The sequence below is a fragment of the Streptomyces sp. NPDC101118 genome, from assembly GCF_044759445.1.
GTDB lineage: Bacteria > Actinomycetota > Actinomycetes > Streptomycetales > Streptomycetaceae > Streptomyces.
Window position 1 is genome coordinate 139,726 of record NZ_JBIVZG010000012.1, and the last position, 55,456, is coordinate 195,181.

Genomic DNA, 55,456 nt, shown 5'->3' on the forward strand with positions numbered 1-55,456 from the left:
CGGGCGCCCCCCCGGCCCGCCCCCCCCCCCCCCCCCGGCCCGCCCCCCCCCGGCCCCCGCCCCCCCCGCCCCGTACCTCGTCGCCTCTTCTCGCCGGTGGACTGGCATGCGCTGACGCGCCGGGCCGCGCCGCCACGTGACGTGGGCCGGCCCGGCCCCGCCTGCGTCCGGCACGCCGGGCCGCCCCGTCGGGCAGTACCGGGCGCGCGCCGGGCTGGGATGCGCGGGGCCGCCACACACGCGGCCCGGCCCCGCGTGCGTCTGCACGCCGAACCGCCCGGTCGGGCGACGGCCGGGTCGCGGCCCGGGCTGCGCCGGCCCGGGATCCGCCGGGCCGGGCCGCCCGGTCGGGTGATGGCCGGGGTCGGCGCAGCCCGGGCTGCGCCGGGCCGGGATCCGCTGGGCAGGGCCGGGCCGCCCGGCCGGGTGATCGCCGGGCCCGGTCGGGCCGTTCCGCGGGCCGTTCCGGGCTCCAGGCCGCACACCGCTCCGGCGGCGGCACTCGTCGTGGCGCCGACCCGCCGACCCGCCGACCCGCCGACCCGCCAGGCGAGGGCCCGGGGCCGGGGGGACGCCCCCCCGCCGCCCACCGGCCCGGCACGTCCGATCGCCCCGCCCCCGCGTCAGGTCGCCCACCCCTCCGGCGTGTGGCCGGGCACCGGCCGCCCCTACACCGACCGCATGGCGGGTCCGTCCTCGGGTACCCGCCCACCGACCGGGCGGGCCGTACGGCAAGCCATCCACGTCAGACGGGGAGGTGCCGGCCGTGGAAACGCAGGCGGACACCCAGCCGATCAGCAGTCACATCCCGGCCGACGAGCGCGTCCGCACGTGCCGTCCCGCGGTCGTCCGGCGGGCCGGGGCCCCAGGCGGCGGCGCGGTCACGGCCCGCCCCGGCAACCGGTCCGAGGCACTCCCCGACGGCCCGGAGTGGAACATCGTCCGGGGCGAGGACTAGGCGGCGCGGGCCGTGGCCCCCGCCGTCCCGCCGCCCGGCGGCACCCCGTACCCGCTCGTCCGCCGCCCTGCCCGGCGGCGTGAGATCCGGGTGGCCTCGGTGCCGTCGGGACACGTGTACGTACGACACATCCACGCCTCGGACGGCTCCGACGGTGTGACCCTGCTGCCGGACCCCCGCCCCAACGGCGCCCCCAGCACCTCCCAGCGGTGGTGGCCCCCGGTCATGCTCGACCCCGGCTGGGTCCGGGCCAACCGCCACGCCTTCGACGTCTACCACCTGCACTTCGGCTTCGACGCCCAGACGCCGGACCAGCTGGCGGACCTGGTCGGTCAGCTGCGCCGGCACCGCAAGCCGCTCGTGCAGACCGTCCACGACCTCCGCAACCCGCACCACCCCGACCGCCGCGCCCACGACGCGGCCCTCGACGTCCTGATCCCCGCCGCCGACTGCCTCATCACCCTGACCCCGGGCGCGGCTGAGGAGATCGCCGCCCGGTGGGGCCGCGCCGCGCATGTGCTGCCCCACCCCCACGTCGTCGACGAACCGGCGCTGTCCCGCCCTCGCGGAACCCGCGCCGGCTTCGTCATCGGCGTGCACGCCAAGAGCCTGCGCCCCAACATGGCGCCCCTGCCCGTGGTCTCCGCCCTGGCCCGGATCACCGCCGCCCTGCCGGATGCCGTGCTCCGGGTGGACATCCACCCCGACACCCACGACCCCGGCTCGCGGGCGCACGCCCCGGAAGTGGTCGCGGGCCTGCGCGCCCTGGCCGCCCACGACCGGCTGGACCTGCGGGTGCACGACTACTTCGACGACGACGCCCTCTGGACGTACCTCCAGTCCCTCGACCTGTCCGTGCTGCCCTACACCTTCGGCACGCACTCCGGCTGGCTGGAGGCCTGCCACGACCTCGGCACGGCCGTCGCCGCCCCCGACTGCGGCTACTACGCCCAGCAGCGCCCCTGCCACACCTACCGCCACGGCGAGGACGGACTCGACGAGGAGTCGCTCGAAGCGGCCGTCCGTGCGGCCTACGACCACCGGCCGGCCTGGCGCGCCCATCCGGCGTCCCGCGCCGCCGAACGGCAGGCCCTGGCCACCGCCCACCGGGCCCTCTACGAAGCCTGCCTGCCATGACCAGGTCCCTGCGCATCGCCCTGATCGCGTCGGCGCGCTTCCCGATCCGCGAGCCCTTCGCCGGTGGGCTGGAGGCGCACACGTGGGTGCTGGCCACGGCACTGCGCAGCCGGGGCCACCGCGTCGCGCTGTTCGCGGCCCCGGCTCCGACCCCGCCCTCGGCGTCCGCGAACTGCCCGTCCACACCCCCCGGCTGAGCGACGCCGCCCGGGCCGACCTGAGCATGACCGATCCCCTCGCCCTGGCCGAGCACCACGCGTACCTGCGGCTCATGCTCGACCTGTCGCCCAGCCGTGGCGGGGTCCCCTACGACGTCGTGCACAACAACAGCCTCCACTACCTCCCCATCGCCATGGCCTCCGCCGTGCCCGCCCCCGTCGTGACCACGCTCCACACGCCGCCCACCCCCTGGATGGAGTCCGCGATCCAGGCCGACGCCACCGGCTCGGTGGTGTTCACCGCCGTCAGCGCCCACACGGCGCGCGCCTGGCGGCCGCTGGTGAGCGCCGCGCGCGTGGTGCGCAACGGCGTCGACGTCCGGCGCTGGCCGGCCGGTCCGGGCGGGGGCGGTCTCGTCTGGTACGGCCGGATCGTGCCCGAGAAGGGGCCGGCCCTGGCCATCGCCGCGGCCGAGGCCGCCGGGCTGCCGCTGACGCTGGCCGGACCGGTCGTCGACCGCCCGTACTTCCGCGAGCGGGTGCAGCCCCGCCTCGGCAGCCGGATCCGGTACGCGGGCCACCTGGGCGGCGCGGAACTCGCCGCCCTCGTCGGCTCGGCATCGGCCACGCTGGTGACCCCCTGCTGGGACGAGCCGTACGGCCTGGTGGTGGCGGAGTCGCTGGCCTGCGGCACGCCGGTGTGCGGCTTCGACCGCGGGGCCCTGGGCGAGATCCTCACGCCCGACTGCGGTCGGCTGGTGCCCTACCCCGATGTGCAGGCACTCACCGCCGCGCTCGCCGGGGCCCGCAGCCTGAGCCGCAGCGCCTGCCGCGAGCGGGCGGAGTCCTTCTGCTCGGTCGGCCACATGACGGACCGTTACGAAGCCCTGTACGAGGAGCTGCTGTCGTGATCGGCTACTACGTCCACCACCAGGGGCTCGGCCACCTCCACCGGGCGCTCTGCGTGGCCGGGCAGGCCCGCAGCCCCCTCACCGGCCTTTCCAGTCTGGACCCCCCGGACGGCTGGCCGGGGGAGTGGGTGCGGCTGCCGCTCGACACCGGGGAGGAACCGGTGATCGACGTCCGCGCGCACGGGCGGCTGCACTGGGCGCCCCTGCGGCACCCCGGCTACCAGGAACGCATGGCCGCCATCGCGGACTGGCTCGCCAGGACCCGGCCGGCGCTGCTGGTCAGCGACGTGTCCGTCGAAGTGGCCTGCCTGGCCAGGCTGATGGGCGTACCCGTGGTGGTCGCCGCCATGCGCGGGCGGCGCCGCGATCCGCCGCACCGGCTCGGGCACGACATCGCGCTGCGCCTGCTGGCACCCTGGCCCGCCGCCTTCCCCGAACCCGGCTGGCCCGCCCACTGGTACGAGAAGACCGTCTACACCTGCGCCTTCTCGCGGTCCGACGGCCGGACCCGCCCACCACCGCCCGTGCCGGGCGGCCACCGGCGGGTGCTGCTCATGCTGGGGGCGGGCGGCAGCCGCATCACCGCCGACGAGGTGCGCGACGCCCGTGCCGCCACCCCGCAGTGGGAGTGGGACGTACTGGGCGGGCCCTCCGGCGCCTGGTCGGGCGACCCCTGGCCCCGCATCAGTGCCGCGCACGTCGTCGTCACCCACGCCGGCCAGAACGCCGTCGCCGAGTGCGCGGCCGCCCGCCGGCCGGCGGTCATCCTGCCGCAGCCACGGCCGTACGACGAGCAGTACGGCACCGCACGCGCCCTGGCGGTCGCCCGCCTCGCCGTGGTCCGGCCGGCCTGGCCGCAACCCCTGGAGTGGCCCGCCGTCCTGGCCGAGGCGGCCGCCCTGGACGGCGGCGCCTGGGCCCGCTGGGCGCCCGGCGACGGGGCCCGCCGCGCGGCCCGCGCCCTGGACGAACTGGCGGGCACGCCATGGGATCCGTGACGCCGTCCGGCGGGGCGCCGGAGATGCCGCCTGCGGGGGCCCGTGGGACGCACGTGCCCGGACGGACTGCCGAGGCCCCCGGCCGGGCCGGCGGGGCACCTGCCCCCGGCCCGGACCGCGGGGCCGTCGTACGCGCCCAGGAGCCCCCGCCCGACGGCGCCGTCGGCCACGGGCGGGTCGCGGTGGTCACGCCCGTCTCGGGGCGCCACCGGCACCTCGCCCTCCAGCAGGCCGGGCTCGCCCGGGGCACCCGCCGGCCCGACCACCACGTCGTGGTCACCATGGCGGACCCGGAGGCCGGCCGCATTGCCGCTGCCGGCGATCCGCACGGCGACGCCGTCCCCGTGCCGGTGCCCGTCCCCGGCCGGCTGCCGCTGGCCGCCGCCCGCAACGCCGGCGCCCGGCACGCCCTCGACGCGGGGGCGCGCGTGCTCGTCTTCCTGGACGTGGACTGCGTGCCCGGCCCCGGAACGGTCGCCCGCTACGCCGCCGCCGCGCGCGACGGCCTGCTGCTCTGCGGCACGGTCGCCTACCTGCCGCCCCCACCCGCCGCCGGATACCGGCTCGCCCGCCTTCCGGAGCTCGCCGCTCCGCACCCCGCCCGTCCGGACCCCGGCCCGGGCGAGCTCGTGACCGGTGGCGACCCGGACCTGTTCTGGTCGCTGTCCTTCGCGGTCACCGCCGCCACCTGGGCGCGGATCGGCGGGTTCTGCGAGGAGTACACCGGGTACGGCGGCGAGGACACCGACTTCGCCCGCCTCGCGGACCGCGCCGGGGTCGGGGTGGGCTGGCTGGGCGGCGCCCCGGCGTACCACCAGTACCACCCCGTCGAGGACCCGCCGGTGCGGCACCTGGACGACATCCTGCGCAACGGCGCGTTGTTCCGCCGGCGTTGGGGCCACTGGCCGATGGTCGGCTGGCTGCGGGAGTTCGCCCGCCTCGGACTGGTCCGGCACGACCCCGCCACCGGCACCTGGTACGCCACCTGAGGCCGCCGCCGCAGGGCCGGCACGACGCCCGGGCCGCGCCGCCGGAGACCGGCACGACACCTGACGCCCGCCGCGGGCGGCCCGGCACGCCGCCCGTGTCCGGGCCGCACGCAACCACCCTGCTTGAGCAGGGCGAACCCGGGCAGCAGCGGTCCATGGACCGACGACCGGCCGCGCGCTCCTCCACGGCGCTCCCGCCGCCCGAGGAACTGCTCGGCATCGCACGCCAGGTGGGCCGCGACTACCTGCGCTGGCGCCAGCGGCTCACGGCCTCCGAGGACGAGGGCAGCTGGGTCCAGCTCTTCAGGGCCGGCCCGCTCGGCGTCTGGGCGGTCGGCTGGGACCACGTGCCGCCCGGCACCTGCTACCTGGACCACGAGGACGTCCGCGGCGCCGTGTACGTGGCCCGCGGCACCCTCCTCCACGAACGGGTCCGCTTCGGCAGCGCCCCGCACGCCACGCAGGTCTCCGCGGGCGACGGCTTCTGCTTCGACGAGACCTTCTACCACCGGATGCAGGCGGCGCGGGAGCACGGGCCGACCGTCAGCGTGCACGTCTTCGCCGCGGAACTCCCGGACGGAGCCGCGCCCCCGCCCGGACCCCACCCGGCCCCGTCCGGCTGAGCCCCTGCCCGGGCAGGAGTGTGCTGCGGCCGGGCCGGGGTAGGCGCGCCCCACGGCCGCGCAGACGGCGCACCGGCGAAGGAGGAGGGATGGCGGTACGGCACCAGCTCGTCGAAGCCCCTTCCGACCGGGTGTGGGCGGTACTCGCCGACCCCGGGCTGTACGGCCGGTGGGTGGTCGGGCCCACCGGATCGCGCCCCGTCGACGGCGACTGGCCGGACGAGGGAGCACGCCTGGAGTACACCGTCCGCCTGGGGCCGCTCTCCGGCTCCGGCGTCACCACCGTCCGGTCCGCCGACCCCGGCCGGCTCCTGGAACTGGAGGCGGACAGCGGGCGGCTCGGCACGGCGCGGATCGCCATCGAGCTCAGGCCCTGGGGAGCGCACACCCTGGTCATCGTCGACGAGCACCCGCTCCGCGGGCCCGGCGGCGCCCTGCACAGCGCGCCGCTGGACGCCCTGCTGCACGTACGCAACCGCCGCATGCTGCGCCGGCTGGCCGAGCTCGTCCAGGAGCGGCCGGACACCGGCGGTCACGCCGACGGTCACTCCGGCGGGCACACCGGCGGCCGCCCCGCCGCACGAGCGGCCGGCAACGGACCCTGAGAGGAGAGCCGATGCCCGACGCTGTGGTGATCGGCGCCGGCCCCAACGGGCTCGTGGCCGCGAACGTGCTGGCCGACGCGGGCTGGAGCGTCGAAGTCCTGGAGGCACAGCCGGAACCCGGCGGCGCCGTCCGCAGCGACCGCCGGGTCCACCCCGGCTACGTGTCCGACGTCTTCAGCGCCTTCTACCCCCTGGCTGCCGCGTCCCCCGTACTCGACCGGCTGGAACTCGGCCGCCACGGGCTGCGCTGGTCCCGGGCGCCCAGCGTCCTGGCCCACCCGCTGCCCGACGGCCGCTGCGCCGTGCTGGAGGACCGGGTGGACGCCACCGCCGCCGGCCTGGACGCCTTCGCGGCCGGTGACGGAGCAGCCTGGCGCGACCTGTGCGCGACGTGGGACAGGATCGGCCCCGACCTGCTGCGGTCCCTGTTCACCCCGTTCCCGCCCCTGCTGCCCGCCCTGCGCCTGCTGCCCCGCCTGCGCGCGGCCGGCGGTCTGCACCTGGCCCGCACCCTGATGCTGCCGGTGCGCCGGCTGGGCGAGGAGGAGTTCACCGGTGACGGCGGACGACTCCTGCTGGCCGGCAACGCGCTGCACGCCGACCTGACCCCGGAGGCCGCCGGCAGCGGCGGCTTCGGGTGGCTGATGTGCATGCTCGGGCAGAAGTACGGGTTCCCGGTCCCCGTCGGCGGCGCCGGCGCCCTGACCGCGGCCCTCGTCCGCCGGCTGGAGGCCGCCGGGGGAGTGCTGCGCTGCGGGACCCCGGTACGCGAGGTCGTCGTCCGGCAGGGCCGGGCCGTGGGCGTCCGTACGGCCGACGGCGGCCGGGTCGCCGCCCGCCGCGCGGTCCTGGCCGACGTGGCCGCCCCGGCCCTGTACGGCGGCCTGGTCGACGAGGCCCTGCTGCCCGGCCGGCTCCTGGCGGACCTGAAGGCCTTCCACTGGGACTTCGCGACCGTCAAGGTCGACTGGGCGCTGAGCGGGCCGGTGCCCTGGACCGCCGCCGGGGCCGCCAGGGCCGGTACGGTCCACCTGGCCGACGGCGTCGACGCGCTCACGCGCTTCGCCGCCCAGATCGCCATGGGCCAGGTGCCGGACGAACCGTTCCTCCTGATGGGCCAGATGACCACCGCCGACCCCACCCGCTCCCCGGCCGGCACCGAGTCGGCCTGGGCCTACACGCACGTCCCGCAGCACGTCCGGGGCGACGCCGGCGGCCAGGGCCTCAGCGGGACCTGGGACCACGCGGAACAGCAGCGGATGGCCGACCGGGTCGAGGAGCAGGTCGAACGCCACGCGCCCGGGTTCCGCTCCCGGGTCCTGGCCCGCCGGGTCCTCGCCCCGCCCACCCTCGAACAGCTCGACGCCAACCTGCACGGCGGCGCCATCAACGGCGGCACCGCCGCCCTCCACCAGCAGCTGCTCTTCCGCCCGCTGCCGGGTACCGGGCGCCCGGAAACCCCCGTACGCGGCCTCTACCTGGCGTCCGCCAGCGCGCACCCCGGCGGCGGCGTCCACGGCGCGCCCGGCGCCAACGCCGCCCGGGCCGCGCTGCGCGGCCGCCACACCGACCGCCTGCTGACCCGCACCCAGCGCGTCCTGGCCCGCCGGGACCGGAAGGGACGGGCGGCGGGCCCCGCGTGAACGGGCCCGAGCACGAACGGACAGGGTCCGCGCCCGGACCGGGCCCGCACGAAGCCCCCCGTGGAGGGCCCGGCCCGCCACGGCCTTTCTCGCAGGAGGCGGCATGGCACCGCACGACAGCCCGCTGAGCGGCAGGGTCGCCGTCGTCACCGGCGCGGCCCGCGGACTGGGCGCAGGCCTGGCGCGGGAGCTCGCCGGCCGCGGCGTACGCACGGCGCTGGTCGGACACGAGGGCCCGCGGCTCGCCGAAGTCGCCGCGCCCTTCGGCGCCCTGGCCGCCTGCTGGGAGGCCGACGTCACGGACGACGCGGCCATGGCCCGCGTCGCGGAGGAGGTCACGGCCACCCTGGGACCGCCGTCCGTGGTCGTCGCCAACGCCGGACTCGCCGAGGGCGGCCCCTTCCCCGGCTCCGACCCGGCCACCTGGCGGCGCGTGGTCGAGGTCAACCTCACCGGCAGCGCCACGACCGCGCGCGCCTTCCTGCCCGCGCTCCTCGAGACGCACGGCTACTTCCTGCAGATCGCCTCCCTCGCCTCGTTCGGCGCCGCGCCGCTGATGAGCGCGTACTGCGCCTCGAAGGCGGGCGTGGAGGCGTTCGCCCACTGCCTGCGCGCCGAACTCGCCCACCGCCACGTCGGCGTCGGCATCGCGTACCTCAACTGGACCGGTACCGACATGATCGAGGACGCCGACCGGTACCCGGTGCTGCGTGAGCTGCGCGCGCACATGCCGCCCCCGGCCCGCCGGGTCCACCCGGTGGGCACCGTCGCCGCCCGCCTGGTGGACCGCGCCGAGCGGCGCGCGGTGGCCGTGTACGTCCCCGCCTGGCTCCGGGCGGTCCAGGTGGTGCGCGCCGGGCTGCCGCCCCTGGTCACCCGGGTGGCACGCCGCGACCTGCCGCGCCTCGCGGCCGACGGGGGCCTCGGGGCCACGGGACTGCTGGGCGCGGGCGGCCGGGCGGACACGACGGCAACCGACGGCCGCCCCGGTCCCACCGTCACCGGCGGCCGTCCGGACCAGAGGGCAGCCGGCGGCTGGCCGGGCGACACGGCAACCGGCGGCCGGCCCGGCGACACGGGCTCCCGCGGCCTCGGCTGACCGCCACGCCCCCGCCACCGGTGCCGGCCGGCGCCGTCCGAGCCACGCGGGCCGGTGCCGTACGGCATGTGCGGCCCCGGCCCGGGCACACGCCCGCCATGGACGACACACGCACCCTCGACGCATTGGCCGGACCCGGTTACTGCCTGCTGCCACCCGACGAGGTCGGCGGACGTCTCGGCGCCGACCGGCACCGGTGGGCCGAGTTCGACCGGCACTGGGACCGCCTGGTGACCGACCCCTACACGGAAGAGGCGGGTACGCACCGGCTGCGGCGCTACGGACACTTCGGCATGAGACCGGGCCGGGCCGCGGAACCCCGGCCGCACGGGGACTTCCTGCAGCCGGAGGACAGCAACCCGCTGTACGTCGGCAGGGCGCGCGAGTTCGCTCCGCTCACCGGCGAGTTCACCGCCGATCCGCTGCTGGCGGGACTGCTGGATCTGCTCGCCGAGGCGGCCGCCGTCCTCGCCGACCCGCCCGAGTGGACGGTGAAGATCCACCCCTTCCGCGTCACGGCCACCGGCGGCCGCGGCGGCGAACCCACCCCGGAGGGCGTCCACCGTGACGGAGTCACCCTGGTGTCCTCCCTGCTCGTGTCCCGGGTGAACGCCGAAGGCGGCGAGAGCACCGTCTACGCCCCCTCCGGAGCCCCCCTGCTCAGCACCGTCCTGACGGAGCCCGGGACGCTGCTGCTGGGCGACGACCGGCGCACCCTCCACGGGGTCACCGCCGTCACCCCCAGTGATCCGGACCGCCCCGCCCACCGCGACGTCCTGGTGGTCACCTTCGCCGCACCGTGAACGGGCCGCCGCCGAAGGCCCCGTCCGAACGCCCGCGCCCGGAGCCCCGCACCCCCGTCAGACAAAGCCGTCCCCGCCCCCGTCCGGCTCCCGTTCCGTCGCCTCCACCAGCCACCGCACCGCCCCCTTGAGTCCGCCGGGCGCCGCTGCGGCCGCGCGCTGGGCGGCCGCCCCCGCCACCCGCCCCCCACCCACGACGCCGGACAGCCGGGCCCGTACGAGGTCCAGCTCACCGGTCTCGGACAGCGCCTCCCCGACGTGCTCCAGCAGGCCTCCCAGCAGCTCCACACCCGGCCTGAGGCGGCCGGCGAGCAGATCGACGCCGGTGCCCGTGGGTCCGTCCCTGGCCGCCTTCCAGTACGCGGCCCGCACCTCCTCCGCCGCGACCGGCGGCCCCACGTCGCCGGCCCGCACCGCCCGCAGCGACACCCGCACGAGACCCCGTACGAGTGCCGCCAGCGCCACCGCGTCGTCGAGTTCCGGCACCACGTCCAGGCACCGGACCTCCACGGTGGGCAGCCGGGGGTTGGGCCGCACGTCCCAGAACGGCAGCGAGGTGTCCAGCATGGCCTCCGAAGCCGCGATCAGCCGCGCGGTCCGCCCGGCACCGGCCGCCGAGGCGGCGTACGGCGGGGGCCCCAGGCACGGGAACCGCAGGCGCACCACGGAACGCCAGCTCGCGTAGCCGGTGTCCCGGCCCTGGTGGTACGGCGCGTTGGCGCCCAGCGCGACGAGCAGCGGCAGCCAGGGGCGCAGGTGGTTGCCGACCAGCAGCGCCTCCTCGGCGTCGGGGCAGTGGACGTGGACGTGCTGGGCGGAGAGCGCGAAGTCCGCCATCATGCCCCGGTACTGGGCCGTTCCGGCCCGGTAGCGGGGATGGTCGGCCACGGCCGCCGGGTCCACCCGGCCGAGCAGGGGCGTACCGGAGGCACACAGGCGGAGGCCGTGGGCGCGGGCCGCGGCGGCGGCCGCCCGCCGCGCCGCGGCCAGTTCGGCACGCAGTCGGGCCAGGCCGGCGCACGGCGGGGTCCGGGTCTCGATCTGGTAGAGGGTGAACTCACCCGAGACCGACCCGCCGTGACCCGCGGCGCGCGCCGCGGCCACCACCTCCGTCGCACGCGGCCGTATCCGCCCGGTGGCGGGGTCGACCAGGAAGAACTCCTCCTCGACCCCGAGCAGCGGTACCCCGGGCCCGCCACCGGGCACGGTCACTCCCCGGGCAGCGGCCGGCGCAGCGCCGACGCCCCTGCCGTCCACCGGGCCCGCAGGCGGTCCGCAAGACGGTCCTCCAGCAAGCCGGTGGCCGCGCACCCGAAGGCGACGTCGGCCTCCAGGCCGGGCTCGGACCGGAGCAGTCCGCCGACCACCCCGTGCCGCACGACCTGTTCGTGCACGGCGTCCGCCTCCACGTGCTCGGCGTAGAAGTGTTCGGCCGCCGCCCCCGCGCCACAGCGCCGCATGGCTCCCGCCAGCCGCCGTGAACCGGGCGAGGACGTCACCTCGACCCAGGCGAAGTGGCCGACCAGCGCCCCGCGCAGCTCCCGGTGCAGGCCGAACAGCGACATCAGGTTGACCGTGGCGAGGACGGCCGCGGGCGCCTGCTCCAGGTAGCCGCCGTACGCGGGGTCCAGTCCGAGGCCGGTCATCAGGTCCGCGAACAGGCGGGCGTGCACCCGCTCGGCCCGGCCGGCGCCGAACTCGTCGTACTCGATGGCCGCCATGGCCGACTTGGCCTCGCCCGTGAGCCGCGGCAGCACCCACGCGTGCGGGTCGGCCTCCTTGAGGTGGTACAGGGAACGCAGGGCGGCGTACTCCCGCAGCTGCCACAGCTCGCCCTCGGTCTCCAGGAAGTGGCTCAGGCTCCCCTCCGGGTCGGCGGGCTCCTCCAGCAGCGGCCCGAACGCCGCGTCCACGGTCGCGGGTACGTCGTCCAGCGCGGCGCGCAGCGCGGTCAGCATCCGGAACTCGAGCCGGGCGCGCAGCCGCAGCAGGTCCGGGTCCCACTCCAGGGCGTCGGACACGCCCGCGAAGCCGCGGTAGTGCAGCTCGTAGAGGACGTACAGCGCCAGCTGGAGGTCCTCGCCCCACGGGTCGGCCGCCGCGACGTCCGGCTCGGGCACGGCCGGCTCCGACGGGGTGCCGGTGCGCAGGGCGTCCAGCACGGACGCGGACAGCGGCCCGCGGGCGCCGGGCAGCCGCGGCGGGCCACCGTCCGGCCCGGCAGCACCGGTCCGGCCCTCCGCCGGGCTCTGCGTCGCGGTACGCGGGGTCATCGCTCGTTCTCCTTCCCCTCGGGGTCGGCCGCCGCGGCACGTGCGGGGGCGCGCCGGCGGCGACGGTGACTGGTGTCGCACCACGGTGGCGTCCGGGTCCGCCGGCAGGTGCACAGGGCCACCGCGAACCGGTCGGAGGCCGCGACGCTGCCGTCGGGCATCACCACCTCCACGGGCCCTTCGAGCAGCACCGGCCCGCCGGGCTCGAACCGCACCCGGCACACGGCCGCGTCCCCCTCCGGCCCGGCTCCCCCCGTCCCGGGCATCCGCGGCGTCTCAGGCGTACCGGCCACGGATGACCACCAGTTCCTCCCGGTCCTCGCCCGGCGCGGCGAAGCCCTTCTCCGTCAGCCAGGCCCGGCGCCCGCGCAGCACGGGCCCCCACCCGATCCGGCGACGCGCCTCGACGCGCGCCGAGATGCCGCCGCGCGCGAGCATCGCCAGGGTGCGCTCGCTGTCGCACATCGCGGAATGGACCATGAGCAGCACACCGCCGGGCCGCAGCAGGGCCGGGGCAGCGGCACAGATGGGGTCGATCACGGCCCGGCCGTCGCCGCCGGCGTCCCACGCGCGCCGCTCCCCGCGGACCGGCAGTGCGGCGTCCGGGGAGGGCACGTACGGCGGATTGGCGAGGACGAAGTCGTAACGGGGCCCGCGTCCGGCGCGTACGGCGAAGTCGCCGTGCCGCACCTTGACCGGCAGGCGGCGCAGCCGCGCGTTGAGCCAGGCGGCCAGCACCGCCGCCCACGACGCGTCGACCGCCGTGACGTCCGCACCCGACTCCGCGGCGCGCAGCGCGACCACTCCCGTCCCGGTACCGATGTCCAGCACCGACCGGCCCGGCCCGATGTCCTCACGGGCCACCGCGGCCTCCAGCAGCCGGCTGTCGGCCTGGGGCCGGTACACGCCGGGCAGGGCGACCAGCCGATCACGGACGGCGCCCCCGGCACCTGCGGCAACGGCCATCGTCCACCTCCACACGTACGAAAACCTCCAGTGATCACCGCGCCTACCCCGAACCCCCGCCCGCATCCCACCCACCGGCCGTCGCACGTGCTGAGGCGGAGCACGAGGGGCCGTCCCGGGTCTGACGCCGGCCGGCGCCGGAAGCGCCCCCGTGAGGCCGTGTCCCGCCGGCGCCGGCTCCGGGTTTCGACACGGGGAAAGCGGTCAGACGGTACGCATCGTCACGTCGACAGGAAGGTCCGGTATGGGGACCGTGCTGCTGCTCACCGCTCCCGCGTTGCTCGCACTGCTGCTGACCTGCTCCGGGGGCGGCAGCCGGGCGCGCCACCGCAGCGGGGGGTCCCGATGACGGCCGCCGTGCGGAGCGTGGGCGTCGAGGAGGAACTCCTGCTCGTCGCCCGTACGACGGGCGAGCCGCTCGCGCTCTCCGCAGCCGTGCTGGCCGCCGCGTCCCGCGCGGCGCCCGACGGGCAGGACGAGGCGTTCGAGAAGGAGCTCAAGAACGAGCAGGTCGAGTTCGCGACCCGTCCGGTCACGTCCATGGGCGAGCTGGCGGAGGAGATCGGCCGCTGGCGGGCCGAGGCCGCCCGGCACGCCGCCGGCGTCGGCGCGGGCGTCGCGGCGCTCGCCACCTCGCCGCTGCCCGTCCAGCCGTCCATGAGCCCGGGGGAGCGGTACCGCTGGGTCGGCGAGCAGTTCGGCCTGACGGCACAGGAGCAGCTGACGTGCGGCTGCCACGTGCACGTCTCGGTCGAGTCCGACGAGGAGGGCGTCGCCGTCCTGGACCGCATCCGCCCCTGGCTGCCGGTCCTCACGGCCATGAGCGCCAACTCACCCTTCTGGCAGGGCGCGGACACGGACTACGGCAGCTACCGCAGCCGCGTGTGGAACCGCTGGCCGTCCGCCGGACCCACCGAGGTCTTCGGCACCGCGGACCGCTACCACCGGCAGGTCGACGACATGCTCGCCACCGGCGTGCTGCGGGACGTCGGGATGGTCTACTTCGACGCCCGGCTGTCGGCGAACTACCCGACGGTGGAGATCCGTACGGCCGACGTCTGCCTGCACGCCTCCACCGCGGTCCTCCTCGCCACGGTGTCCCGCGCCCTGGTGGAGACCGCCGCCCGAGCCTGGCGTGCGGGCGACCCGCCGCCGCGCATCGGCGTCGCCCTGATGCGCCTGGCGTCCTGGCGCGCCGCCAGGTCCGGGCTCGACGGCCCGCTGATCGACCCCCGGTCCATGGCACCGGCGCCGGCCGCGGCCGTGGCCGAGGCGCTCCTGGAGCACGTACGGGACGCGCTGGAGGAGACCGGCGACCTGGAGGACGCGCGCAAGGGCATGGCGCACCTGCTGGAACGGGGCAACGGCGCCCGTGCGCAGCGCGCCATCCTGCGCGAGCGCGGTGACCTGCCGGCCGTGGTGCAGGAGTGCTGCCGCATCACCACCGAGGTTCCGGACCAGCCCCACGGGGGCGTGTGAGCGGGGTCGGGCAGCGGGTCCTACACGTCGTCGTCGCGCATGTCCTCGTCGCCGCGTTCACGCCCCGTCTCGTCCTCCCGGCGGCGCAGTTCCTCGGGACTCTTCCCCTCCTGGCGGGAGGAGCGGGCGGCGCCCTGCCCGGGCTGCTGGTCCCGCTTCTGCTTCTGTTCCTCGCGGCCCTTGCCCGGCTGCTGCTTCTTGTCCTGCATTCCGCCCATGGCTGTCGACTCCTCCGGGGGACTTCGGGGGTACCTTGCCCGACCACCGTGGCACGAGGTGTGACATACCGCATGATTTCGGTTACCCGAGGTGATGGTCTCCGTGGGTGCTGCCACCGCAGTGCGCGTTAACGATGCGTCAAGATTTTCCCCGGGTGGAGGAGCCGGGTCTCCGGTCCGCGGGCCCCGGACCGAGCCCCGCGCCCCGCCCCATGGCCTGGGCTTTCCGCTTTACGAAGCCCCGGCCGCCAGGATTCCGCCGTACCGGCCAGGACCGTCGCCCACCGGCCCGGGACCTCGGCGAAACGGGCAAAGGCGCCCCGGCCGCGGGTGTCCCGGGACCGACGGGTCCGGTGGCGGGCCCATACTCGGTGATCGTTGTGAGAGCCCTGTTGCCGCGGTCGCGGTGTGACCACGGTGTGGCTGCCGCCGCAGTCGGAGGACAGCCGAGGACGGCCAGGGGCAGCCGGTGCGCGTGCGCCGGACGGATCGGGATGGGTTGATGGGGGACATGAGCCAGGCGAACGAGCCGGCGATGCCGGAGGTGGTCGACAAACCGGTGCTGCGGCCGCAGCCCACGGGCAGGCTGGCGCAATGGATGCTGCGGCACCGGGTGCAGCCCGTCGGCCCGGCGGCCGGAGAGGCGCACGCCGAGCCGCACGCCTGGTGGAAGGTGATGTGCCTGACCGGCGTGGACTACTTCTCCAGCCTCGCCTACGTCCCCGCCATCGCCGCCCTCGCAGCCGGCGCCGTGTCCCCGCTCGCCACCCTGCTGATCGTGGCGCTGACGCTCCTCGGAATGCTGCCGATGTACCGGCGGGTGGCCAAGGAGAGCCCGCACGGCGCGGGTTCGGTCGCGATGCTGGAGGACCTGCTCCCGTTCTGGTGGGGCAAGCTGTTCGTCCTGGTGCTGCTCGGCTTCGTCGCCACGTCGTGGATCATCACGATCACCCTCTCCACCGCCGACGCGTCCGTGCACGTGGTGGAGAACCCCTTCTTCCCGACCGCCCTGCACGGCCACGAGGTCGCCCTGACCGTCGTGCTCCTGCTGGTGCTCGGCGGGGTGTTCCTGCTCGGGTTCAGCGAAGCGGTCAGCGTGGCCATCCCGCTCGTCGCCGTCTTCCTCGCCCTGAACGCCGTGGTCATCGGCGTCGGCCTGGTTCACGTGATCAGCACCCCCGGCGCCTGGTCCTCGTGGACCGACGCCCTCGCCGAGACCGGCGGCAGCTTCGGCGACCTGCTCGGCCCGGCGCTGCTCGCGTTCCCCCTGCTCGTCCTCGGTCTGTCCGGGTTCGAGACCGGCGTGAGCATGATGCCGCTGGTCGCCGCCGAAGGTGCCGACGCCGAGCAGCGCCTGCGGTCGCGGATCCGCAACACCCGCCGCCTGCTCACCACCGCCGCCGCGATCATGAGCGTCTACCTGCTCGCGGCCAGCTTCGTCACCACCGTCCTGATCCCGCACGAGGCGTTCGAGCCGGGCGGCGCCGCGAACGGCCGCGCCCTGGCGTGGCTGGCGCACGAGCACGTCGGGGAGGGCTTCGGCACCGTCTACGACATCAGCACGATCCTGATCCTCTGGTTCGCCGGCGCCTCCGCCATGGCGGGACTGGTCAACATCGTCCCCCGCTACCTCCCCGACTACGGCATGGCCCCCGAATGGGGACGCGCCGTCCGCCCGGTCGTGATCGTCTACACGGTGCTCTGCATCCTCATCACGATCGCCTTCGACGCGGACGTCGACGAGCAGGCCGGCGCCTACGCCACCGGCATCCTGGCCATGATGGTCTCCGGGGCCTTCGCGGTCACCGTCTCGGTCGCCCGGCACCGCCGGCGCCTGCCCACCATCGGCTTCGCGCTCCTGACCGCGGTGCTGCTCTACGCCCTCGTCGCCAACATCATCGACAAGCCCGACGGCATCGTCATCTCCGCCTTCTTCATCGCGGGCATCATCGTCGTCTCGCTGGTCTCGCGCGTGTCCCGCACCACCGAGCTGCGCGCCGACCGCATCGTCTTCGACGAGGACGCCCGCCGGTTCATCGACGACACCCTCGCCTTCGACAACGCCATCAACCTCATCGCCAACCGGCGCCAGGCCGGCGACGCCGCCGAGTACGCCGACAAGGAGCGCGAGCAGCGCGGCGCCAACCCCGTCCCGGGCACGGCCGACGTGATCTTCCTGGAGATCGACGTGGTGGACCCGTCCGACTTCAGCGACACGCTGACCGTCCACGGCGTCGAGGTCGACGGGTACCGGATCCTGCGCGCCGACGCGCCGGCCGCCCCGAACGCCATCGCCGCCATCCTGCTGGCCCTCCGCGACGCCACGGGTGTGCAGCCGCAGTGCCACTTCGCCTGGGCGGAGGGCAGCCCGCTGGTGCACATGGTCCGGTACTTCCTCCTCGGCCGCGGCGACACGGCACCGGTGACCCGCGAGATCATCCGCAGCCACGAGCCGGACCCCGACCGCCGCCCGGGCATCCACGTGGGCGGCTGAGGAACCGTACGGGCCCGGGGCCGGCCGCCGCACGGCCGGCCGCGGGGCCCGCGGCAGCGCCCCTGCCGCCGCCCCACGCTGGCTGCCCCCGTCCCGCCGCGGCTGCCCCGCCTCGCCACGGCCCCCGTCCCGCCGCCCGGAGCGGCCCTCACGCCAGCAGGTTCACCGCGCGCTCGAACACCCCCGGGAACCGTGCCGCCGCCGGGGCGATCAGGGGCGCGAGGCGGGGCTGGTCACGGGCCCACAGCAGGGACCTCGTCAGCACCCGGTAGCTCCGCGACAGCCGGCACCAGGCCCCCTCGTACGCCGCGGGCCGCCCCTCGCGCACGCAGCGCACCAGCTCGCCCGCCGCCGTCAGGGCCAGGGCGAGCCCCTCCCCGGTCAGCGCGTCGACGTACCCGGCGGCGTCGCCCACGAACAGCACCCGGCCGGCCACCCGCGCCCGGGCCTCCTGGCGGAGCGGGCCCGCCCCCCGCACCGGCGTCCGCCCGGCCCCGCCCAGCCGGGACAGCAGCAGGGGGAAGGCCGCGAGCTGGGCGTCGTACGGACACTGCTCCGAGGTCAGCACGGCGATCCCGACCTCACGCGGGCCCACCGGGGTCACGTACGCCTCCCGTCCCGCAGACCAGTGCACCTCCACCAGGTCGCTCCACGGCTCGACCGCGTAGTGACGGCGCAGCCCGTAGCGCGCCGGCCGCGCCCGCCCGGCGGGCCGCACCTCCAGCCCGAGGGAGCGGCGGACCGGGGAGTGCAGACCGTCCGCGGCCACCAGGTAACGGGCCGCGGTCCCGTCCGCCTCGACGTGCGTGTCGTACTGGCTGACCCGGCGCACCCGGCGCGGGACCACCGTCACGCCCAGCTCCGCGGCCCGGGCGGCGAGTGCCCCGTGCAGCAGCGTGCGCCGCACCCCGAGGCCGGGTCCCGCCCGGAACTCCGCCTCGGCGCACCGCCCGCCGGCCGCGTCCAGGTAGCGGATGCCACGCAGCGGCCGGCCCGGCGCCGCCACACCGAGCGCGTCGAGCGCGCGTACCGCGCCCGGCATCAGGCCCTCGCCGCACGCCTTGTCGACCGGGGTGCCACGCGGTTCGGCGACCACGACCTCGAACCCGGCGAGCGCACCGTGGATCGCCGTGGCCAGCCCCGCCGGGCCGCCGCCCACGACGAACAGGTCGATCACGGAGCCGCGCCGGCGGCCGCGACCGCACGGGCGGACGCCAGCGCGTCGTCCTCGCAACGGATGCGCACGGACAGCAGCGCGGCGTTGAGGACGGAGAAGCCGAGCGCGGTCACCCAGGCGGAGTGCACCAGCGGCAGCGCCGCGCCCTCGACGACGACCGCGAGGTAGTTGGGGTGGCGGAGGAAGCGGTACGGGCCCGAGGCGACCAGCGGCAGGCCCGGGACGATCAGCACGCGGGTGTGCCAGCGGCGCCCGAGCGTGGCGATGCACCACCAGCGCAGCCCCTGGGCCGCCAGCACCAGGGCCAGCGCGGGCCAGCCCAGCAGCGGCAGGAAGGGCCGGTCCGCCGCCCAGGGCTCGACCAGGCAGCCGGCCAGCAGCGCCGTGTGCAGGGCGACCATCACCGGGTAGTGGCCGGCCCCGTGCTCCAGCCCGCCCCGCGCCCGGCTCCAGGCGCCGTTGCGGCGCGCCACGGCGAGCTCCGCGAACCGCTCGGCGACGACCAGCAGGACCAGGACGACGTACACCGTCATGCGCGCCTCACCAGCCCAGCAGCACGAGTTCGGAGGAGAACCCCGGGCCGAACGCGATCATCAGGCCGGCAGCGCCGGGCGGCGGCGCCGAGGCGCGGGCGTCACGCAGGATCTGCAGCACCGAGGCGGAGGACAGGTTCCCGGTCGCGGCGAGGGCCCGCCGGGAGGGGGCCAGTGCGGAGTCCGGCAGCCCGAGGGCCCCGGCGAGCGCGTCGAGGACCTTCGGGCCCCCGGGATGGCAGATCCAGGCGGCGACGTCCCGGGGCTTGAGGTCGTGACCGGCGAGGAAGGACTCGATCTCCTCGGCCACGTGCAGCCGGACGAGTTCGGGGACCTCCCGCCCCAGGACCATGCGGAACCCCCAGTCGCCGACCTCCCAGCCCAGCAGGTGCTCGGTAGCCGGGTACAGGCGGCTGCGCGTGCTCCTGACCACCGGTCCGGGTGCGGGGACCGCCGGCGCGGCGTCCTGCTCGTCACCCACCGCCACCAGTGCGGCGGCCCCGTCCCCGAACAGGCTCCCCGCCACCAGGTTCGCCATCGACGTGTCGGACGGCTGGAGGGTGAGCGAGCACAGCTCCGTGGACAGCAGCAGCGCCTTGCGGCCCGGCCGGCCGGCCAGCAGTCCGTGTACGCGGGCCAGCCCGGCGGCACCGCCCGCGCAGCCGAGACCGAACAGCGGCACCCGCTCCACGTCCGGCCGCAGTCCGACCCGCGCGGCGAGCCGGGCCTCCACGGAGGGCGCGGCGATGCCGGTCACGGTCGTGGAGACGACGACGTCGATCTCCTCGGCCCGGACCGCGGCCTCGTCGAGGGCCCGCTCCACTGCCTCGGCACCCAGCGCCACGGCCAGGTCCACGAACAGCCGGTTGGTGTGCCCGAACCCGCCGAGCTCCCGGTACCGGTCCAGGGGGAGGGCGAGGTGACGCGTCTCGACCCCCGCCGCTCCGTGCAGCCGGCGCAGGAGCGCGGCATCGGCCCCGGACGGCATGCAGGAGGCGAGGACTTCGGCGATCTCCTGCTGCGTGTGGCGGTGCGGCGGGAACGCCGTACTCACCGCGAGGACGCGTGTCATCGCTCCAACATAGGGACAGGGGCCCGCCTGACCCCTGAACACGGCCACACCGGGCGCGCCGGGCGCGCCGGGGGCGCCGGGGGCGCCGGGGGCGCCGGCCACGGGGCGCCGGATGAGCCGGTCGGCGGGCGTGAGTGCGCGGGGCAGCGGGGCGTGGTGGTGCGCAGGCATCCCGAGCGGCTGGGCGCGGGTGAGCCGAGGGGCCGGAGGCGCTGGATTCGGGTGGGCGCGGAGGGGGGCCGAAGGATCCGGGCCGTGCCCGGCGTGCCCGGCCGCTGCGCGCAACCCTGTCCGGCGGACCGAGCCGCGGAGCCCGGCTGCGCCGGCCGAGCGTGCCGGGGCGTCAACGACGGCCGCCACGACTGCGCTGGGCGCTGAACGCGTCTGTGCCATCTGTGCCAGGCCGCGCGACCCTGCCGTGACGGCGTGCCCCACGTAGCCATCAGGGGTCGCCGGGGCGCTGGACGAGGTCTTCGCCGGCGGTGCCGGGCCGCACACTCCCGGCGATCACGGATGGGCGGAGCCGTGAACGGGGCCTCGCGCGTGCCCGGGATGCCCGGCCCGGGTCGACGAACAGCCGTTCTTCAACGACAAGCCCTCGATCACCGCCGACCCCATCCGCAGGGGCACCGCCTGTCAGGTCTGGTGTGGCCGTTGGGTGTCCCGAGTCCGGGCCGCGGCTCGATGAGGTCGTCGATGATGAGGCCCGCGCCGTGCAGGACCCAGGCTTCATGCGCGCCGCACGCCCGCCGAGGAGGGCCGGGCCCTGCCGAGCCCCAAGCACGGGCGCCCCTGCCGGCACGGAGACCGCCCGCCGCGATCGCCCCCGGGCGGGCCGCCGCACGCCTGCCGAGGCCCTGGCGGCGCTCAGCCCGCGGGGCCGGCGCGTGCAGGTACGGCTACGGCCCGCCGCGGCCGCACCCGGGGCGCCCGGGACGCCCGCCCGGGCAGGCTCTGGGCCTGCCGGGCCGCTGGGCCGGCCCCCTGTCGGCGCGCCGAACGCCCTTCGGGACCGCCCCGGGCGCGCCGGACGGCCGTCACGGCCGTCGGGCGCTTACCGTGGCGCGGTGCCCGCCACCACCGACGAAGGCGCCGCCGAAGCGGCGGGGCTCCCCGCGGCCGTCCCAGGACCGTCCGGCACCGCGCTCCTCCGCGGTGCGGGCGACCTCCTGAGGGCCAGTCATCCCGTCCCCGCCGCGGGGGTGACGCTGCTCGCCGCCCTGCTGGCCGCCGCCTCCGGGCTCGGCTTCCGGACCGGCGCCACCGCGGTGGCCGCGGTCGCCGCCGGCCAGCTGTCGGTGGGCTGGAGCAACGACCGGCTGGACCTGCGCCGCGACCGTGCGGCCGGCCGCCGCGACAAACCCCTCGCCGCAGGCGACGTACGGCCCGCCGCGGTGACCGCGGCCGCCTCCGCAGCCCTCCTCGCCTGCGTGCCGCTGTCGCTGGCCTGCGGTACCCGGGCGGGCCTGGTCCACCTTGGCTGCGTGGCCGCCGCCTGGGCGTACAACCTGTGGCTGAAACGCACCCCCGCCTCCTGGCTGCCGTACGCCCTCGCCTTCGGACTGCTGCCGGCCTTCCTGACCCTGGCCGCCACGCCCGGCCGCTGGCCCCCGCCCTGGCTGACGGCCGCGGCGGCGCTGCTGGGGACCGCGGCGCACTTCGCCAACACGCTGCCCGACATCGACGCGGACCTCGTCGCAGGCGTCCGCGGACTGCCGCAACGGCTGGGTCGGCGCGGTTCCGTCGCCGTGGCCGCCGGACTGGCCTTCGGCTCCGGCGCCGTACTGGCCCTCGGGCCGCCCGGCCCGGTGACCCCCGCCGGACGGCTGCTGCTCCTGCTCACCGCCGCCCTGTCCCTCGGCGCGGTGGCGGCGCCGCCCGCCCTCGCACGCAGCCGGATGCCCTTCCTCGCCGTACTGGCCCTGGCCGGCGCGGACGCCGTACTCCTCGTCCTCGCGAGCCGGGACCTCGCCGCCCCCTGAAGCCGCGGAGCCGCCGAGCCCCCGCGCCCCGGAGCCGCTGCGGCCCCTGTGGCCCCTCGGGCGGCATCCCGCCACCTCACCGTTGCTCGAGCCGGCCCCGGCCGTCGGGTGGCAGAGTGGGCCCCATGTGCGGCCGCTATGCATCTTCCCGTGCCCCCGAGGACCTCGCGGGCCTGTTCGACGCCGAGCTGGACCCCGCCCGCGGGCTGCTGGGGCCCTCGTGGAACGTCGCCCCGACCGACGACGTGTGGGCGGTGCTGGAACGCGTCGACAAGGGTTCCGGCGAGGTGCTCCGGTCGATGCGGCCGGTGCGGTGGGGGCTGGTGCCGTCGTGGGCGAAGGACCCGTCCGTGGGCTCCCGGATGATCAACGCCCGGATGGAGACCGTCCACGAGAAGCCCGCGTACCGCAAGGCGTTCGGCCGCAGGCGGTGCCTGCTGCCGGCGGACGGCTTCTACGAATGGGTCGCCGTCCCCGCCACGGAGAACGCGAAGGCGTACAAGCAGCCGTACTTCATCCAGCCGGAGGACCGGGGCGTGATGGCGATGGCGGGCCTGTACGAGTTCTGGCGCGACGCCACCGTCGAGGACGACGACGATCCCGCGGCCTGGCTCACCACGGCCACCATCATCACCACCGAGGCCACCGACGCCGCGGGCCGCATCCACCCGCGCATGCCGCTCGCCCTCCACCCGGACGACTTCGGCACCTGGCTGGACCCCGCCCACCACGACACCGACGACCTCCGCGCCCTCCTGCACACCCCGGCCGACGGCATCCTCACCACCACCGCGGTCACGACGGCCGTCAACAGCGTCCGCAACAACGGCCCCCACCTCCTGGACCCGGCCCCGCAGGCGGGCTGAACACCCCCAGCCCGTACGCCGCCGACCGGCCCGGCACGCAGCCGCGCCGACCGCCACCCGGGGGTGAACGACCGGCGCCTGCAGGGGGGACTCCGCATCGAAGGTTTTCCACCCAGCGCCTGCCCACCCGCGCCCCGTCCATGCACGAGCCACCGGCCCGGACCGCACATCCCCGGGCGGCCGACCGGCGTCGCAGCCTGCTCCGGGTGGCCCTCCGGCCATGCGCCGAGTTCGTCCCGCACGGCCTCCCCGACGCGGCGGCGCACCGTGTCGGCGCCCAGCAGGCCCGGGGCCGCCGCCGGCGCGTACGACCCCTTCCGCGGGCGACGCCGGGCCGTGACCTTTCCCGGCCACGCAACCCCCTTCATCCGCAACGGAGTTGTCCGCGGCAACCGCTCCGTGTGAGCTCCGGCGCCATGGGTACACGCGGGCAACGACCCACCAAGAAGCACCCGTCTTCGCCCCCGGCCGGGGGCGAGGGGTGTCGTCATCGGGCCATCGGCCCAGGAAGGTTTCGACGATGATTCCGCTGCTGCTCGTACTGCTCCTCGCCCTCGTCCTCTTCGGTGCCGGCTTCGCCGTGAAGGTGCTGTGGTGGGTGGCCATCGCCGTGCTCGTCGTCTGGCTGCTCGGCTTCGTCGCCCGTCCCGCCGGCCGGGGCGGGCGCTGGTACCGGTGGTAGTGCCGTCCCGGGTGCATGGCCGGCGGCGGCCGGGACAGACGCGGGGACGTGCTGAAAACACCCCTTCTGCTGTCCACGGCCGCCGCCGGTGCCGCGGCCACCGCCGCCGTCGCGGTCTCGCCCCGGTGGTGGGCCGCGGCCCTGCCCCTGCTCCTGCTGACGGCCGTCGGAGTCCACGACGTCCTCCAGCGCCGCCACTCGGTGCTGCGCAACTACCCGCTGCTCGGCCACCTCCGCTTCGCGCTGGAGGCCCTGCGCCCCGAGATCCAGCAGTATTTCGTCGAGCGCAACTTCGACGGCCGCCCCTACGACCGCGACACCCGCAGCATCGTCTACGAGCGGGCCAAGGGCACCGACGCCGAGGAGCCCTTCGGGACCGAACGCGACCTCTACCTCCCCGGCAGCGAGTACCTCGTACCCTCCATGGCGCCCCGGCCGGTGCGCACCGACCCGCCCCGGGTGCGGGTGGGCGGCCCCGACTGCACCCAGCCCTACGACATGGCCCTGCTCAACGTCTCCGCGATGAGCTTCGGCTCCCTGTCGGCCAACGCGATCCTCGCGCTCAACGCCGGGGCCCGCATGGGCGGTTTCGCCCACGACACCGGCGAGGGCGGCCTGTCCGAGTACCACCTGGGGCCCGGCGGCGACCTCGTGTGGGAGATCGGTACGGGCTACTTCGGCTGCCGCACCGACGACGGCGGCTTCGACGAGCGGCAGTTCGCGCGCAAGGCCGCGCACCCACAGGTCAAGGCCCTGTCGTTGAAGATCAGCCAGGGTGCCAAGCCCGGCATCGGCGGCGTCCTGCCGGGCCCCAAGGTCACCGCCGAGATCGCGCGGGTGCGCGGCGTCCCGCAGGGCCGGACCGTCGTCTCGCCGCCCTACCACCGGGTGTACGGCACCCCGAGGGAGCTGGTGCGCTTCCTGCACCGGATGCGCGAGCTGGCCGACGGCAAGCCCGTCGGGTTCAAGCTCTGCGTCGGTTCGCGCCGCGAGTTCCTCGCCGTGTGCCGGGCCGCGCTGGAGGAGGGCACGGCGCCCGACTTCATCGTCGTCGACGGGGCGGAGGGCGGGACCGGAGCGGCACCCCTGGAGTTCGCCGACATCGTCGGGCTCCCGCTCGGCGAAGGCCTGACGACCGTGCACAACGCCCTCGTCGGCACCGGGCTGCGCGACCGCGTGCGCATCGGGGCCGGCGGCAAGGTCGCCACCGGCGGCGACCTCGTCCGGCGCCTCGTCCAGGGGGCCGACTACACCAACGCCGCGCGCGCCATGATGTTCGCCGTCGGGTGCATCCAGGCCCAGCGCTGTCACACCAACACCTGCCCCGTCGGCGTCGCCACGCAGGACGCGCGGCGCGCCCGCGCCCTGGACGTCGCCGACAAGGCGGTGCGCGTACGGCGCTTCCAGGAGGCCACGGTCCGGAGCGCGCTGCAGATCATGGCGGCCATGGGGGTCGACGGCCCGGAAGGCCTGCGCCCGCACATGCTCGTCCAGCGGGCGGCCCCGCACACCGTCCGCTCGTACGCCGAACTGCACGAGTGGCTCGCACCCGGCCAACTCCTCGCATCCCCGCCCGAATCGTGGGCAGCCGACTGGGAGGCGGCCGACCCGGACCGCTTCACCGGCTGAGTCCTCGACTCGATCCGGAACCCGCCTCCCCCGCAAGCCCGCAAGCCCGCAAGCCCGCAAGCCCGCAAGCCACCCGGAGGTCTCCCCATGGCACGAACCGTCGCCCGCGTGATCGTCGACGCACTGCGGGAACTCGGCGTCCGACACGTCTTCGGGGTGGTCGGCGACGCCCTGAACCCGCTCACCGAGGCCATCCGCACCACCGACGGCCTGGAGTGGGTCGGCTGCCGGCACGAGGAGGCAGCGGCCTTCGCGGCCAGTGCCCAGGCCCAGCTGTCGGGCAGCCTCGGGGTGTGCATGGGCACGGTCGGCCCCGGTTCCGTGCACCTCCTCAACGGCCTCTACGACGCTGCCAAGAGCCACGCGCCCGTCCTCGCCGTCTGCGGTCAGGTCCCGCTGGCGGAGATCGGCAGCGACTACTTCCAGGAGGTCGACAACGACCTCCTCTTCCGCGACGTCGCCGTGCACCGAGCCACCGTCACCTCCCCGGAGCAGATGCCGCGGGCGCTCGAAACCGCCGTGCGCGCGGCCGTCACCCGCGGCGGCGTGGCCGTCCTCACCGTGCCCGGCGACATGGGCGGCCGGGAGGTCCCGGAGGACAGGCCGCCCCGCTTCGCGCTCGACCGGGCCGTCACCCGGCCCGACGACGCCTCCCTCGCCCGCGCCGCCGCCCTGCTGAACTCGGCCTCCCGCGTCACACTGCTCGTCGGCGCCGGCGCCCGTGACGCCCGTACGGAGGTCCTGGAGGCGGCCGGCCGGCTGGCGGCACCCATGGTGCTCACCCTGAAGGCCAAGGAGGGCTTCGAGGACGACAACCCCCACCAGGTCGGCCAGACCGGCCTCATCGGCAACCCCGCGGCCGTCCACGCCCTCGACGCCGCCGACGCCCTCCTGATGCTGGGCACCGACTTCCCGTACCGCGACTGGTACCCGCAGGACGTCCGCGTCGTCCAGGTCGACGCGCGCGAGGAGCACCTGGGCCGCCGTACCCCCGTGGACGTGGGCCTGGCCGGCGACGTGCGCGTCACCCTGGAGGCCCTGCTGCCGCTGCTCGACCGGGTCGCCGACCGGAAGCACCTGGAGGACGCCCGCGACCGCTTCGTGCGGTGGCAGGAGGGGCAGGCCCGGCTGGCCGACCCCGCCGCCGACCGCCGGCCGGCCCGGCGGCTGCGGGCCGCCCTGGACAACCCCGGGCACGCGGTCCGTCCCGAGGCGCTGGCGGCCGCCGTGGCCGACTTCGCCGCGGACGACGCCGTCTTCACCTCCGACACCGGCATGGCCACGGTCTGGCTCTCCCGCTTCGTCCCCATGCGCGGGACCCGGCGCCTGATCGGTTCCTACAACCTCGGCTCCATGGCCAACGCCATGCCCCAGGCGCTGGGCGCCCAGCTGTGGGCGCCCGACCGGCAGGTCATCGCGTTCTGCGGCGACGGCGGCCTGAGCATGCTGCTGGGCGACCTGATGACGATCCGCACGTACGGCCTGCCCGTGAAGCTGGTGGTGTTCGACAACCGGAGCCTCGGCATGGTCAAGCTGGAGCAGGAACAGACCGGGCTGCCCGAGTTCGGTACGCGGCTCGACAACCCCGACTTCGCGGCCGTCGCCACCGCCCTCGGCCTGACGGGCATCCGGGTCACCGACCCCGCCGGCCTCCGCGACGGCGTGCAACGGGCCCTCGAAACGCCCGGCCCGGTGCTCCTGGACGTGCTCACCAACCCCGACGAGGTGGCCGTCCCCGCGAAGCCCACCCTGGCCCAGGGCTGGGGGTTCGTGCGGGCCAAGGCCAGGGAGCTGCTCTGACCGCGGGGGCCTTCCGGCCGCCGGTCCACCGGGTCACTGCGGGGCCGGGCCCCGCCCGGCGTCAGCCGCTCGCCTCCCAGGCCGAGGTCAGCCCGTCCAGCCACGCCGGCGGGAGCTCCGCGGCGTCCCACTCCTCGCGCAGCGCGGCGTCCGCGACGGCGAGCCGCTCCAGCACGGCGACGCTGGTCGCGGAGTGCACGAGGGAGTACCGCCCGTGGACCGCCACGGCGCCGCCGGGCCCGTACGCCGCGTACAGCCGCTCCAGCCGGCCCCGGTGGCGCGAGGCGAAGTCCTCCAGGCGTCCGGCGTACGTCGCCCGCTGCCGGGTGTCCATGGTGCCGAGGGCGGCGGTGAGCACCTCCTGCGTGACCTCCGGGTCGAGGTCGGAGGCGGTGGTGAACGACAGGTAGAGGGCCGTGACGGCCACCTGCGTCCGCTCCACCTCCATCTTCCGTACCGGAGGGAGCCGGTCCGGATCGGCCTCGGCGAGGCTCGTGGCCAGCGCCCGGCGCAGGGCCGCTTCGGCCAGCTCCCCGAGGGCGTCCGCGGCGGCCCCCGCCCCGTCGAGCCAGCCGTGCGCGTACAGCTCGCCCTTGTCCCGCGGGGCGTCCGGGGCGCCGCCGAGGACCTCCTCGTGCGCGAGGGCCAGGGAACCGGCCTCGACGAGGCCGATCAGCTCCTCCGCGTCGCCGGGGACGACGCCGGCCCTGGCGAGGAGCATCAGCAGGGTCCTCCTGGCGTTGACGACGCTGGCCGCGTCCAGCTGCTGCCGTCCCTCTTCGGCGGCGTTCATCAGGTTCATCCTCCTCGCGTGGCAGGTGGCGCCCCACGAACGTATGCGATGACCTCCTCCCGGTGGATCATCAGGGGCCCCTCAAGCCGCCTCGCGCCCCTCTTCACGCCCGTACGCCCTCCCCGCCACGCCGCGACGCGGCACCGGGTGACGACACCGCCGCGCAACACCCCCGCTACACCTCACGCTCCATGGACACCTCCAGATCGGCCTCGAACCCGGTGCCCTCCACGTGGAACGTCCACGTGCCGGGCGCGCCCCCGGCGGCCGGCGCCATCCGCTGCACCTCCGCGCCCTCGGCTGCCGCTGCGGCGGCCACCATCGCGGGCGTGATGTCCGGACCGAGGAACGTCTCGCCGGTGTGGAGGTAGAGCGCAAGGGTCCCGTCGGCCTCGAAGACGGCCTGCACGTAGTACTGCTTGCCGAAGACCAGGTTGTCGGAGAAGCCCACCCCGAACGAGTCCCGCTCGCCGACGTACACCTCGAGGCGCAGCACCAGGCTGTGGTCCAGGCTGTCCGCCGGCTTGGCCGAGGCGTCCACCCACCCCTCCCAGACCAGCCGGCCGGGGCCCGCCCACCCGGTCGTGCCGTCGCCGGACTCCGACAGCGGGCGGGCCAGCTCCGCGGCGAGGTCGGGGAGCGGGTCGGAGAAGTCGTCGGTGTGGAAGGGGCCGTAGCAGTTCTCGGCGTCCTTGCTCTGGTGGAACAGTTCGAAGTCGACGTACCGGGGCTTGACGGAGACCCCGAAGAAGAACTCGCTCTTACCGAAGATGTCGTGCCCCCGCTTCACCTCGGCCCGCGCCAGCCGCAGCCGGACGTGGTGCGTGCCGTGGAAGAAGCGCATCGCGATCTCGTACGCCTCGCGCGAGGTGACGAGCGAGTCCCGGCCGCCGTGGCACTTGTCGACGAACGTGCGCGGCGCCCCCGGGATCTGCGCGGAGGACTGCTTGACCAGTCCGTCACTGCGGTTGTAGGCGAGGGTGCCCTCGTCGATCAGGGTGGAGAGCCGGTTGCCCAGGTTCGCGAACCCGTTGGCGTACGCCTGGTGGTTGGTGCCGACGACGGTCAGGATCCGGGGAGCCGGGAACGGGATGCCGAGGATGTCCGTGCGGCGCGGGTCGAAGGCGGCGATCTCGTCGGCGACCCCGAGGGGCAGACTCCTGGCCAGGGCCGCGGGCAGGAGCTGGAAGGCGATGCCCCGGTGCGGCGTGCCCAGGGTGACGATCCGGTGGATGAGGTCCTCGCTCCGCGTGCCCAGGCGGCTCAGGGCGGCACGGAGCACCAGGCCGCCCATGCTGTGGGCGACGACGTCCACGCCGGTGAACTCCTCGCCGGCCCGTCGTGCGCCCTCCTCGATGATCTTCAGGAGCTTGACGAGTCCCTCGCCGTAGCGGTCGAGCGAGCGGGGGACCAGGTCGTAGAAGCGGTACACCCACATGGTCCCGGCGACTCCCTGCGCGAGGACCGAGCGCGCCGTGGGCACGTCGACGATCACGGTGCCGCGCCGCAGTTCCTCGGGCCAGTCGTCGCCGGGGGAGAACGGCGTCTGCTCCTCCTCGTAGTAGCCGACGACGTTGGTGGCGTCCCGGTACGGGTGCCGGGACGACTTGAGGCACCGCAGCACGAAGCCCTCGTAGAGGTAGTTCTCGCCGCGGGCCTTGGGATAGCAGCTGCCGTCGTTGAAGCCCTGGTAGACGTTGCTCCGCTCGTCCTGCAGGTCCGGGCCTCCGAAGCCGCGGATCAGGATCAGTGGGCGAGGACGGTTTGTCATCGGGACCACCCCGGGTGTTCGGTGCACACGTGGCGCGGCCGCCGGCCGCACGGACGGGCATCACTGTGCGCGAGCCCTCCGGGAGGGCGGGGGCATTATCGTTTCCACAGGCGTGTCGCGTCGCGGCCCGCCCCCGCGTGCCGCCGGATGCCCTCCTGCCGCCGCCACCCCCCTCCCGCCTTCACCCGCTCGGGGCGCCTCCGCCCTCCCCTCGGTGAGGCGCGCCGCCTCCGGCCCCCGCCGGGTCCAGGCTCGGGGCCTGGCCGCCCCGGACCGGGGCCCGTACGAACGCAGGAGGCGGTGGATGCCCGGACGGCGGATCGGTGCCCGCGCCTTCGTCGTCGCGGCCCTCGGCGGCCTCCTCGTCGGACTGGTCGGCGGCGCCTTCCGCTGGTGCCTCGCGCACGCCGACGCCCTGCGCGCCGACCTCCTGGAGGCGGGTGCCGGGCTCGGCCCGGCGGGCCGGCTGCTGCCCGTCGTGGTCACCGCCGCCGGCGCCGCCCTCGCCTGTGTCATCGCCCGGCGCGTCCCGTACGCCGCCGGCAGCGGCATCCAGCACGTCGAGGCCGTCTGGCGCCGGCAGTCCGACGCCCTCGCCCTGTGGCTGCTGCCCGCCAAGTTCGCCGGCGGCGTCGTCGCCATCGGCTCCGGCCTCGTCCTCGGCCGCGAAGGTCCGATCGTCCACATGGGCGCCTCCGTCGGCGCCCTCGCGGGCCACCACACCCACCAGGACCCCGAGGACACCCGGATGCTGCACACCGCCCTCGCCGGCGCGGGCCTGGCCGCCGCGTTCACGGCACCGCTGGGCGGCCTGCTGTTCGTCTGCGAGGAGGTCACCCGCAGCGTCCGGCCCCGCCTGGTGCTGCTCACCATGGTCGGCACCGTCGCGGCCGCGCTCGGCTGCCGGCTGGTGGTCGGCGACGCCCCCGTCCTCCCGATGCCGGGGCTGGCCGTCCCGCCCACCTGGAGCATGCCGCTGTTCCTCCTGCTCGGGGTCGCCGCCGGGGTGCTCGGCCCCGCGTACAGCGCCCTCGTGGTGCACACGCTGGAGACCGTCGAAGGGATCACCCGGATCCCGCCCGCCGCCAAGGCCGCCGCGATCGGTGCGGTGGTGGGGGCGCTGATGACCGTGGAGCCGCTGCTCGGGGGCGGCGGGAACGAACTCAGCGAGCGGCTGCTCACGGGCCCCCTCCCCGGCATCGGCGCCCTGCTCCTCTACTTCGCCGTACGCTTCGTCGCCGGGCCCCTCAGCTACGCCGCCGGCACCCCCGGCGGACTGTTCGCCCCGCTGCTGGCCCTCGGCGCCCTCCTGGGCACCCTGACCCAGGCGCTGGCGGCCCCCGCCCTCCCGGCCGGGGCGCCCGGAGCGGCCGCGTTCGCCGCCGTCGGCATGGCCGCGCTGTTCACCGGCGTCGTCCGCGCCCCGCTGACCGGCGTCGTCCTCGTCCTGGAGATGACCGGGTCCGCCCCGCTGCTGATCCCCCTGGTGCTGGCCTGCTTCGCGGCCGCCCTCACGGCGACCCGGCTGGACAGCGCCCCCCTCTACGACACCCTGCGCCACCGCATGCTGCAACGCCCTTGAGGCCCTCCGGCGCGAAAGCCGGAAAAGAATCCCGCCGGAGATGTCGAGAACCCGTGACCGGCTCCGTCCCCGGTGTGAACGCGACCACAATGGCCGTACCAAGAGGAGAACCACGATGGCCAAGTACCTGCTGCTCAAGCACTACCGCGGCGCCCCGGAGGCGGTCAACGACGTCCCGATGGACCGGTGGACGCCGGACGAGATCTCGGACCACATCGCGTACATGAAGGACTTCGCCGCCCGGCTGGAGGCGACCGGCGAGTTCGTCGACGGCCAGGCCCTCGCCCCCGAGGGGACCTGGGTCCGCTACGACGGGGAGGGCCGCCCGCCGGTGACCGACGGACCGTTCGCCGAGACCAAGGACCTCATCGCCGGCTGGATGGTGATCGACGTCGACAGCCACGAGCGCGCCGTCGAGCTGGCCGGAGAGCTGTCGGCCGCGCCCGGCGCCGGCGGGAAGCCGATCCACGAGTGGCTCGAGCTGCGTCCGTTCCTGGCCGAGCCCCCCACCATCACGGAGTGACGCCCCCGATGGACGAGGCCCTGCTCCGCAGCCTCACGCCGGGCGTGCTCGCCGTCCTCGTCCGCCGCGGAGCCGACTTCGCGGCGGCCGAGGACGCCGTCCAGGACGCCCTCGTCGAGGCGCTCCGCGTCTGGCCGGCCGACCCTCCGCGCGACGCGAAGGGCTGGCTGGTCACCGTGGCCTGGCGCCGCCACCTCGACGCGGTGCGGGCGGACGCCGCACGGCGCCGGCGCGAGGACCTCGTCGACGAGGAGCCGCAGCCCGGACCCGCCTCCGCCGTGGACGACACGCTCGCGCTCTACTTCCTGTGCGCCCATCCGTCGCTCACCCCGTCGTCCGCCGTCGCACTCACGCTCCGCGCCGTCGGCGGCCTGACCACCCGCCAGATCGCCCGGGCCTACCTGGTGCCCGAGGCGACCATGGCGCAGCGCATCAGCCGGGCCAAGCGCACCGTCTCCGGCGTGCGCTTCGACCGGCCCGGCGACGTCGCCACCGTGCTGCGCGTCCTCTACCTGGTCTTCAACGAGGGCTACTCCGGCGACGTCGACCTCGCCGCCGAAGCCATCCGGCTCACCCGGCAGCTGGCGGCCGCCGTCGACCACCCCGAGGTGGCGGGGCTGCTCGCCCTGATGCTGCTCCACCACGCCCGGCGCGCCGCCCGCACCGCGCCCGACGGCAGCCTGGTGCCGCTCGCCCAGCAGGACCGCGGGCAGTGGGACACCGCGCTGATCGCCGAGGGCATCGGGATCCTCCGGAAGGCCCTCGCCCGCGACCGGCTGGGCGAGTTCCAGGCCCAGGCCGCCGTTGCGGCCCTGCACGCCGACGCGCCCACCGCGGAGGAGACCGACTGGGTGCAGATCGTCGAGTGGTACGACGAGCTCGCGCGCCTGACCGACAGCCCGGTCGTACGGCTCAACCGCGCGGTCGCCGTGGGGGAGGCCGACGGACCGCGGGCCGGCCTGGCGGCGCTCGCCGCGCTGGACGCGTCCCTGCCCCGCCACACCGCCGTGGCGGCGTACCTCCACGAGCGCGACGGCGACCTGGCGACGGCGGCCCGGCTGTACGCCGAGGCGGCCCACCGGGCGCCGAACCTCCCCGAGCGCGACCACCTGAACCGCCAGGCCGCCCGGCTCAACCTACGGCTCGACGCCCGGCACGACCGCGGCCGTGACTCCTGACGCCCCCGCTGCCCCGGCCCTGCGGGCGTGCAGCGTGTGCGCGCCGAGCGGCAGCGGGGTGTGGCCGACGAGTTCGAGGCCGCACTCGCCGAGCAGCCGGGCGTAGTGGCCCGCGGTGCGCTCCCGGCCACCGGTGTTGCACAGCATGTGCAGGTCCCAGGCGGTGGCGAGGGACGGGGTGCCGTCCTCCGGCAGGAGCCGTTCGACGACGAGGAGGTCGGCGTGCTCGGGCATCGCCTCGGCACAGTGGCGCAGGATGCTCCGGCACCGGTCGTCGTCCCAGTCGTGCAGGACGCGCGAGAGGACGTACACGTCGCCGCCCGCGGGCACGTCGGCGAACGTGCCCGCACGGAAGGCGCAGCGCCCCGCGGCGGCGCTGTCGGCCAGGCCCGCCCGGGCCGCCTCGACGACCTCGGGACGCTCCAGCAGGATCCCGTGCAGCGAGGGGTGCGCGGTGAGGATGCGCCCGAGGAGTTCGCCGGTCCCGCCCGCGACGTCGACGACGGTACGGGGAGTGCCGGGGGCGGCCCCTTCCGCGGCGGCCGCGAGGACGGGGTGGCCGGGCAGGGGCTCGAAGATGGCGGCGCTCGACGCCATGGACCGGTCGAAGAGGGCGGCCAGTTCGGGATGGCGGGCGAAGTAGTCGAAGTGGTTCTCGCCGTAGAGGTGGTCGAAGCCGGGGCGGCCGGTGCGCACGCTGTGGGCCAGGTGGGCGAAGGACTGGTAGAAGGCGCCGCCGTACATCAGGGCCAGCGGCCGCATCGAGGCGGGCGCCGCCGTGTCCAGCAGCGCTCCGACAGGGGTGAGCCGGAAGCCGTCCGGGCCCTCGGACACCACGCCCAGCATGGCGAGGTACCGCAGCAGGGTCGCCAGGCTCTGCGGGTGGGCACCGACGGTGCGCGCCAACTCCGCCGTGCCGGTGGCGGTGTTGAGGTCCATGGCCTCGGACAGCCGCAGCCGGGCGCAGGTGGCCAGGGCCTGCGTGGTCCAGGCACCGGTCAGCAGCCGAAGGAGCGTGTCGGCCGGCTCGGAACCGTCCGGTTGCCCCACGGCGGGCCCGGCGGCCGGGACGCGGGCGCGCTCCGCCGCCGGCTCGCCTGACCGTCCGGCGGGCAGCGCCGCGTACCGCCCGGCGAGGTGCTCGGCCAGCACGTCGCGGTGGTCGCCGCTCGCGTACAGCTCCACCCGCCGGTACGCCGTCTTCGTCCCGGCGGGCGCGGTGAAGTAGAACACCGTCCCGTCCTCGTGCGGGTTGTAGCCGCCCCCGTCGGCCGCGGCCCCGTGCCGTACGAAGCTGGCCAGCAGCCCGCGCAGCACCAGCGGGTCGGGCCGGGTGACGTCGAAGGCCAGGTGCGCCTCATGGTCCGCGCTGCGCTCGTGGGCGGCGACGCCGGACAGGCCCGAACCCGGCGGGGTGGTCAGCGCGAAGACCTCGACCGCCCGCCGCTCGCCGGCCGGACCGTGGACGGCCGGCCGGAGAATCCTTACGTCAAGATCGGCGGCGTCGAGGCGGTGACGGGTGGCCAGCCGCCGGCGGACGACGACGCTCGGCTGCGGCCTGGCGTCCGGCGCCAGGCCGCACGAGGTCAACTGCGTCCGCAGCGTGTGCTCGTCCGGCGGGAAGACGAGCACGGCGGCGTGCGCGAAGGAGCACTGGTCGGTCAGCGCCCGCAGTTCGGGTCCGTCGAGGCCGGGCAGCACCCGCGACAGCAGAGTCGAGGTGTCCTGCTCCCGGACGAATCCGGCCGTCGCGCGCAGTCGTGCAGCGTCGTCGACGGCGCTCACCGTCGACGACGGCGCGGGAATCGTGAAGGTATCCATGGAACGCATTCACCGTCCGTGTGGGGAGTAAGGGGGTGCAGGAGAACAGCGCGGGCCGCCGGGCGGGCAGCGGTGCGCGGCCGCGGCGCGCCCCGCGAGGTGCGGGGAGCGCCGGGCAGCGGGAGAGGTGAAGGGGACCGGTCGGGGCGGGAGGGGCTTCAGACCCCTACGTAGTGCTCCGCGAACCAGTCCTGACGGCTGCGCGAGTCGCGCAGCGAGGCGATGCGGGAGTGCCGCAGACGCTCCAGGAAGGGCGAGGACCCGTCGGCGTCCGGCGCTTCGTGCAGCAGGCCGATCATCCAGTGGGAGAACTCCTGCGCCCGCCAGATGTGGGCCAGGCACCGGTCCGAATAGCGGTCGAGCGGTCCGGGGTCGCGCTGGAGGAGGGCCGTGGCGAGGGCCTGGGCGAGGATCTCCGCCTCCAGCACCGCGAGGTTCGCGCCCTTGGCCGCGGACGGGCTGATCAGGGCGGCGGCGTCACCGACGAGGAAGAGGGAGCCGTACCGCAGCGGTTCGAGCACGTCGGACTCGTGGTGGACGACGGCGCGCTGCGCGACGGGGCCGCGCAGCAGCGGACCGTACTCGTCCGCCCGCATGCGCAGGGCGAGTTCGTCCCAGATGCGGTCGTCGCCCCACTCCTCGGGGCAGGCGTCGCGCGGGACCTGCAGGTAGTAGCGGGTGACCTCGGCGGAGCGGGCCATGTGCCCGGCGAAGCCGCGCGGGTGGACCGCGTACCCGACGGCGTCGATGCTCGGCGGGGCCTCGGCGAGCAGGCCGAGCCAGGACACGCCGTGGTCGCGGTGGTGGTGGCGCACGGTGCCCGGCGGGAGCGAACGCCGGCCCGCGCCGTGGCGGCCGTCGCAGGCGGCGACGTACCGGCCGCGCCACCGCTCGGGGCGCCCGTCCGCGCCGCGTACCGTCACGGACGGGGCGGGACCGTCCGCGTCGGACACGGTGACGGCCTCCGCGCCGAAGCGGATCCGGCCGCCGGCGCCGACGTAGGCCGACAGCAGATCGGTGACCAGCTCGTGCTGGGGGTACACGGTGTGCGGCTCGCCGCGGCCGAGCCGGCGGTAGTCCAGGCGGAACCGGCCGTCACCGGTGCGGAACTCGCAGACGCCGTGCTGCTGTCCGCGTAACCGCAGCCCCTCGTCGAGGCCGTGGCGCTGCAGGACGCGCACCGTGTGGGGGGCGAGGAAGCCGGCCCGCGCGCGGGCCTGGATCTGCTCGCGCCCGGCGCGCTCCAGCACCACGCAGTCGAGCCCGGCGCGGAGTAAGAGGTTCCCCAGCACCAGCCCCGCGGGCCCGGCCCCGAGGATGACCACATCAGCCGAGTCCTGGGCGGCCCGGTCGTACTGACTCTCTGTCACAACAGTGGATCATAGGCAGCGAAGGCGACCCACCCCGACCAAGATCACCCGTATGCCCCACACCAAGGGAAAAGGATTCTTCCGGGCGTCCCGGCCTGCTCGCCGCGTCGTTCCCCCCTCACCGCCGCGCGGACCGGTCCTCCGGCTCCGCTTCCCCGCCGGCTCCTCCGTGCGGCGGGCCGGCCGCGGTGGGCCGCCGGGGGGAGGCGACGGCCGGGGTCACGGTGTGCGGAATGGCGGTGGGGGGCAGAGCATGGCAGGGGTACGCCCGTCGGTCAGATGCTCCCGCGCCTTGGAGGAACCCCATGTCGGACCTCAAGTTCGAGCAGAAGCGCTCGCTGTCCCGTGTCGAAGCCGCCGACCAGCTCGCGGCGCTCGCCCAGGCGCTCCGGGAGGGCGGGAAGACCGACGTCCCGCTCGGCTCGGGCGTGCTGAGCCTGCGCGTCCCCGACGAACTCCGCAGTGAGGTGGAGATCGAGGTGGACGGCGACGAGATCGAGCTCGAGATCGAGCTGAAGTGGAGCACCGGCAAGCCCCGGACTTCCGCAGCCGCCCCGGCGGCGGAGAAGGCCGCGGAACCGGAGCCCGAGGCGGCTCCCGCGAAGCAGACCGCCCCTGCCAGGACGAAGAAGGCCACGGCGCCGTCCAGGGCCAGGCGCTCCGCCGCGAAGCGCACCTGAGCGGAGGACCGCTGCGTCAGACCGGGAGCGGCGCGAAGTGGTGGAGGGAGTCGGCGCCCGGGTGCACCACGCCGTAGGTGTGCTCGGGCACCTCGTTCCACGCCCCGGGAAGGTCGCCGAGCGGCTCCGACACCACGACCCGCGTCTCGTCGGAAACCTCCTCGAGGAAGGTGAGGTCGGGGTGCAGCGCACGCAGGGAGTCCACGCGGGTGCTGTAGAAGAGCGACCTGGCCTTGCCCGCGCTGGCGTAGCGGAACGCCCAGACCGTCGTGCCGTCCGTCACGGCCACGGTCATCTGCATCGGGCTCTCCACGCCGTGCGCCCGGCCGGTCTTCTCCACCAGCCCGACCATCCGGGCCACCGCGCCCGGCGGGTCCTCCTCCAGTCCGAAGGTCAGGGCGAGGTAGAACATCGCCTCGGAGTCGGTGGTCCCCTCCATCTCCAGGTACAGGGCGGGGTCGACCGCCATGTTGAGCTCCCTGCGCATGCCGTGGAAGCCGGCGATGGAGCCGTTGTGCATCCACATCCACCGGCCGTGCCGGAAGGGGTGGCAGTTCGTCTGCTGCACCGCCGTGCCCGTCGACGCCCGGATGTGGGCGAACATGAGGGGGGACTTCACGTGCTGCGCGATCTCGCGCAGGTTCCGGTTGTTCCAGGCCGGGCCGACGTCCCGGAGGATCGCGGGTGTGTCCAGCTCCGATTCCCTGGCGTACCAGCCGATGCCGAACCCGTCCCCGTTGGTCGTCTCGACGCCGAGCCGCGAGTGGAGGCTCTGGTCGATCAGGGAGTGCGCGGGTTTGTAGAGGATGGTGTCGAGGAGGATGGGCGTACCCGAGTAGGCCAGCCACCGGCACATGCGCGATCACCTCTTCCTGGCACGTTGCGCCGCCCGGGCGCGAGCTCCCCGGCCGCGTACGTCACCCATCGAGCGTAACCGCCGGCGCCGGGGCCGGCTCGGTACGCGGCCGGGGCGGCGCTGGGCGGCCGGGGTGCCGGTGTGCGGGCGGGGCGCCGGTGGGCGGGCGAGCGGTGGCCCGTACCGGCCCGGGCCTCACCGTGGTCAGACCTGGCGGGCGCCGCCGTCCACGAAGAGCTCGGTGCCGGTGACGTAGCTGCTCTCCGACGAGGCGAGGAACAGGGCGGCGGCTGCCACTTCCTCGGGCCGGCCGGGGCGGCCGAGCGGGACCCGGCGCGTCGCCTCCTCGACGACCCCGGCCGGGGCCCGGTCCAGGGACGGGGTGAGGACCGGACCGGGGCTGAGGGTGTTGACCCGGATGCCGCGGCCGGCCAGCTCCAGGGCCAGGCTGCGGGCCAGGGACCGTACGGCGGCCTTCGTCGCGGCGTAGACGCCGAAGCGTGCGGACCCGCCGGAGCCGGCCGCCGAGCCCAGCAGGACGATCGAGGCACCGTCCGCCAGGAGGGGCAGCGCGCCCTGCACGGTGAACACGGTCGCCTTCAGGTTCAGGTCCGTCGTCGCGTCGAACCCGTCCCGGGTGACGTCGGTGAGCGCGGCCGGACGACCGCCTCCCGCGTTCGCCACCAGGACGTCCAGGCCGCCGCCCGCCGCCTCCACCACGCGGTAGAGGTGGGCGAGGTCCGACTCCCGGGTCACGTCCCCTGGGACGGGGATCGCGGCACCGCCCAACTCATCGGCAGCCTTGCGGAGTTCGCCCTCGTGCCGCCCGCAGATGAAGACCCGGGCCCCTTCCCGGACGAAGCGCCGGGCGATGGCCAGCCCGATGCCGGCCGAAGCACCCGTGACCACCGCGACCTTGCCGTCGAGCTGTCCCATGCCGGCCTCGTCCTCCGCGTCGTGTGGGCCCCCGGCGCAGCGGGCGGGGCGGGTGCGCCGAGGGTCGGGCAGCGGCCCGGCGAAGTCAAGGAACGCGCGGCGCCCGCGGCGGGCCGGCCCGCCGCCGGGCACCCCGGGGTCATTCCGGCCGACCGGGTGAAGCCCGGGGACGGCGCGGCGATGAGTTCGCCCGCTCCCATCGGTCTACGCCTTGATGGAGGACGACCAACGTCTCGGGAGCACATCATGGGCCTCATCCACATCGCGCTGTTCGCGACACTCGACCTCGTGGGGCAGGCGCCCGGCGGTCCCGACGAGGACCCCGAGGGGTTCCCGTTCGGCGGCTGGCAGGCGCCCCTGCTGGACGAGGTGTCCGGCGCGCAGATCGCCGCCGCGTACGAGGGCACGGACGCCCTCCTGCTCGGCCGGCGCACGTACGACATCTTCGCCTCCTACTGGCCGCACCAGGAGGGCGGTGAGGACGACGATTTCGCCAGGCTCTTCAACGGGATCCCCAAGTACGTCGCCTCCCGCGGCCGTCCCGACCTGAGCTGGGCCGGGTCCACGCAGCTGGGTCCGGACCTGGCGGGCGCGGTGCGCGAGATCCGGGACCGGCACGAGCACGTGAAGGTCGTCGGCAGCCTGGACCTGGTGCAGAGCCTGCTGCGCGAGAAGCTCTTCGACCGCCTCGACCTCTGGGTGCACCCGATCGTGCTGGGCGTCGGGAAGAAGGTCTTCGACGGTGGTGAGGTGCCGACGAACCTCACCCTCCTCGAACCCCCGGCGGCCGGCTCGAAGGGTGCCGTGCACCTCCGCTACGGGCTCGCCGAGGGAACGCCGGCGACGGGGGACATGAGCGCACCGGACCGCGGTCTCGGGGACGGAGCCTGAGACCCCGGCCGGGACGTCGGCCGCGTCACCGGCCGCGTCACAGGCCGCGATACCGGCAGCGAGACCGGCCGAACAGCAGCCGACCGCCGGCCGCGACGCCTTCCTCCGGCGGCGTCGCGGCCGGAGTCCGTCACGCGCGGCCGAGCAGGGCGGTGCCGGCCGTGCTGTCGCCGCGCGCCGTGAAGAAGTCGGTGAAGGCGGCCACGAACTCGTCCTCGGAGATCCGGCCGTCGCCGTCGGCGTCCAGTTCGCGGAACCCGTCGTTGAGTTCGGCCGGGTGTACCCGGGACCCGCCGAACAGCACGCGGTACTCGTCGGCGCACAGGTGGCCGCTGCCGTCCGCGTCGGCCGCACGGAACAGCGCACGCATGGCCTGCCCCAGCCCGCCGTCGAGGTACTGGGGGTCCCGGTCGAGTCCGGCCGTCATGGCGGCAACGAACTCGGCGCAGTCCACCCCGCCGTCGCCGTCCTCGTCCACGTCCGCGCAGAGCTGCTTCCACCAGGCCTCGAAGGCCGCGTACAGCACGTCCTCGCGCTCGGCCGGCAGTTCGAGCCGCCAGCACACGTTGTGCGACATGGCCTGCAGGTCGGCGGTGTCGACCCGGCCGTCGCCCGTCTGGTCGAGCACCTGGCGGAAGAAGGTCTCCAGACGGGCCTGCCGGGTACCCGCGGTACGGGCCCCGGGCAGTCGGACCACCGCCGCCCGGCGCGCACCGGACCGCTGCCCGTCCCCGGCGTGGTGCCGGTAGCGCAGGTGGTCCGGCAGCCGGGTCATCACCACGCGCAGACCGCGGTGGAGCGTCCACGACAGGGCGGCGGCCGTACGGGGCCTGCGCGTCCCGAAGCGTTCGTGCCAGGCCGGCGGCAGGTCGGCGACGGTGAGTGCGGTCAGGGCGCGGGCCGTGATGGCCCGCAGCAGCGGCCAGGCCGGCCCCAGCAGGCCGAGCCGGCGGGGCGCGGGCGCCTCGCGGAGCATCTCGTGGAGCAGGTACTGGACCTCTTCCCCGTGCTCCAGCACCTCGCGGACCGTCCGCTCGACGTACGCCGGGACGTCCGCGGCCGTCGGCGGGAGGACCTCCCCGGGGATGCGGAGGTCCTTGCACACCTCCCTGAACTGCCCGTACAGCAGATTCTGTTCGGCGGCGCCGAGGGGAGCGCCGGCCAGTTCGTGCATCGCGGTCATCGCCTCGTAGAGCGTGACCATCACCCAGGCCCGGACCTCGGGCTCCTCCGCGCTGTACGCGCGGCCGGCCCCGTCGGTGCCGTGGATGCGGCGGTGGGTGCGCTCCAGACGGGCGATTTCCAGCGCGCGTTCCTCGGGCCCGGCGAAGAACAGCCGGCTGCCGCTGTCCATGGTGTGCTCGATGCGCCGCCAGGGGTGGGCGCGGTAGGTGGAGTAGCGGCCCATGCCGGCCGCGACGGCCGGGTGCGCGATCTGCAGGACGAGCAGCCGCCACGCCACCAGCCCGATGCGGCGTTCGGCGAGGGTCCGGCGCAGGGCACGGTCGGCGGTGGGCTGTAAGTGGGTCGGCACGTGGCTCTCCAGCGGCTGTGGTGTGATCGTCTGCACCTACAACGTCACGTACGGCCCCCGGGCCCGCCGCCGGACCCGGGATCACCCGGACGGGTGCGCCGCCCCGGAGGCTTCAGCCGGCGGCCGGGCCGCTCGTCACGTGCGTCCAGCGGCTCCCGCTCACCGCGTACACGGTCAGCCTGCGGTTGACCGTGTCCCCGCTCGCGTCGAAGGCGACGGGGCCGGTGACGCCGTCGAAGCTCAGCCGGGCCACGACCGGGGGCAGCTTCGCGCGGGCGTCGTCCGGGAGGGTGCCGCGGTTGGCCGCCACGACCGACTTCACCGCCTCGATGAGGGCCCAGGCCGCGTCGTAGGCGTACGGCCCGTACCAGCCGGCCGCCTCCGGGTACCCGGCCTTCCGGTACCGGGCGAGGAAGTCCTGCCCGGCCGTCGATTCCTCGGGGGCCACGCCGATGTTCGTCGCGAGGTCGCCGTCCGCCGCCGGGTTCATGGTGAGGTACTGCTGGTCGTAGATGCCGTCGCCGCCCATGAAGGGGACGCGTACGCCGGCCTGCTTGAGCTGCTGGGAGAGCGCGGCGGCCGTGTCGTAGTAGCCGCCGAAGTAGACCGCGTCGGCCCCCGAGGACCGTACCTTCGCCGCGAGGCCGGCGAAGTCGCGTTCCGCGGGGTCGACGTGCTCGGCCCCGACGACGCTCCCGCCCAGCCTGGTGAGCTCGGCGGTGAGGCCGGAGGTGAGGGCGGTGCCGTGCGCGCTCCCGTCGTCCACCGCGTACACCTTGGACTTCTTCGCCTCGCCGTGCAGGTACCGGGCGGCGAACGGCCCCTGGTCCACGTCCGTGGCGACCGTACGGAAGTACGAGGAGTGGGGGCGCGACGTGGTGCCGGCCGCCCAGTCGGGGCCCAGCGTCAGCACGGGGTCGGTGTTGCCGGGTGACACGACGGCCAGGTTCGCGCGGACGAGCGGCGCCACCATGGTCTTGGCGACGCTGGAGTTGAGCGGGCCGACCACCCCCAGCACCTTCTCGTCGTCCGCGAGGAGGGCGGCGTTGGACGCGCCCTTGGCGGGGTCGGCCCCGTCGTCCAGGGCCTTGATCTCGAACTTCACACCGGGGACGTGCCGGGTCTCGTTGGCGGTCCTGGCCGCCAGCTCCGCCGAGTTCCTGATCCCGAGGCCCATGGCGGACATACCGCCGCTCAGCGGCGCGTCCACGCCGATCACCACCGTGACGGAGGAGGCCGCTGCACCCTTGCCGGCGGCCTTGCCCCCGCGGGGCGAGCCCTCGTCACCGCCGAGGGTCCAGGCCATTACGGAGCCGGTGGCGAGCGTGGCCAGCACCGCGGCCGTCACCACGGCGCGCCGGGCGAGGGGCCGCTGCGGGGCGGAGGCCCGGTCGCCGTCCGTCATCCGCCGGGTCGCCTTGAGCGTCTCCGGCTCCTCGGCCGGGGGCACGGTCACGGGCGGGACGGTCGGCCGGTCGGGCACGGGGAGCTCCGGCGTACCCGCGTCGGCCGAGCCGGGGTCGAGGACCGTGGGGGTGTGCGACGGAGTCGGCCCGGGCCCGTCCTCGGCGGGGACTTCAGAACCGGGCGGGGCGGGCTCCGGCGTCGTGGTACGGAGCACCTCCGCCAGCATCTCGGCCGCCTCCGCCGCACCGGCACGCTGCGCCGGGTCCTTGGTGAGCAGCGCGTCCAGTACGGGCGCCAGCGGGCCGGCGTGGACGGCCGGCCGGTGCGGCCGGGTGAAGACGGCCACGGCGAGGGCGTGCAGGCCCTCCGCGTCGAACGGCGGGTGCCCCTCGACCGCGTGGTAGAGCGTCGCACCCAGCGCCCACAGGTCGTTGGCGGGCGTGGGGCGCTTGCCCTCCAACTGCTCGGGCGGCATGTAGTGCGGCGTGCCGATGACGCTGCCGCTGTGGCTCAGCCTGGTCGTGGCGTCCGCGAGGTGGGCGATGCCGAAGTCGGTCAGGACGACGCGGTCCCTGGTCAGCAGCACGTTGTCGGGCTTGATGTCGCGGTGGACGATCCCCGCCGCGTGCGCCTCGGCCAGCGCGTCGAGCATGGCGGCACCGATCTCGGCCACCCGCCGCACCGGGAGCCGGCCGCCGGCGCGGACGACGGCGGCCAGGGACTCGCCGCGGACCAGCTCCATCACGATGACGGGGGCGCCCTCGTGCTCCACGACGTCATGGATGGTGATGATTCCGGGATGGCTGAGCGTCACCGCTGCTCGGGCCTCGCCGATGAACCGGCGGACCAGCGCGGCGCGGTCCTCGTCGTCCATGCCTGGCGGGAAAAGGATCTCCTTGACCGCGACCTCGCGTCCGAACAGGTGCTGGTCGAGACCGCGCCACACCCGGCCCATTCCGCCCTGTCCGATACGTTCCACCAGCTCGTACCGGCCGGCGACGCGTTCGGGAATCTGCTCGCTCACGCGCACACTCTAGGTCCTGCTGACCCGATCAGGTGACGGGATCCTGGCTTGATCACGCCCCTGGGCCCAGACCTCGTGCAAGCCCGCGGCGGCCCGCCCCGATCCCGGCGCCGCCGCGCCCGACGGCACCTCCGCCACCGGGCGGCCCGTCGACGAACCCAACCCGTCATCGCTCCGGGTCACTTGGCGACCGAGAGGCAGGCCGGGTTCAGCGCCGGCCACCGTGGCGGGGCTCTTCGTGACCGCCGGGGGCGGGCAACCCGCGCCTGCTGACCGGCGTCCTCTCCCGTGCCGGACACGATCGAGCAGAAACGGGGGAGCGGCGGACGATGCGGGACAAGGTTGCCGACGAGAGCGCGCAGGCGGGGCGGAACGACGGAGGGGACGGGACCGGACCGGGTGGGCCGACCCGCGAGCCGTCGCTCAGCGGCAACACCTGGCCGGTCCTGTTCCTGGCCCCGGCCCTGGCGCTGCTCCGCTTCTTCGGCGAGCAGGCCTGGGCGTACTGGAGCGCCGCCGTCCTCGCCGCCGTGGGGGTGCCGGCCGCGGCGGTCGGCGTCGCCGTCACCGTCCGGGCCCTGTCGCGCGGCCGGCAGCCGCTCGTGGCCCTGTGGGTCATCGGCCTGCTGGCCGGCGGGTCCTGGGTCCTGCTCCACCGGCTCGTGTCGGTCTGACCCGGCCCGTCACGAGCCCGTCGTGACGGGGCGAAAACCGCAGGCCGCCGAGGGCGCCGCCCGCTAGCATCGGCACCCACCCGATCACCCCGGTCCGACGGAGGCACCGATGAACCAGGCCCCGTCGCGGCCCCCCGCCCACCCCGGCCACCCCGAACTCCTGGACGCCGGGCACCCCTTCCGGCAGTGGAAGACCTGGCGGATGCCCGGAGCCGGGCTCACGCTCACCGGGTACTCGCGGGCCAACGACAAAACGTTCTTCCACATACCGGAACTGCGCTGCGCGCTCGACGCCGGACTGGCCGAGGGCCGTCGGCCGGAGACCGTGTTCCTCACGCACACCCACCACGACCACTCCAAGGACCTCGACTACCTCGCCGCACGGCCCGGCGGGGTCGACGTCTACCTGCCCACGGCCGCCGTGCCCTACGTGGAGACCTTCCTCAAGGCCTCGGCGGAGCTGAACCACGGCCCCGCCTACGACCCGGGCCTGGCCGCCGGATGCCGGCTCCACGGCGTGCACGGCGGCGACGAGTTCACGTTCGGCCGCGCCGGGCACCACGTCCGCGTGGTCGACTGCGTGCACAAGGTGCCGTGCGTGGGCTACGCGTTCTCCGAGCGCCGCAAGGCACTGCTGCCCGAGTACGAGGAGCTCCGCCGCTCGCTCGTCGCACAGGGGAGGGGCGGGGAGTTCGGCCGCACCGTCGCCCGGCGCCGCGCGGAGGGCATCGAGACGGAACGCGAGGTCCGCAGACCGCTGTTCGCCTTCCTCGGCGACACCCACGTCAGTGTCTTCGAGGACAACCCCTGGCTCTTCGAGTACCCGGTGATCGTCACCGAGTGCACGTACCTCGACGACGCCGAGGCGGAGCGGGCCGACCGCGTCGGGCACACCGTCTGGAGCCGGCTGAAGCCCGTGGTCGAGTCCCACCCGGACGTCCTCTTCGTCCTCACCCACTTCAGCCTGCGCCACTCGGACCGGGACGTCCTCGACTTCTTCGGTGAGGACCGGCCCGCCAACGTCCTGCTGTGGGCCCACCCCGAGAGCCGGCTGCCCGAACAGCACCAGCACGGCGGCCCCGCGTGAGCGGCGGACAGGGCCGGTGGCAGCCGTACCCGAAGATCCCCTCCCGCGTCCGCCTGGCCGAGTCGGCAGGGGTGCGGGAGTGGGTCGCGCTGGAGAAGGTCCACGGCGCCAACTTCGCCGTCGTCTCCGACGGGACCGGCGTACGCCCCGCCAAGCGCCGCGAACTGCTCGGCGAGGGCGGCCTCGACGACTTCTTCGGCGTGGCCCGGATCTGGCCCGCCCTGGCCGTCGCCGCCGGCCGCTGCGCCGACGCCCTGCGCCGCCGGTACGGTGCGGACCCCGCCGCACCGGTCACGGTCTACGGCGAACTCGCGGGCGGCCGCTACCCGCACCCGGACGTACCGCCGGAGCCCGCGGCGGAGCCGGTGCAGACCGGCGTCTGGTACGCACCGGACCTGCTCTGGCTGCCCTTCGACGCCGCGGTCACGGGCGTCGCCGACGCCCCGGACGGTGTGCTCTGGGCCGGTGACCGCGACCTGCGGCAGGCCGCCGCGGCGGCCGGCCTGCACTGCGCCCCGCTGATCGCCCGGGGGCGGCTCGGCCGGCTCCAGGAGGAGAGCCCGGAGTTCCCGACCCGGGTGCCGGCGCTGCTGGGGCTGCCGGAGCTGCCGGGCAACCTCGCGGAGGGCCTGGTGATCAAGCCGGCCGAGGCGTGGTCACCCGCTCCGGGCACCTCCGCTCCCGCAGGGCGCCCGGTGGCCAAGCTCAAGCACCCTGCCTTCGCGGAAGACGCCCGCTACGACGGCGCCCGCCCCTACCGGGCCCCGTCCGGCGGTGCGGCGGGCGTGCCGGGCTGGCTCCTCGGCGAGGTCACCGCGCTCCTCACGCCGAACCGCGCGGCGGCCGCCGTGAGCAAACTCGGCCCGCGCGTCCCCGTCGAGGAGCTGGCCGCCGAGATCGCGCAGGACGTGGTCGAGGAGATCACGGCGGCCCTCGGCGGCCTGGAGGACGACCTGGCCCCGGCACTGCACGAGGCCGTCCGGGCCGGAGCCCTGACACTCGCCCGCTTCGACCTGGACGACCGCCGCACCCCCGCCCGACGCAACCGCTGACGCCCCACCCGGCCAGGGCCCCCTCACGGCGGCCGGTCCGGCCCCTCGGAGTCCGCGGCCGACACCACGGCGAGCAGCTCGGGCAGCGTGCCGGGGAACTGCCACAGCCGGGGCACGAACGCGGCCCACCGCCCGGCGGGCACACCCCCGGCACTCCAGCGGGCCAGGGCAGCCGCCGTTTCCACGTGGAGGGCGGCCCGCCCGCTCCACGCGGCGCGCGAGACGTCGGCCCGCCCGATTCCTGGCCCACCCACGAGGTCAGCAGGCCCCCCAGCAGCGCGACGACTTCGCGCACCCGGGCCGTGCCGCCCGCGGCCCGCACGGTCTCCCAGGCGGTGGCGCGCGCCGTCGGCGGGTGCTCGCCGCGCCGGTCGAGCAGGGCGGCCGCCGCGAGGTCCGCGTCGCCGGAGTAGAGGTCCAGCGCCGCGGGCCGCTGGTGGTACGGCACGAGCGTCGCGAGACATGCGAGGTGAAACCGGTTGGTCATCCGCCGGTGCGGACCCGTCTCCCCGTACGCAGCCACCTCGCCCGCCCCCTCCGACACCCCAGCCATCGCCCCGCCCCCGTTCCGCCCGGCCGCCCGGCCGCCCGCACCCTGCGAGACCCCCGAACCGCCTCGGCCGGTTGCCCAACGACGGCCACGGCATCGAGCAGCGGAGCCTCAGCGCACGTCCAGCCGGACGGCCAAGGCGGCGATGTCGTCGTCCAGACGGCCCCTGCTGTAGCGGAGGAGGTCGCGGTGGAGGGCCGCGAGGAGTTCGCGCGGCGGCGTCGGGGGCTGCCGGCCCATCCAGGCCGCCAGCGGGAAGAACTCCCCGTCGCGGGCGCGGGCCTCGGCGATCCCGTCCGTGTAGAGCAGCAGCAGGTCGCCGGGGCGGAAGTCGAAGGAGTCGACGTTGTAGTGATCGCCTATCAGCTCCGCCAGGCTGAGCAGCGGGGAGGGGGTGGCGGACTGGAGGATGCGGACGCCGTCGGGATGCAGGAGCAGCGGCGGGGGGTGGCCGCAGTTGAGGATGTCGATGCGCCCGCCCCCGTGCGGGATCTCGGCGAGCAGGGCGGTGGCGAAGCGCTCCATCGGCCCCTCGGGGGGAAAGGCGGAGTTGTAGCGGGTGCTGCTTGCGTCCAGCCTGCGCGCGACGTCCACCATGTCGGCCTCGCCGAAGGCCGCCTCCCGGAAAGCGTTGACGATCGCAGCCGCGGCCCCCACCGCGGGCAGGCCCTTGCCCCGCACGTCGCCGATGAGCAGCCTGACCCCGTACGGCGTGTCAACCACCTCGTAGAAGTCCCCGCCGATCCGGGCCTCCGCCGCGGCGGCGAGGTACAGCGACTCGATCTCGACGTTCCCGATCCGGCGCGGCATGGGGCTCAGCACCACCTGCTGCGCCGCGTCCGCGACGAGCCGCACCTGGAACAGGGTGCGCTCGCGCTGGAGCCGTACGTGGCTGCCGTACGCCGCCGCCACGGTGACCGCGATGATCCCGGCGGCCGTCCACCACGTGCCCAGGTCGGGGAAGACCAGGCTGAGGCCGATCATCAGGAGGAGGCAGACCGTCCCGAGCAGCACGGTCGGCAGGACCGGCCACATGGAGGCGGCCAGGGCCGGCGCCGCGGGCAGGAGGCGGCTGAAGGCCATTTCCGGCGGCGTGGTGTACGCCAGGCTGGCGATGACGACGGTCAGGATCACCGGCGACAGCCGCACGAGCGTTCCCGGGCCGGGGTGCCGACGGTGCCGCGGCCGTCCGGACTCGATCACATGTCACAGAATATCCAGGTAATCGGGTCATAGCGCCCCGACGCCTGCCCGCACCCCACCCTCCGGGCCTCTGACCAGCGAGGATCCCCGCCGAACCCTTCCCCGCATTCAACCCGGCGGGGCCTCACCGTCCAGGCCGCCGCGGCCCACCACGCGAACGGCAGGAAGCTCGGCCCCTGCCTGTTCACCGATGCCGACGGCCGGCAGCACTGGCACCACCTCATCGGCTGGGCTCTGTCCTCGGGTGCCTCGCTCTCGGCGTCTTCGGGACGGCCGCCCGCCACCTCTGGGTCCCGGCCGCCGAGCCGCGGCCGGCGAGACTTGACGACCTCCTGCAGGGCCGTTTCCTTCCGGGAACCACACTGCCTTTAACCTGCGTGTTCACAAGGGCGTTGAGGGGGAGCGCGGCCGGGTGCGGCTGTGCCGGGTTCCCCGTCACACCCGTTTCTCCCGTCCTCTAGACCTACGAGGTGTTCATGTTTCCGCCGACGTCGCGTTCCGCTCCGCATCCGGTACCCACACCGGACGGCACCGCCGTCCCGGGCGCCGGGACGGACCGCGGGAGACTCGACGGTTTCGCCGATCCCGCCACGCGGCTGCTCCTGTGCAGCGACGGCCTGACCACCCCCCTCCTGGAGGCGTGGGTCGGCGCCGGCGTCTCGGTGCGCGAGATGAGCACCCGCCTGGTCCGGGCGGGCGAGGCCCCGACGGAGTCGGTGGAACTGCTCGCGGCCGACCCCGACGAAGTCCTGCTGGAACGCCGCTCCGTTCTGGCCTCGTCGGCCGGCGTGGACCTCTCCCGGAACGTGGTGCTGGCCCGGTGCGGGCTGACCGACGCCGTGGAGCGCTGCCTCACCGACGGTTCGGCGACCATAGGCCGGCTGCTCCGCGAGGCCGGAACCGGCCACCGCCGCACGATAGTCGAGGCCGGACTGGGCAGCTGGGGCGGTCAGCCCGCGGCCTTCAAGACGTACGTCCTGTGGCACGGCGACCAGCCCCTCGCCACGGTGACCGAGCTGTTCAACCCCGAGGTCGTCCCCGCCGCCCTCCGGTCCGTCCCGGCCCTGGCAGGCCGGTCGTGAGCGCCCCCCGCCGCCGCGTGCAGGTGGCCGTCGTCGGCGCCGGTCCCGCCGGACTCGTGCTGGCCAACGTGCTGCACCGGGCCGGGATCTCGGTCGAGGTGCGCGAACGCCTCGGCCGGGCCGAGCTGGAGCAGCAGGCCCGCGCGGGCCTCATCGAGCACCGCGTCGTCGAGTACCTGCGCGAACAGGGCCTCGCCGACCGGCTGCTGGCCGAGGGCGGCCGCCACGAGTGGTGCGAGTTCACCGTCTCGGGCGAGCGGATCCACATCCCGTACGGTGAGCTGTCCGGCGGCGCCGGGCACTGGGTGTACCCGCAGCAACTGCTGGTCCGCGACCTGATCGCCTCGTACGAGAAGGCGGGCGGCGCCGTGCGGTTCGACCGTCCCGTGCTCGACGTGGACACCTCCGGCCCGGTCGCGCTCGTCCGGTGCGAGGACGGCGTCCTGGAGGCCGAGCACGTCGTGGGCTGTGACGGGCCGCGCAGCACCGTCGCCCGCGCGTTCCCCGCCGAGCTCGACGGCGCGCTCGAACGCCGCTACCCCTACGACTGGCTGACCGTGCTCGCCGAGGTGGACCGCCCGGTCGAGGGCATCCGGTACGCCCTCCACGAGGCGGGCTTCGCGGGGATGATGCCGCGTACGTCCCGGCTGGCGCGCTTCTACCTCCAGGTGCCCGCCGACGCGGACCTGGCGGAGTGGCCCGAGCCGCGGATCCGCGAACAGCTGGCGCTCCGGCTGGGACTGCAACCCGAATCGGGGGACCCGGAGTTGGGCGCGCTCACCGAGGTCGGCATGCTACGGCTGCGCGGCCGCGTCCGGCACCACGTACAGGCCGGCCCGCTGCTGCTGGCGGGCGACGCGGCCCATGTGCTGACCCCATCGGGCGCCAAGGGACTCAACCTCGCGGTGGCCGACGTCGCCGACCTCGCCCACAGTCTCCTGCGGTACCACCTGGAGGGCGACACGGAGACGCTCGCGGGCTACCAGGCGCGCCGCCACGGGGCAGCCTGGACGACGCAGGAGTTCTCCGACCGGCTGCTGGACCTGATGCACCTCCCGCCGGGCGGTGCGGAGGAGTCCGCCTTCGGTCTGAGGCTGCGGCGGGAGCGGCTCGCCCGCCTGGCCGCCCCTGGCCCGGAGGGCGAGGCGTTCGCCCGCGCCTACGGCGGCGCGGGCCGCCTGCGCACGGGGCCCGCACCCGCACCGGCCCCGTAGGACGCCCGCCCGCAGTGCCGGAGCCCGGGGGACGACCAGGGCTCCGGCACCGCGGGCCGCACCGGCCGGGCCGCGGACCGCAGGAGCACGCGCGTCCCGGCCGGCCGCGCACCGTACGGGCACGCGCGTCCCGGCCGGCCGCGCTCAGTCCGCGTCGACGACCTTCACGGAGACCGGCGTCCCCGCCTCCACCGTGCGGCTCACCGTGCAGAGCTTGTCGTGCGAGGTCTTCACGGCGCGCGGCAGGATCGCCCGGGCACGGTCGCCGCCCTCGCCCTCGGGGAAGGCGACCGCGAACGCGACCTCCAGGCCGGTCATGCTGTTGCCGCCGTCGTCCTGGACCTTGTGGCCGCTGGCGACGAGCGAGAAGGTGCTGGGTTCCGCGTGCCGGCCGGTCGCGGCGTCCACGTCCGCCGCGGAACAGCCGGCGATCGCCGCGAGGAAGAGCTCCACCGGGGTGAAGCCCGCCCCGGAGCCGGTGCCGAAGGTGAGCTTCTCACCGCGCGAGTTGATCGCGGTGAACCGGCCGGGGCCGGTCCGCTCGACGGTCACGGAGCGGAGGGAGTCGGATGCGGAGTCGGTAGTCATGGACCTGACGTTAACCCGCCCACCGTCTCCCTGCCCGCCCCTGCCGCCCGCCGTCACGGCCCGCGGGGTCCGGCGCCGACCAGCTGCCCAGCAGGCGCAGCGCGTGCGCGGACGGGCTGTCGGGCTCCGCGGTGTAGAGGTGGAGCGCCTGGTCGGGGTCGTCGGGCAGGGTGAGCGACTCGTGGTCCAGGGCCAGTTCGCCGACGAGCGGGTGGCGGTAGTGCCTGGTGCCGTGGGTGTACTCCAGGAGGTCGTGGTCGGCCCACCACCGGCGGAAGTCCTCGTCGCGCACCGACAGCTCGCCGACCAGTTCGGCCAGCCGGGGGTCGTGCGCGTGCCGGCCCGCGTACAGGCGCAGGGCGGCGACCGTGCCGCGCGCCGCGGTCTCCCAGTCCGTCAGCAGGTCGCGGGCGGTAGGGCCGAGGAAGATGAACCGCGCGAGGTTGCGCTCGCGGTACGGCAGCGCGTCGAAGTCGGTGTACAGGGCCTTGGCGAGGGTGTTCGCCGCCAGCACGTCCAGCCGGCGCCCCAGGATCATCGCGGGGGTGTCGGGCAGCGAGCCGAGGAGCCTGAGCAGCCCGGGTCGCACCCGCTGGGGCGCCGCGGTACGGCGCCGCCCCGCACCCGGCCCGGGGCGTGCGAGGTCGAAGAGGCGGGCGCGCTCCGCCGTGTCCAGACGCAGGGCCCGGGCCACGGCCTCCAGCACCGACGCCGAGGCGTTGGGATGGCGCCCGCGCTCCAGCCGTACGTAGTGGTCCGGGCTGATCCCGGCCAGCCGGGCCACCTCCTCGCGGCGCAGCCCCCGGACGTGGCGGCGGGGGGTCTCCGGGCCCAGACCGACGGTGGACGGGCTGGTCCGGGCCCGGCGCGAGCGCAGGAAGTCGCGCAGCTCCAGGTTGGGCTCGCGCCCCGCTGACGTGCTCATTCATCCAGGCTAGGGGGCGCCCCGGCGCTGCCGCGCGCCGAAGAGGGACCGCGGACCGCGCCGGCTCCGGCCCTCCACGCGCCACCGGCGTCGGGGCCGTCACCGGACCGGACACCGCGGCTTCCCAGGGGCCCGGCGTGGTGGGAGCATGTGCCCACCGGCGGCACCCGCCAACGTGGGGGTGTGCCCGCCCGGAGTCACCGTCCTGGAGTCCCCATGAACCTTCGGCTCCGGCCCACCCGCCCCACCCAACTCCTCCTCGCCGCCGCCGCGACGGCCGGGCTGCTGCTCACCGCCTGCGGCGGCACCCCCGGGACCCCGGCCCCGGCGCCGACCAGTGCGCCGCCCGCCACCCCGCGTACGCCCTCCGGGCCCGGTACGGGAACCCTGCCACCAGCCACTCCCTCCCACACCCCCGCCACCGCTGCGCCCGGGGCCGCCGAACCGGCCCTGGGGCCGGGCCTGCAGCCGGTCTGGCCGTTCACCACGCTCGCGCAGGCGCAGGCCTGGCAGCGCTCCCACCGCGAGGGCGGCCACCAGCCCTGGCACCTGGACGCGGAACACACCGCCCTCTCCTTCGTCCAGGGCTACCTGGGCTTCCGGGAGATCGACCGCGTCTCCTCACGCACCGTCAGCGGCCGGCACGCCCGGATCGGCGTGGGCCTGGGGAACCCCGAGGAGGCGCGCCGCGGCACCGCGGCGGTCATCCACCTGGTGCGGTACGGCACCGGGGCGGACGCCCCCTGGGAGGTCGTCGGCACCGACGACACCACCTTCTCCCTGACCCTGCCCGCCTACGGCTCCCGGGCGACCTCCCCGCTCAGGGCGGGCGGACGGATCACGGGAGTGGACGAGAGCATCAGGGTGGAGGTGCGCCAGCCGTCGTCGCCGCGCCCCCTCGGCACCGCCTGCTGCACCCCCGCCGGGGGCTCCGGCACCCCGTGGAACGCCACCGTCTCCTACACCCGCCCGACCGATCCGGTCCTGACCGTCGTGGCCTCGACCGGCGGCCACCTCGCGGAGGTCGAACGCTTCACCATCACCGCGGTACGCACCCGCTGACCCGGCGTCACCCGGCCGCGGTGCCTCCCGCCAGCCGTTCGCGGAGCCGGTTCCTGTCGGGTTTGCCGGCCGGCGTGAGGGGGAGGCGGGGGACGGCGTGCAGGAACTCGGGGGCGTGCACCGCCCCCGTGCGCTCGGCGACGAACCGCCGCAGCTCCGCGGGACCGGGCCGGCCGCCCGGCGCGAGGACGACCGCGGCGTGCACGTGCTCCGTCTCGTCCGCGTCGCGGGCGCCGAACACCGCGCACTGGGCCACGGCGGGGTGGGCCAGGAGGACCTCCTCCACCTCCGACGGGTACACGTGCCCGCCGGGCACGATGATCACGTCCGAGAGCCGGTCGACGAGGTACAGGTAGCCGTCCTCGTCGAGGTACCCGACGTCCCCGGTCCGCAGCCAGCCGTCGCGCAGGACCCGGGCGGTCAGCTCGGGCTGCTTCCAGTAGCCGCGCATGACGCCCGCCGAGCGCACCTGGATCTCGCCCTCCCGGCCGGTGGGCAGGTCCTGGCCGGCCGGGTCGCGGATGGCGATCTCGACGCCGGGCAGGGCCCGGCCCACGGTGATCCGGCCGCCCGCCCCGGTGTGCGTGTGCTCGTGCGGGGCGAGGGCGGTGATGCTCTGCGCCTCCGACTGTCCGTAGCCGCCCGTCAGGACGGGGCCGAAGACCTCCAGCGCCTCGCGCAGCCGGCTCGCCGAGGCGGTGCACCCGCCGTACAGGATCCGGCGCAGGCTGGACACGTCCGTCCCGGCCAGGGCGGGATGGTCGAGGAGCTGGTGGAGCAGCGGCGGCAGCAGCCAGGTGTGGGTGATCCGCTCGCGTGCGACGGCCGCGAGGACGTCACCCGCCTCGAAACCGTTCCGCAGCACGACCGAACCGCCCCGGTACAGGTGCAGGTCGGCGTAGAACCCGGCGAGGTGGGCCAGCGGGGTGCAGGCCAGGAAGCGGGACGGGCCGTCCTCGGCGAGCGGCGAGTCCAGGGCCCGCCGGTACGGGCCGTGCAGGCTGAGGATCCCCTTGGGCACACCGGTGGTGCCGCCCGTGTGGCGGATGGCGAGGTCGTCGTCGGGTCCGATCCGGACGTCCGGGATCCCGGCCGGCTGCCGGGCGGAGGCGGCCAGCACGTCCGGGCCCGCCGGCCCCGGGCCCAGCCCCAGCACGGCCGGCACGTCGACCAGCGGCAGCAACCGCCGGGCGGCCTCCTGCCGCCCGGCGTCGACGAGCAGCATCCGGGTCTCCGCGCTGCTCACGACGGCGGCCATCGCCTGCGGGCCCATGCCGTCGTGGAGGCCGACGACCCGGGCACCCGTGAGGCTCGCGGCGTACCGGGCACTGAGCCCCTCGGGCGTGTTGCCGGTCAGCAGGGTCACGGTCAGGCCCCGGCCCGCGCCGCGCGCGGCGAGCTCCCCGGCGAGCCGGCACGTGGTCCCGTGGAACTCGTGCGCCGTGATGCGCCTTCCGTCGGCCGTCGTCAGCACGGTGCGCTCCGGCGTCGCGGCCAGCCTCTCCAGGACGGCCGCCGCATAGGGCGTGAACCCGGGGGTCACCGCCCGCACCCCGCCGCCGCACCGGCCGGCACCGCCGGCCGTGTCACCGGCCGTCCGGGTAAGCCCGGCGCCGCCTCCAGCGCGGTGTGCCGCCGCACGGATACCTCCACGCAACCCTCCCACGGGAACGAGCGAGCCTGCGGACCCGGCCGGAAGCGTCCGCCGGTCCTGCGTCGCCTTCACCATGCCCAGCGCGACGGCGTGCCCAACCCGGGGGCGTGGACCGGCTGCCGCCCGGCGGCCGTGCCGAGCCGGTCCGCCGTGCGTGCGTGCGTCGCCGCTCCGGCCGTACGTGAGCGGCCGGGCCCGCCGTACGTCAGCGGTTGGGCGGACCCACCGGACGCCACGGGGACAGGGCCGCGCCGGGGCCGGGGGAGGCGGTGGCCCAGTACAGCCGCGCGTCGGGGCCGACGGCGGCCACGCCCACCGAGCGGTCCGCGCCCAGGGCGGCGGACGGCGAGCCGTCGAACAGCACCACCGGTGCCTGCTGCCAGGGCAGGCCCGCGCCCAGCGAAGCGCCGAGACCGCCGCCGGACGACCGCCCGGCCACCACGTCGCCGGCCGCGGTGACCGGCCCGTAGCCGCCCGCGCTGCCGACGACGTCCCTGACCGGCGAGAGCGCCAGGAGCCTCTCCACGACCGAGGCCACCGCGGTACGGACCGTCCCCGTGCCGGGCTTGCGGAACCACAGCCGCACCCCGGAGCCGTCGGGCACCGCCGTCAGCGGCAGGGTCGTCGCCGGCAGGCCGGTCGCACCGGGCCCGGCGAGCCGCCCCGACGCCCCGTCCGAGACCCAGCCCAGCACCGTCGCGGGGGTGTTGACGAACACGTAGCTCCGGCCGTCCGCGTCCACCGCGGCGGCCGGGTTGCCCTGCAGGCCCTCGCCGCCCAGGTGCTCCCAGGGACCCCAGGTCCCGTCCGGGGCCTCGGCGGCCGCGCGCAGCGTGTGGGCCCCGTCGCGCACGTACACCGTCGGCTGGCCCGAGGCGTCGAGCGTGACCGCCGGGGCGCTGAT

General features: G+C 75.7%; 51 protein-coding genes (1 of these 51 cut by a window edge). 29 read left to right on the forward strand and 22 right to left on the reverse strand.

Going from position 1 to position 55,456, the window contains the following annotated elements; all coding sequences use genetic code 11:
• Window positions 1-766: 766 nt before the first annotated feature.
• The 11 genes from ACIQUQ_RS20520 (at window position 767) to ACIQUQ_RS20570 (ending at window position 9,924) form a co-directional block, all read left to right on the forward strand.
• Window positions 767-958 (forward strand): hypothetical protein, encoded by a 192-nt coding sequence (locus ACIQUQ_RS20520; protein ID WP_403977665.1) that lies wholly within the window; start codon window positions 767-769, stop codon window positions 956-958.
• Window positions 959-970: 12 nt separating this feature from the next.
• A complete protein-coding gene (locus ACIQUQ_RS20525) occupies window positions 971-2,095 on the forward strand; it encodes a glycosyltransferase (RefSeq protein ID WP_403977667.1) in 1,125 nt (374 codons plus the stop codon).
• Window positions 2,092-2,292 carry a hypothetical protein gene (locus ACIQUQ_RS20530; RefSeq protein WP_403977669.1) on the forward strand — a complete coding sequence of 67 codons (201 nt, stop codon included), beginning with the start codon at window positions 2,092-2,094 and terminating at the stop codon, window positions 2,290-2,292. The genes ACIQUQ_RS20525 and ACIQUQ_RS20530 overlap by 4 nt, the downstream gene beginning before the upstream one ends.
• Before the next feature lie 26 nt (window positions 2,293-2,318).
• Complete coding sequence (locus ACIQUQ_RS20535; protein ID WP_403977671.1) at window positions 2,319-3,164, forward strand: glycosyltransferase; 846 nt, start codon at window positions 2,319-2,321, stop codon at window positions 3,162-3,164.
• The gene (locus ACIQUQ_RS20540; protein ID WP_403977673.1) at window positions 3,161-4,162 is read left to right on the forward strand and encodes a glycosyltransferase; all 1,002 of its coding nucleotides are present in this window, start codon (window positions 3,161-3,163) and stop codon (window positions 4,160-4,162) included. The genes ACIQUQ_RS20535 and ACIQUQ_RS20540 overlap by 4 nt, the downstream gene beginning before the upstream one ends.
• Before the next feature lie 53 nt (window positions 4,163-4,215).
• On the forward strand, window positions 4,216-5,151 hold the full coding sequence (locus ACIQUQ_RS20545) for a glycosyltransferase family 2 protein (RefSeq protein ID WP_403977675.1): 936 nt from the start codon (window positions 4,216-4,218) through the stop codon (window positions 5,149-5,151).
• A gap of 155 nt (window positions 5,152-5,306) precedes the next feature.
• Entirely contained in the window at window positions 5,307-5,774 is a 468-nt protein-coding gene (locus tag ACIQUQ_RS20550; RefSeq protein WP_403977677.1) for a hypothetical protein, read from the forward strand.
• 89 nt (window positions 5,775-5,863) lie between these two features.
• Window positions 5,864-6,379, forward strand: a complete 516-nt coding sequence (locus ACIQUQ_RS20555; RefSeq protein WP_403977679.1) for an SRPBCC family protein — start codon at window positions 5,864-5,866, stop codon at window positions 6,377-6,379.
• A gap of 11 nt (window positions 6,380-6,390) precedes the next feature.
• Window positions 6,391-8,022, forward strand: a complete 1,632-nt coding sequence (locus ACIQUQ_RS20560) for a phytoene desaturase family protein (protein WP_403977681.1) — start codon at window positions 6,391-6,393, stop codon at window positions 8,020-8,022.
• A 103-nt stretch (window positions 8,023-8,125) separates the two neighbouring features.
• Window positions 8,126-9,121, forward strand: coding sequence for an SDR family oxidoreductase (locus ACIQUQ_RS20565; RefSeq protein WP_403977683.1), 996 nt, complete (start codon window positions 8,126-8,128; stop codon window positions 9,119-9,121).
• A gap of 98 nt (window positions 9,122-9,219) precedes the next feature.
• Window positions 9,220-9,924, forward strand: coding sequence for a 2OG-Fe dioxygenase family protein (locus ACIQUQ_RS20570; RefSeq protein WP_403977685.1), 705 nt, complete (start codon window positions 9,220-9,222; stop codon window positions 9,922-9,924).
• A 57-nt stretch (window positions 9,925-9,981) separates the two neighbouring features.
• Here the strand turns inward: ACIQUQ_RS20570 and ACIQUQ_RS20575 are convergent, their stop codons facing one another.
• From ACIQUQ_RS20575 to ACIQUQ_RS20590, 4 genes are read right to left on the reverse strand one after another with little or no spacing between them, the layout of a single operon-like run.
• Window positions 9,982-11,130, reverse strand: coding sequence for a YbdK family carboxylate-amine ligase (locus ACIQUQ_RS20575; protein WP_403977687.1), 1,149 nt, complete (start codon window positions 11,128-11,130; stop codon window positions 9,982-9,984).
• A 2-nt stretch (window positions 11,131-11,132) separates the two neighbouring features.
• Window positions 11,133-12,197 (reverse strand): iron-containing redox enzyme family protein, encoded by a 1,065-nt coding sequence (locus ACIQUQ_RS20580; RefSeq protein WP_403977689.1) that lies wholly within the window; start codon window positions 12,195-12,197, stop codon window positions 11,133-11,135.
• Complete coding sequence (locus tag ACIQUQ_RS20585; protein WP_403977691.1) at window positions 12,194-12,490, reverse strand: CDGSH iron-sulfur domain-containing protein; 297 nt, start codon at window positions 12,488-12,490, stop codon at window positions 12,194-12,196. Before ACIQUQ_RS20585 ends, ACIQUQ_RS20580 begins: the two co-directional genes overlap by 4 nt.
• Window positions 12,474-13,163 (reverse strand): HemK2/MTQ2 family protein methyltransferase, encoded by a 690-nt coding sequence (locus ACIQUQ_RS20590; RefSeq protein ID WP_403977693.1) that lies wholly within the window; start codon window positions 13,161-13,163, stop codon window positions 12,474-12,476. The genes ACIQUQ_RS20585 and ACIQUQ_RS20590 overlap by 17 nt, the downstream gene beginning before the upstream one ends.
• A gap of 345 nt (window positions 13,164-13,508) precedes the next feature.
• On the opposite strand from ACIQUQ_RS20590, the gene ACIQUQ_RS20595 reads away from it, so the two are divergent.
• Window positions 13,509-14,642, forward strand: a complete 1,134-nt coding sequence (locus ACIQUQ_RS20595; protein WP_403977695.1) for a glutamate--cysteine ligase — start codon at window positions 13,509-13,511, stop codon at window positions 14,640-14,642.
• A gap of 20 nt (window positions 14,643-14,662) precedes the next feature.
• Here the strand turns inward: ACIQUQ_RS20595 and ACIQUQ_RS20600 are convergent, their stop codons facing one another.
• Window positions 14,663-14,860 carry a hypothetical protein gene (locus ACIQUQ_RS20600; RefSeq protein ID WP_403977697.1) on the reverse strand — a complete coding sequence of 66 codons (198 nt, stop codon included), beginning with the start codon at window positions 14,858-14,860 and terminating at the stop codon, window positions 14,663-14,665.
• Window positions 14,861-15,371: 511 nt separating this feature from the next.
• Between ACIQUQ_RS20600 and ACIQUQ_RS20605 the strand changes: the two genes are divergently transcribed.
• Window positions 15,372-17,354: an amino acid transporter gene (locus ACIQUQ_RS20605; protein WP_403977699.1), complete on the forward strand. Its 1,983-nt coding sequence runs from the start codon at window positions 15,372-15,374 to the stop codon at window positions 17,352-17,354.
• 148 nt (window positions 17,355-17,502) lie between these two features.
• Here ACIQUQ_RS20605 and ACIQUQ_RS20610 read toward each other — a convergent pair whose 3' ends face one another.
• From ACIQUQ_RS20610 to ACIQUQ_RS20620, 3 genes are read right to left on the reverse strand one after another with little or no spacing between them, the layout of a single operon-like run.
• Complete coding sequence (locus ACIQUQ_RS20610; RefSeq protein WP_403977701.1) at window positions 17,503-18,531, reverse strand: NAD(P)/FAD-dependent oxidoreductase; 1,029 nt, start codon at window positions 18,529-18,531, stop codon at window positions 17,503-17,505.
• Complete coding sequence (locus ACIQUQ_RS20615; RefSeq protein WP_403977703.1) at window positions 18,528-19,064, reverse strand: isoprenylcysteine carboxyl methyltransferase family protein; 537 nt, start codon at window positions 19,062-19,064, stop codon at window positions 18,528-18,530. The genes ACIQUQ_RS20610 and ACIQUQ_RS20615 overlap by 4 nt, the downstream gene beginning before the upstream one ends.
• Window positions 19,065-19,071: 7 nt before the next feature.
• Window positions 19,072-20,136 (reverse strand): type III polyketide synthase, encoded by a 1,065-nt coding sequence (locus ACIQUQ_RS20620; RefSeq protein ID WP_403977705.1) that lies wholly within the window; start codon window positions 20,134-20,136, stop codon window positions 19,072-19,074.
• A gap of 1,067 nt (window positions 20,137-21,203) precedes the next feature.
• On the opposite strand from ACIQUQ_RS20620, the gene ACIQUQ_RS20625 reads away from it, so the two are divergent.
• The 5 genes from ACIQUQ_RS20625 to ACIQUQ_RS20645 all read left to right on the forward strand — a co-directional run bounded on the left by ACIQUQ_RS20625 (window position 21,204) and on the right by ACIQUQ_RS20645 (window position 27,095).
• Window positions 21,204-22,118, forward strand: coding sequence for a UbiA family prenyltransferase (locus tag ACIQUQ_RS20625; protein WP_403977707.1), 915 nt, complete (start codon window positions 21,204-21,206; stop codon window positions 22,116-22,118).
• A 125-nt stretch (window positions 22,119-22,243) separates the two neighbouring features.
• Complete coding sequence (locus ACIQUQ_RS20630; RefSeq protein WP_403977709.1) at window positions 22,244-22,984, forward strand: SOS response-associated peptidase; 741 nt, start codon at window positions 22,244-22,246, stop codon at window positions 22,982-22,984.
• A gap of 520 nt (window positions 22,985-23,504) precedes the next feature.
• Window positions 23,505-23,666 carry a hydrophobic protein gene (locus tag ACIQUQ_RS20635; RefSeq protein WP_403977711.1) on the forward strand — a complete coding sequence of 54 codons (162 nt, stop codon included), beginning with the start codon at window positions 23,505-23,507 and terminating at the stop codon, window positions 23,664-23,666.
• Window positions 23,667-23,714: 48 nt separating this feature from the next.
• Window positions 23,715-25,295 carry an FMN-binding glutamate synthase family protein gene (locus ACIQUQ_RS20640; protein WP_403977713.1) on the forward strand — a complete coding sequence of 527 codons (1,581 nt, stop codon included), beginning with the start codon at window positions 23,715-23,717 and terminating at the stop codon, window positions 25,293-25,295.
• 87 nt (window positions 25,296-25,382) lie between these two features.
• A complete protein-coding gene (locus ACIQUQ_RS20645; RefSeq protein WP_403977715.1) occupies window positions 25,383-27,095 on the forward strand; it encodes a thiamine pyrophosphate-dependent enzyme in 1,713 nt (570 codons plus the stop codon).
• 61 nt (window positions 27,096-27,156) lie between these two features.
• Here the strand turns inward: ACIQUQ_RS20645 and ACIQUQ_RS20650 are convergent, their stop codons facing one another.
• Window positions 27,157-27,888: a hypothetical protein gene (locus ACIQUQ_RS20650; RefSeq protein ID WP_403977717.1), complete on the reverse strand. Its 732-nt coding sequence runs from the start codon at window positions 27,886-27,888 to the stop codon at window positions 27,157-27,159.
• Window positions 27,889-28,063: 175 nt separating this feature from the next.
• Window positions 28,064-29,659: an esterase/lipase family protein gene (locus tag ACIQUQ_RS20655; protein ID WP_403977719.1), complete on the reverse strand. Its 1,596-nt coding sequence runs from the start codon at window positions 29,657-29,659 to the stop codon at window positions 28,064-28,066.
• A 304-nt stretch (window positions 29,660-29,963) separates the two neighbouring features.
• Here ACIQUQ_RS20655 and ACIQUQ_RS20660 point away from each other — a divergent pair, with 304 nt between their 5' ends.
• The 3 genes from ACIQUQ_RS20660 to ACIQUQ_RS20670 all read left to right on the forward strand — a co-directional run bounded on the left by ACIQUQ_RS20660 (window position 29,964) and on the right by ACIQUQ_RS20670 (window position 32,942).
• Window positions 29,964-31,241 (forward strand): chloride channel protein, encoded by a 1,278-nt coding sequence (locus ACIQUQ_RS20660; protein ID WP_403977721.1) that lies wholly within the window; start codon window positions 29,964-29,966, stop codon window positions 31,239-31,241.
• A 115-nt stretch (window positions 31,242-31,356) separates the two neighbouring features.
• Window positions 31,357-31,764 (forward strand): YciI family protein, encoded by a 408-nt coding sequence (locus tag ACIQUQ_RS20665; protein WP_403977723.1) that lies wholly within the window; start codon window positions 31,357-31,359, stop codon window positions 31,762-31,764.
• 8 nt (window positions 31,765-31,772) lie between these two features.
• Window positions 31,773-32,942: an RNA polymerase sigma factor gene (locus ACIQUQ_RS20670; RefSeq protein WP_403977858.1), complete on the forward strand. Its 1,170-nt coding sequence runs from the start codon at window positions 31,773-31,775 to the stop codon at window positions 32,940-32,942.
• Here ACIQUQ_RS20670 and ACIQUQ_RS20675 read toward each other — a convergent pair.
• Both ACIQUQ_RS20675 and ACIQUQ_RS20680 read right to left on the reverse strand, forming a co-directional pair.
• Window positions 32,901-34,772, reverse strand: a complete 1,872-nt coding sequence (locus ACIQUQ_RS20675; protein ID WP_403977725.1) for a methyltransferase — start codon at window positions 34,770-34,772, stop codon at window positions 32,901-32,903. The genes ACIQUQ_RS20670 and ACIQUQ_RS20675 overlap by 42 nt on opposite strands.
• 149 nt (window positions 34,773-34,921) lie before the next feature.
• A complete protein-coding gene (locus tag ACIQUQ_RS20680) occupies window positions 34,922-36,133 on the reverse strand; it encodes a 4-hydroxybenzoate 3-monooxygenase (protein ID WP_403977727.1) in 1,212 nt (403 codons plus the stop codon).
• A 305-nt stretch (window positions 36,134-36,438) separates the two neighbouring features.
• On the opposite strand from ACIQUQ_RS20680, the gene ACIQUQ_RS20685 reads away from it, so the two are divergent.
• Window positions 36,439-36,813: an amphi-Trp domain-containing protein gene (locus tag ACIQUQ_RS20685; protein ID WP_403977729.1), complete on the forward strand. Its 375-nt coding sequence runs from the start codon at window positions 36,439-36,441 to the stop codon at window positions 36,811-36,813.
• A 16-nt stretch (window positions 36,814-36,829) separates the two neighbouring features.
• On the opposite strand, the gene ACIQUQ_RS20690 is transcribed toward ACIQUQ_RS20685, so the two are convergent.
• Both ACIQUQ_RS20690 and ACIQUQ_RS20695 read right to left on the reverse strand, forming a co-directional pair.
• Window positions 36,830-37,669 carry a class II glutamine amidotransferase gene (locus ACIQUQ_RS20690; protein ID WP_403977731.1) on the reverse strand — a complete coding sequence of 280 codons (840 nt, stop codon included), beginning with the start codon at window positions 37,667-37,669 and terminating at the stop codon, window positions 36,830-36,832.
• A gap of 204 nt (window positions 37,670-37,873) precedes the next feature.
• A complete protein-coding gene (locus tag ACIQUQ_RS20695; protein ID WP_403977733.1) occupies window positions 37,874-38,605 on the reverse strand; it encodes an SDR family NAD(P)-dependent oxidoreductase in 732 nt (243 codons plus the stop codon).
• Between the two features lie 246 nt (window positions 38,606-38,851).
• On the opposite strand from ACIQUQ_RS20695, the gene ACIQUQ_RS20700 reads away from it, so the two are divergent.
• Window positions 38,852-39,496 (forward strand): dihydrofolate reductase family protein, encoded by a 645-nt coding sequence (locus ACIQUQ_RS20700; RefSeq protein WP_403977735.1) that lies wholly within the window; start codon window positions 38,852-38,854, stop codon window positions 39,494-39,496.
• Between the two features lie 130 nt (window positions 39,497-39,626).
• Here ACIQUQ_RS20700 and ACIQUQ_RS20705 read toward each other — a convergent pair whose 3' ends face one another.
• Window positions 39,627-41,030 carry an oxygenase MpaB family protein gene (locus ACIQUQ_RS20705; protein WP_403977737.1) on the reverse strand — a complete coding sequence of 468 codons (1,404 nt, stop codon included), beginning with the start codon at window positions 41,028-41,030 and terminating at the stop codon, window positions 39,627-39,629.
• 112 nt (window positions 41,031-41,142) lie between these two features.
• Window positions 41,143-43,461, reverse strand: coding sequence for a bifunctional serine/threonine-protein kinase/ABC transporter substrate-binding protein (locus ACIQUQ_RS20710; protein WP_403977739.1), 2,319 nt, complete (start codon window positions 43,459-43,461; stop codon window positions 41,143-41,145).
• A 329-nt stretch (window positions 43,462-43,790) separates the two neighbouring features.
• Between ACIQUQ_RS20710 and ACIQUQ_RS20715 the strand changes: the two genes are divergently transcribed.
• From ACIQUQ_RS20715 to ACIQUQ_RS20725, 3 genes are all read left to right on the forward strand, one after another.
• Window positions 43,791-44,135: a hypothetical protein gene (locus tag ACIQUQ_RS20715; RefSeq protein ID WP_403977741.1), complete on the forward strand. Its 345-nt coding sequence runs from the start codon at window positions 43,791-43,793 to the stop codon at window positions 44,133-44,135.
• Window positions 44,136-44,244: 109 nt separating this feature from the next.
• Window positions 44,245-45,222 (forward strand): MBL fold metallo-hydrolase, encoded by a 978-nt coding sequence (locus ACIQUQ_RS20720; RefSeq protein WP_403977743.1) that lies wholly within the window; start codon window positions 44,245-44,247, stop codon window positions 45,220-45,222.
• Window positions 45,219-46,274: an RNA ligase family protein gene (locus tag ACIQUQ_RS20725; protein WP_403977745.1), complete on the forward strand. Its 1,056-nt coding sequence runs from the start codon at window positions 45,219-45,221 to the stop codon at window positions 46,272-46,274. The genes ACIQUQ_RS20720 and ACIQUQ_RS20725 overlap by 4 nt, the downstream gene beginning before the upstream one ends.
• Before the next feature lie 23 nt (window positions 46,275-46,297).
• On the opposite strand, the gene ACIQUQ_RS20730 is transcribed toward ACIQUQ_RS20725, so the two are convergent.
• Window positions 46,298-46,528 (reverse strand): hypothetical protein, encoded by a 231-nt coding sequence (locus ACIQUQ_RS20730; RefSeq protein ID WP_403977747.1) that lies wholly within the window; start codon window positions 46,526-46,528, stop codon window positions 46,298-46,300.
• A gap of 407 nt (window positions 46,529-46,935) precedes the next feature.
• A complete protein-coding gene (locus tag ACIQUQ_RS20735) occupies window positions 46,936-48,027 on the reverse strand; it encodes a PP2C family protein-serine/threonine phosphatase (protein WP_403977749.1) in 1,092 nt (363 codons plus the stop codon).
• Between the two features lie 476 nt (window positions 48,028-48,503).
• Here ACIQUQ_RS20735 and ACIQUQ_RS20740 point away from each other — a divergent pair, with 476 nt between their 5' ends.
• On the forward strand, window positions 48,504-49,109 hold the full coding sequence (locus tag ACIQUQ_RS20740) for a hypothetical protein (RefSeq protein WP_403977751.1): 606 nt from the start codon (window positions 48,504-48,506) through the stop codon (window positions 49,107-49,109).
• Window positions 49,106-50,323 carry an FAD-dependent monooxygenase gene (locus ACIQUQ_RS20745; protein ID WP_403977753.1) on the forward strand — a complete coding sequence of 406 codons (1,218 nt, stop codon included), beginning with the start codon at window positions 49,106-49,108 and terminating at the stop codon, window positions 50,321-50,323. Before ACIQUQ_RS20740 ends, ACIQUQ_RS20745 begins: the two co-directional genes overlap by 4 nt.
• A gap of 144 nt (window positions 50,324-50,467) precedes the next feature.
• Here the strand turns inward: ACIQUQ_RS20745 and ACIQUQ_RS20750 are convergent, their stop codons facing one another.
• Together ACIQUQ_RS20750 and ACIQUQ_RS20755 are read right to left on the reverse strand one after the other, a co-directional pair.
• Window positions 50,468-50,911, reverse strand: a complete 444-nt coding sequence (locus ACIQUQ_RS20750; RefSeq protein ID WP_403977755.1) for an OsmC family protein — start codon at window positions 50,909-50,911, stop codon at window positions 50,468-50,470.
• A 10-nt stretch (window positions 50,912-50,921) separates the two neighbouring features.
• Entirely contained in the window at window positions 50,922-51,836 is a 915-nt protein-coding gene (locus ACIQUQ_RS20755; protein ID WP_403977757.1) for a helix-turn-helix domain-containing protein, read from the reverse strand.
• Between the two features lie 216 nt (window positions 51,837-52,052).
• Between ACIQUQ_RS20755 and ACIQUQ_RS20760 the strand changes: the two genes are divergently transcribed.
• Window positions 52,053-52,898, forward strand: a complete 846-nt coding sequence (locus ACIQUQ_RS20760; RefSeq protein ID WP_403977759.1) for a hypothetical protein — start codon at window positions 52,053-52,055, stop codon at window positions 52,896-52,898.
• A 7-nt stretch (window positions 52,899-52,905) separates the two neighbouring features.
• Here ACIQUQ_RS20760 and ACIQUQ_RS20765 read toward each other — a convergent pair whose 3' ends face one another.
• Both ACIQUQ_RS20765 and ACIQUQ_RS20770 read right to left on the reverse strand, forming a co-directional pair.
• Complete coding sequence (locus ACIQUQ_RS20765) at window positions 52,906-54,441, reverse strand: AMP-binding protein (protein WP_403977761.1); 1,536 nt, start codon at window positions 54,439-54,441, stop codon at window positions 52,906-52,908.
• Window positions 54,442-54,757: 316 nt separating this feature from the next.
• On the reverse strand, window positions 54,758-55,456 hold the 3' portion of the coding sequence (locus tag ACIQUQ_RS20770; protein ID WP_403977763.1) for a PIG-L family deacetylase. It continues 1,743 nt past the right edge of the window; 699 of the gene's 2,442 nt are visible here — the last part of the coding sequence; the start codon falls outside the window, past its right edge — the gene reads right to left on this strand; it ends in the stop codon at window positions 54,758-54,760.

What these genes read in the sequence shown, in the direction of transcription:
- ACIQUQ_RS20530 (WP_403977669.1), top strand. Translation starts at nt 2,092, where the DNA reads ATGACCAGGTCCCTGCGCATCGCCCTGATCGCGTCGGCGCGCTTCCCG.
- ACIQUQ_RS20535 (WP_403977671.1), top strand. Translation starts at nt 2,319, where the DNA reads ATGACCGATCCCCTCGCCCTGGCCGAGCACCACGCGTACCTGCGGCTC.
- ACIQUQ_RS20550 (WP_403977677.1), top strand. Translation starts at nt 5,307, where the DNA reads ATGGACCGACGACCGGCCGCGCGCTCCTCCACGGCGCTCCCGCCGCCC.
- ACIQUQ_RS20555 (WP_403977679.1), top strand. Translation starts at nt 5,864, where the DNA reads ATGGCGGTACGGCACCAGCTCGTCGAAGCCCCTTCCGACCGGGTGTGG.
- ACIQUQ_RS20560 (WP_403977681.1), top strand. Translation starts at nt 6,391, where the DNA reads ATGCCCGACGCTGTGGTGATCGGCGCCGGCCCCAACGGGCTCGTGGCC.
- ACIQUQ_RS20565 (WP_403977683.1), top strand. Translation starts at nt 8,126, where the DNA reads ATGGCACCGCACGACAGCCCGCTGAGCGGCAGGGTCGCCGTCGTCACC.
- ACIQUQ_RS20570 (WP_403977685.1), top strand. Translation starts at nt 9,220, where the DNA reads ATGGACGACACACGCACCCTCGACGCATTGGCCGGACCCGGTTACTGC.
- ACIQUQ_RS20580 (WP_403977689.1), bottom strand. Translation starts at nt 12,197, where the DNA reads ATGACCCCGCGTACCGCGACGCAGAGCCCGGCGGAGGGCCGGACCGGT.
- ACIQUQ_RS20590 (WP_403977693.1), bottom strand. Translation starts at nt 13,163, where the DNA reads ATGGCCGTTGCCGCAGGTGCCGGGGGCGCCGTCCGTGATCGGCTGGTC.
- ACIQUQ_RS20595 (WP_403977695.1), top strand. Translation starts at nt 13,509, where the DNA reads ATGACGGCCGCCGTGCGGAGCGTGGGCGTCGAGGAGGAACTCCTGCTC.
- ACIQUQ_RS20600 (WP_403977697.1), bottom strand. Translation starts at nt 14,860, where the DNA reads ATGGGCGGAATGCAGGACAAGAAGCAGCAGCCGGGCAAGGGCCGCGAG.
- ACIQUQ_RS20605 (WP_403977699.1), top strand. Translation starts at nt 15,372, where the DNA reads ATGAGCCAGGCGAACGAGCCGGCGATGCCGGAGGTGGTCGACAAACCG.
- ACIQUQ_RS20615 (WP_403977703.1), bottom strand. Translation starts at nt 19,064, where the DNA reads ATGACGGTGTACGTCGTCCTGGTCCTGCTGGTCGTCGCCGAGCGGTTC.
- ACIQUQ_RS20620 (WP_403977705.1), bottom strand. Translation starts at nt 20,136, where the DNA reads ATGACACGCGTCCTCGCGGTGAGTACGGCGTTCCCGCCGCACCGCCAC.
- ACIQUQ_RS20630 (WP_403977709.1), top strand. Translation starts at nt 22,244, where the DNA reads ATGTGCGGCCGCTATGCATCTTCCCGTGCCCCCGAGGACCTCGCGGGC.
- ACIQUQ_RS20635 (WP_403977711.1), top strand. Translation starts at nt 23,505, where the DNA reads ATGATTCCGCTGCTGCTCGTACTGCTCCTCGCCCTCGTCCTCTTCGGT.
- ACIQUQ_RS20645 (WP_403977715.1), top strand. Translation starts at nt 25,383, where the DNA reads ATGGCACGAACCGTCGCCCGCGTGATCGTCGACGCACTGCGGGAACTC.
- ACIQUQ_RS20650 (WP_403977717.1), bottom strand. Translation starts at nt 27,888, where the DNA reads ATGAACGCCGCCGAAGAGGGACGGCAGCAGCTGGACGCGGCCAGCGTC.
- ACIQUQ_RS20655 (WP_403977719.1), bottom strand. Translation starts at nt 29,659, where the DNA reads ATGACAAACCGTCCTCGCCCACTGATCCTGATCCGCGGCTTCGGAGGC.
- ACIQUQ_RS20660 (WP_403977721.1), top strand. Translation starts at nt 29,964, where the DNA reads ATGCCCGGACGGCGGATCGGTGCCCGCGCCTTCGTCGTCGCGGCCCTC.
- ACIQUQ_RS20665 (WP_403977723.1), top strand. Translation starts at nt 31,357, where the DNA reads ATGGCCAAGTACCTGCTGCTCAAGCACTACCGCGGCGCCCCGGAGGCG.
- ACIQUQ_RS20670 (WP_403977858.1), top strand. Translation starts at nt 31,773, where the DNA reads ATGGACGAGGCCCTGCTCCGCAGCCTCACGCCGGGCGTGCTCGCCGTC.
- ACIQUQ_RS20675 (WP_403977725.1), bottom strand. Translation starts at nt 34,772, where the DNA reads ATGCGTTCCATGGATACCTTCACGATTCCCGCGCCGTCGTCGACGGTG.
- ACIQUQ_RS20685 (WP_403977729.1), top strand. Translation starts at nt 36,439, where the DNA reads ATGTCGGACCTCAAGTTCGAGCAGAAGCGCTCGCTGTCCCGTGTCGAA.
- ACIQUQ_RS20690 (WP_403977731.1), bottom strand. Translation starts at nt 37,669, where the DNA reads ATGTGCCGGTGGCTGGCCTACTCGGGTACGCCCATCCTCCTCGACACC.
- ACIQUQ_RS20695 (WP_403977733.1), bottom strand. Translation starts at nt 38,605, where the DNA reads ATGGGACAGCTCGACGGCAAGGTCGCGGTGGTCACGGGTGCTTCGGCC.
- ACIQUQ_RS20700 (WP_403977735.1), top strand. Translation starts at nt 38,852, where the DNA reads ATGGGCCTCATCCACATCGCGCTGTTCGCGACACTCGACCTCGTGGGG.
- ACIQUQ_RS20715 (WP_403977741.1), top strand. Translation starts at nt 43,791, where the DNA reads ATGCGGGACAAGGTTGCCGACGAGAGCGCGCAGGCGGGGCGGAACGAC.
- ACIQUQ_RS20720 (WP_403977743.1), top strand. Translation starts at nt 44,245, where the DNA reads ATGAACCAGGCCCCGTCGCGGCCCCCCGCCCACCCCGGCCACCCCGAA.
- ACIQUQ_RS20740 (WP_403977751.1), top strand. Translation starts at nt 48,504, where the DNA reads ATGTTTCCGCCGACGTCGCGTTCCGCTCCGCATCCGGTACCCACACCG.
- ACIQUQ_RS20750 (WP_403977755.1), bottom strand. Translation starts at nt 50,911, where the DNA reads ATGACTACCGACTCCGCATCCGACTCCCTCCGCTCCGTGACCGTCGAG.
- ACIQUQ_RS20755 (WP_403977757.1), bottom strand. Translation starts at nt 51,836, where the DNA reads ATGAGCACGTCAGCGGGGCGCGAGCCCAACCTGGAGCTGCGCGACTTC.
- ACIQUQ_RS20760 (WP_403977759.1), top strand. Translation starts at nt 52,053, where the DNA reads ATGAACCTTCGGCTCCGGCCCACCCGCCCCACCCAACTCCTCCTCGCC.